The 57,671-nt window shown below is 48.0% G+C and carries 55 protein-coding genes and 4 tRNA genes (1 of these 59 running past the window's edge); 24 read left to right on the top strand and 35 right to left on the bottom strand.

The features are described 5' to 3' along the window. On the bottom strand, nt 1-1,444 hold the 5' portion of the coding sequence (gene sppA / locus IS446_RS06235) for a signal peptide peptidase SppA (RefSeq protein ID WP_203059148.1). Its footprint begins 317 nt before the window's first position; the window shows 1,444 of its 1,761 coding nt (coding positions 1-1,444); its start codon is at nt 1,442-1,444; its stop codon lies off the left edge, out of view. 132 nt (nt 1,445-1,576) lie between these two features. On the opposite strand from sppA, the gene folK reads away from it, so the two are divergent. Next, a complete protein-coding gene (gene folK, locus IS446_RS06230) occupies nt 1,577-2,716 on the top strand; it encodes a 2-amino-4-hydroxy-6-hydroxymethyldihydropteridine diphosphokinase (protein WP_317192174.1) in 1,140 nt (379 codons plus the stop codon). Between the two features lie 228 nt (nt 2,717-2,944). Here folK and IS446_RS06225 read toward each other — a convergent pair whose 3' ends face one another. Further along, nucleotides 2,945-3,478 (bottom strand): RNA methyltransferase, encoded by a 534-nt coding sequence (locus tag IS446_RS06225; RefSeq protein ID WP_203059147.1) that lies wholly within the window; start codon nt 3,476-3,478, stop codon nt 2,945-2,947. Nucleotides 3,479-3,664: 186 nt separating this feature from the next. On the opposite strand from IS446_RS06225, the gene mutS reads away from it, so the two are divergent. The 3 genes from mutS to IS446_RS06210 all read left to right on the top strand — a co-directional run bounded on the left by mutS (nt 3,665) and on the right by IS446_RS06210 (nt 6,624). Next, complete coding sequence (gene mutS / locus IS446_RS06220; RefSeq protein WP_235996424.1) at nt 3,665-6,286, top strand: DNA mismatch repair protein MutS; 2,622 nt, start codon at nt 3,665-3,667, stop codon at nt 6,284-6,286. 116 nt (nt 6,287-6,402) lie between these two features. Beyond that, nucleotides 6,403-6,475, top strand: a tRNA-Gly gene (locus IS446_RS06215). A 63-nt stretch (nt 6,476-6,538) separates the two neighbouring features. Further along, a tRNA-Leu gene (locus IS446_RS06210) sits at nt 6,539-6,624 on the top strand. A gap of 353 nt (nt 6,625-6,977) precedes the next feature. On the opposite strand, the gene IS446_RS06205 is transcribed toward IS446_RS06210, so the two are convergent. After that, on the bottom strand, nt 6,978-8,018 hold the full coding sequence (locus IS446_RS06205) for an NAD(P)-dependent alcohol dehydrogenase (RefSeq protein ID WP_203059146.1): 1,041 nt from the start codon (nt 8,016-8,018) through the stop codon (nt 6,978-6,980). Nucleotides 8,019-8,319: 301 nt separating this feature from the next. Between IS446_RS06205 and IS446_RS06200 the strand changes: the two genes are divergently transcribed. Next, entirely contained in the window at nt 8,320-8,910 is a 591-nt protein-coding gene (locus tag IS446_RS06200) for a Cif family virulence factor (protein WP_203059145.1), read from the top strand. 105 nt (nt 8,911-9,015) lie between these two features. On the opposite strand, the gene IS446_RS06195 is transcribed toward IS446_RS06200, so the two are convergent. The 4 genes from IS446_RS06195 to IS446_RS06180 all read right to left on the bottom strand — a co-directional run bounded on the left by IS446_RS06195 (nt 9,016) and on the right by IS446_RS06180 (nt 12,616). Next, nucleotides 9,016-9,486, bottom strand: coding sequence for a DUF6428 family protein (locus tag IS446_RS06195; protein WP_203059144.1), 471 nt, complete (start codon nt 9,484-9,486; stop codon nt 9,016-9,018). Nucleotides 9,487-9,501: 15 nt separating this feature from the next. Next, nucleotides 9,502-9,846, bottom strand: coding sequence for an ArsR/SmtB family transcription factor (locus tag IS446_RS06190; RefSeq protein WP_203059143.1), 345 nt, complete (start codon nt 9,844-9,846; stop codon nt 9,502-9,504). 282 nt (nt 9,847-10,128) lie between these two features. Beyond that, nucleotides 10,129-11,688, bottom strand: coding sequence for an arylsulfatase (locus tag IS446_RS06185; protein ID WP_235996423.1), 1,560 nt, complete (start codon nt 11,686-11,688; stop codon nt 10,129-10,131). A 286-nt stretch (nt 11,689-11,974) separates the two neighbouring features. After that, entirely contained in the window at nt 11,975-12,616 is a 642-nt protein-coding gene (locus IS446_RS06180; protein WP_203059141.1) for an FMN-binding negative transcriptional regulator, read from the bottom strand. 179 nt (nt 12,617-12,795) lie between these two features. Between IS446_RS06180 and IS446_RS06175 the strand changes: the two genes are divergently transcribed. Together IS446_RS06175 and IS446_RS06170 are read left to right on the top strand one after the other, a co-directional pair. Then, nucleotides 12,796-13,869 carry a formylglycine-generating enzyme family protein gene (locus IS446_RS06175; RefSeq protein WP_203059140.1) on the top strand — a complete coding sequence of 358 codons (1,074 nt, stop codon included), beginning with the start codon at nt 12,796-12,798 and terminating at the stop codon, nt 13,867-13,869. Between the two features lie 73 nt (nt 13,870-13,942). After that, nucleotides 13,943-14,227 carry a thioredoxin family protein gene (locus tag IS446_RS06170; RefSeq protein ID WP_203059139.1) on the top strand — a complete coding sequence of 95 codons (285 nt, stop codon included), beginning with the start codon at nt 13,943-13,945 and terminating at the stop codon, nt 14,225-14,227. Between the two features lie 68 nt (nt 14,228-14,295). On the opposite strand, the gene IS446_RS06165 is transcribed toward IS446_RS06170, so the two are convergent. From IS446_RS06165 to IS446_RS06145, 5 genes are all read right to left on the bottom strand, one after another. Continuing rightward, nucleotides 14,296-14,547 (bottom strand): hypothetical protein, encoded by a 252-nt coding sequence (locus tag IS446_RS06165; RefSeq protein ID WP_203059138.1) that lies wholly within the window; start codon nt 14,545-14,547, stop codon nt 14,296-14,298. Nucleotides 14,548-14,839: 292 nt separating this feature from the next. Then, on the bottom strand, nt 14,840-15,106 hold the full coding sequence (locus IS446_RS06160) for a hypothetical protein (protein WP_203059137.1): 267 nt from the start codon (nt 15,104-15,106) through the stop codon (nt 14,840-14,842). A gap of 371 nt (nt 15,107-15,477) precedes the next feature. After that, nucleotides 15,478-15,554: transfer RNA gene (locus IS446_RS06155), tRNA-Asp, on the bottom strand. A gap of 85 nt (nt 15,555-15,639) precedes the next feature. Beyond that, entirely contained in the window at nt 15,640-16,569 is a 930-nt protein-coding gene (locus IS446_RS06150; protein ID WP_203059258.1) for a DUF58 domain-containing protein, read from the bottom strand. Between the two features lie 4 nt (nt 16,570-16,573). Then, nucleotides 16,574-17,503 carry a ketopantoate reductase family protein gene (locus IS446_RS06145; RefSeq protein ID WP_203059136.1) on the bottom strand — a complete coding sequence of 310 codons (930 nt, stop codon included), beginning with the start codon at nt 17,501-17,503 and terminating at the stop codon, nt 16,574-16,576. A 70-nt stretch (nt 17,504-17,573) separates the two neighbouring features. On the opposite strand from IS446_RS06145, the gene IS446_RS06140 reads away from it, so the two are divergent. Genes IS446_RS06140 through IS446_RS06120 form a run of 5 tightly spaced genes read left to right on the top strand, consistent with a single transcriptional unit; the run spans nt 17,574 to nt 21,077 of the window. Next, nucleotides 17,574-18,452 carry a cell division protein FtsX gene (locus tag IS446_RS06140; RefSeq protein WP_203059135.1) on the top strand — a complete coding sequence of 293 codons (879 nt, stop codon included), beginning with the start codon at nt 17,574-17,576 and terminating at the stop codon, nt 18,450-18,452. Nucleotides 18,453-18,461: 9 nt separating this feature from the next. Further along, a complete protein-coding gene (locus tag IS446_RS06135; RefSeq protein ID WP_203059134.1) occupies nt 18,462-18,743 on the top strand; it encodes a DUF3098 domain-containing protein in 282 nt (93 codons plus the stop codon). A gap of 28 nt (nt 18,744-18,771) precedes the next feature. After that, nucleotides 18,772-19,569, top strand: a complete 798-nt coding sequence (locus tag IS446_RS06130; RefSeq protein WP_203059133.1) for an undecaprenyl-diphosphate phosphatase — start codon at nt 18,772-18,774, stop codon at nt 19,567-19,569. Between the two features lie 34 nt (nt 19,570-19,603). After that, nucleotides 19,604-20,308 carry a tRNA pseudouridine(55) synthase TruB gene (truB, locus tag IS446_RS06125; RefSeq protein WP_203059132.1) on the top strand — a complete coding sequence of 235 codons (705 nt, stop codon included), beginning with the start codon at nt 19,604-19,606 and terminating at the stop codon, nt 20,306-20,308. A gap of 34 nt (nt 20,309-20,342) precedes the next feature. Beyond that, nucleotides 20,343-21,077: an energy transducer TonB gene (locus IS446_RS06120; protein WP_203059131.1), complete on the top strand. Its 735-nt coding sequence runs from the start codon at nt 20,343-20,345 to the stop codon at nt 21,075-21,077. On the opposite strand, the gene IS446_RS06115 is transcribed toward IS446_RS06120, so the two are convergent. After that, complete coding sequence (locus tag IS446_RS06115; RefSeq protein ID WP_203059130.1) at nt 21,042-21,686, bottom strand: thioredoxin family protein; 645 nt, start codon at nt 21,684-21,686, stop codon at nt 21,042-21,044. The genes IS446_RS06120 and IS446_RS06115 overlap by 36 nt on opposite strands. 105 nt (nt 21,687-21,791) lie before the next feature. Between IS446_RS06115 and IS446_RS06110 the strand changes: the two genes are divergently transcribed. Together IS446_RS06110 and IS446_RS06105 are read left to right on the top strand one after the other, a co-directional pair. Beyond that, on the top strand, nt 21,792-22,358 hold the full coding sequence (locus tag IS446_RS06110) for a DNA-3-methyladenine glycosylase I (protein ID WP_203059129.1): 567 nt from the start codon (nt 21,792-21,794) through the stop codon (nt 22,356-22,358). A gap of 100 nt (nt 22,359-22,458) precedes the next feature. Then, on the top strand, nt 22,459-23,379 hold the full coding sequence (locus IS446_RS06105) for a mechanosensitive ion channel family protein (protein WP_203059128.1): 921 nt from the start codon (nt 22,459-22,461) through the stop codon (nt 23,377-23,379). Between the two features lie 83 nt (nt 23,380-23,462). Here the strand turns inward: IS446_RS06105 and aat are convergent, their stop codons facing one another. The 3 genes from aat to IS446_RS06090 form a co-directional block, all read right to left on the bottom strand. Beyond that, nucleotides 23,463-24,113, bottom strand: coding sequence for a leucyl/phenylalanyl-tRNA--protein transferase (gene aat / locus IS446_RS06100; RefSeq protein WP_203059127.1), 651 nt, complete (start codon nt 24,111-24,113; stop codon nt 23,463-23,465). Between the two features lie 263 nt (nt 24,114-24,376). After that, entirely contained in the window at nt 24,377-24,751 is a 375-nt protein-coding gene (locus IS446_RS06095) for a DUF3127 domain-containing protein (protein ID WP_203059126.1), read from the bottom strand. Nucleotides 24,752-24,773: 22 nt separating this feature from the next. Beyond that, the gene (locus IS446_RS06090) at nt 24,774-25,655 is read right to left on the bottom strand and encodes a flavin reductase family protein (RefSeq protein WP_203059125.1); all 882 of its coding nucleotides are present in this window, start codon (nt 25,653-25,655) and stop codon (nt 24,774-24,776) included. Nucleotides 25,656-25,783: 128 nt separating this feature from the next. Between IS446_RS06090 and IS446_RS06085 the strand changes: the two genes are divergently transcribed. After that, nucleotides 25,784-26,923: a sensor histidine kinase gene (locus IS446_RS06085; RefSeq protein WP_203059124.1), complete on the top strand. Its 1,140-nt coding sequence runs from the start codon at nt 25,784-25,786 to the stop codon at nt 26,921-26,923. Between the two features lie 2 nt (nt 26,924-26,925). Next, nucleotides 26,926-27,291, top strand: coding sequence for a hypothetical protein (locus IS446_RS06080; protein ID WP_203059123.1), 366 nt, complete (start codon nt 26,926-26,928; stop codon nt 27,289-27,291). Here IS446_RS06080 and IS446_RS06075 read toward each other — a convergent pair. The 3 genes from IS446_RS06075 to dnaE all read right to left on the bottom strand — a co-directional run bounded on the left by IS446_RS06075 (nt 27,275) and on the right by dnaE (nt 32,691). Continuing rightward, nucleotides 27,275-27,664, bottom strand: a complete 390-nt coding sequence (locus IS446_RS06075) for an HIT family protein (RefSeq protein WP_203059122.1) — start codon at nt 27,662-27,664, stop codon at nt 27,275-27,277. The two genes, IS446_RS06080 and IS446_RS06075, sit on opposite strands and share 17 nt — an antisense overlap. Before the next feature lie 201 nt (nt 27,665-27,865). After that, entirely contained in the window at nt 27,866-28,183 is a 318-nt protein-coding gene (gene trxA, locus IS446_RS06070) for a thioredoxin (RefSeq protein ID WP_203059121.1), read from the bottom strand. A gap of 122 nt (nt 28,184-28,305) precedes the next feature. Continuing rightward, nucleotides 28,306-32,691, bottom strand: a complete 4,386-nt coding sequence (gene dnaE, locus IS446_RS06065; RefSeq protein WP_203059120.1) for a DNA polymerase III subunit alpha — start codon at nt 32,689-32,691, stop codon at nt 28,306-28,308. 798 nt (nt 32,692-33,489) lie between these two features. Here dnaE and IS446_RS06060 point away from each other — a divergent pair. After that, nucleotides 33,490-33,933: a tellurite resistance TerB family protein gene (locus tag IS446_RS06060; protein WP_203059119.1), complete on the top strand. Its 444-nt coding sequence runs from the start codon at nt 33,490-33,492 to the stop codon at nt 33,931-33,933. 36 nt (nt 33,934-33,969) lie between these two features. Here IS446_RS06060 and fbp read toward each other — a convergent pair whose 3' ends face one another. Further along, nucleotides 33,970-34,983 (bottom strand): class 1 fructose-bisphosphatase, encoded by a 1,014-nt coding sequence (gene fbp, locus IS446_RS06055; RefSeq protein WP_203059118.1) that lies wholly within the window; start codon nt 34,981-34,983, stop codon nt 33,970-33,972. A 115-nt stretch (nt 34,984-35,098) separates the two neighbouring features. On the opposite strand from fbp, the gene IS446_RS06050 reads away from it, so the two are divergent. From IS446_RS06050 to IS446_RS06040, 3 genes are read left to right on the top strand one after another with little or no spacing between them, the layout of a single operon-like run. Continuing rightward, nucleotides 35,099-35,575, top strand: a complete 477-nt coding sequence (locus tag IS446_RS06050) for a GNAT family N-acetyltransferase (protein WP_203059117.1) — start codon at nt 35,099-35,101, stop codon at nt 35,573-35,575. Between the two features lie 3 nt (nt 35,576-35,578). Then, a complete protein-coding gene (locus tag IS446_RS06045; protein ID WP_203059116.1) occupies nt 35,579-36,829 on the top strand; it encodes an aspartate kinase in 1,251 nt (416 codons plus the stop codon). A gap of 53 nt (nt 36,830-36,882) precedes the next feature. Next, nucleotides 36,883-38,700 (top strand): GNAT family N-acyltransferase, encoded by a 1,818-nt coding sequence (locus tag IS446_RS06040; RefSeq protein WP_203059115.1) that lies wholly within the window; start codon nt 36,883-36,885, stop codon nt 38,698-38,700. 42 nt (nt 38,701-38,742) lie between these two features. Here IS446_RS06040 and IS446_RS06035 read toward each other — a convergent pair whose 3' ends face one another. From IS446_RS06035 to IS446_RS05980, 12 genes are all read right to left on the bottom strand, one after another. Continuing rightward, nucleotides 38,743-39,063, bottom strand: a complete 321-nt coding sequence (locus IS446_RS06035; RefSeq protein WP_203059114.1) for an ArsR/SmtB family transcription factor — start codon at nt 39,061-39,063, stop codon at nt 38,743-38,745. Between the two features lie 37 nt (nt 39,064-39,100). Next, nucleotides 39,101-39,475 carry a TM2 domain-containing protein gene (locus IS446_RS06030; RefSeq protein ID WP_203059113.1) on the bottom strand — a complete coding sequence of 125 codons (375 nt, stop codon included), beginning with the start codon at nt 39,473-39,475 and terminating at the stop codon, nt 39,101-39,103. Nucleotides 39,476-39,532: 57 nt separating this feature from the next. After that, entirely contained in the window at nt 39,533-39,913 is a 381-nt protein-coding gene (locus IS446_RS06025; RefSeq protein ID WP_203059112.1) for a VOC family protein, read from the bottom strand. Beyond that, nucleotides 39,910-40,365 (bottom strand): DUF1801 domain-containing protein, encoded by a 456-nt coding sequence (locus IS446_RS06020; protein WP_203059111.1) that lies wholly within the window; start codon nt 40,363-40,365, stop codon nt 39,910-39,912. The genes IS446_RS06025 and IS446_RS06020 overlap by 4 nt, the downstream gene beginning before the upstream one ends. 16 nt (nt 40,366-40,381) lie before the next feature. Then, a complete protein-coding gene (locus IS446_RS06015; RefSeq protein WP_203059110.1) occupies nt 40,382-41,329 on the bottom strand; it encodes a 2-hydroxyacid dehydrogenase in 948 nt (315 codons plus the stop codon). A gap of 99 nt (nt 41,330-41,428) precedes the next feature. Continuing rightward, nucleotides 41,429-42,787 carry a magnesium transporter gene (gene mgtE, locus IS446_RS06010; RefSeq protein ID WP_203059109.1) on the bottom strand — a complete coding sequence of 453 codons (1,359 nt, stop codon included), beginning with the start codon at nt 42,785-42,787 and terminating at the stop codon, nt 41,429-41,431. Nucleotides 42,788-42,895: 108 nt separating this feature from the next. Then, nucleotides 42,896-43,747: a 16S rRNA (adenine(1518)-N(6)/adenine(1519)-N(6))-dimethyltransferase RsmA gene (gene rsmA / locus IS446_RS06005; RefSeq protein WP_203059108.1), complete on the bottom strand. Its 852-nt coding sequence runs from the start codon at nt 43,745-43,747 to the stop codon at nt 42,896-42,898. Nucleotide 43,748: 1 nt separating this feature from the next. Next, the gene (locus IS446_RS06000) at nt 43,749-44,060 is read right to left on the bottom strand and encodes a DUF4286 family protein (RefSeq protein ID WP_203059107.1); all 312 of its coding nucleotides are present in this window, start codon (nt 44,058-44,060) and stop codon (nt 43,749-43,751) included. 27 nt (nt 44,061-44,087) lie between these two features. Beyond that, the gene (locus tag IS446_RS05995) at nt 44,088-45,854 is read right to left on the bottom strand and encodes a tetratricopeptide repeat protein (RefSeq protein WP_203059106.1); all 1,767 of its coding nucleotides are present in this window, start codon (nt 45,852-45,854) and stop codon (nt 44,088-44,090) included. 140 nt (nt 45,855-45,994) lie between these two features. After that, nucleotides 45,995-47,266 (bottom strand): serine--tRNA ligase, encoded by a 1,272-nt coding sequence (gene serS / locus IS446_RS05990; protein WP_203059105.1) that lies wholly within the window; start codon nt 47,264-47,266, stop codon nt 45,995-45,997. Between the two features lie 83 nt (nt 47,267-47,349). Beyond that, on the bottom strand, nt 47,350-48,675 hold the full coding sequence (locus IS446_RS05985) for an HTTM domain-containing protein (RefSeq protein WP_203059104.1): 1,326 nt from the start codon (nt 48,673-48,675) through the stop codon (nt 47,350-47,352). After that, a complete protein-coding gene (locus IS446_RS05980; protein WP_203059103.1) occupies nt 48,665-49,603 on the bottom strand; it encodes a bifunctional riboflavin kinase/FAD synthetase in 939 nt (312 codons plus the stop codon). The genes IS446_RS05985 and IS446_RS05980 overlap by 11 nt, the downstream gene beginning before the upstream one ends. A gap of 143 nt (nt 49,604-49,746) precedes the next feature. Between IS446_RS05980 and IS446_RS05975 the strand changes: the two genes are divergently transcribed. Then, on the top strand, nt 49,747-53,547 hold the full coding sequence (locus IS446_RS05975; protein WP_203059102.1) for a reprolysin-like metallopeptidase: 3,801 nt from the start codon (nt 49,747-49,749) through the stop codon (nt 53,545-53,547). Beyond that, on the top strand, nt 53,544-54,251 hold the full coding sequence (locus IS446_RS05970) for a fibronectin type III domain-containing protein (RefSeq protein ID WP_203059101.1): 708 nt from the start codon (nt 53,544-53,546) through the stop codon (nt 54,249-54,251). Before IS446_RS05975 ends, IS446_RS05970 begins: the two co-directional genes overlap by 4 nt. Here IS446_RS05970 and pth read toward each other — a convergent pair whose 3' ends face one another. The 3 genes from pth to IS446_RS05955 form a co-directional block, all read right to left on the bottom strand. Then, nucleotides 54,252-54,875, bottom strand: coding sequence for an aminoacyl-tRNA hydrolase (gene pth, locus IS446_RS05965; protein ID WP_235996422.1), 624 nt, complete (start codon nt 54,873-54,875; stop codon nt 54,252-54,254). Between the two features lie 72 nt (nt 54,876-54,947). Then, complete coding sequence (locus IS446_RS05960) at nt 54,948-55,550, bottom strand: 50S ribosomal protein L25/general stress protein Ctc (RefSeq protein WP_203059100.1); 603 nt, start codon at nt 55,548-55,550, stop codon at nt 54,948-54,950. A gap of 25 nt (nt 55,551-55,575) precedes the next feature. Beyond that, a complete protein-coding gene (locus IS446_RS05955) occupies nt 55,576-56,517 on the bottom strand; it encodes a ribose-phosphate pyrophosphokinase (protein WP_203059099.1) in 942 nt (313 codons plus the stop codon). A 145-nt stretch (nt 56,518-56,662) separates the two neighbouring features. Between IS446_RS05955 and IS446_RS05950 the strand changes: the two genes are divergently transcribed. Next, nucleotides 56,663-56,744: transfer RNA gene (locus tag IS446_RS05950), tRNA-Leu, on the top strand. A gap of 241 nt (nt 56,745-56,985) precedes the next feature. Beyond that, nucleotides 56,986-57,671 (top strand): phage integrase SAM-like domain and Arm DNA-binding domain-containing protein (locus tag IS446_RS05945; protein WP_203059002.1); only part of this gene is annotated, 686 nt, incomplete at its 3' end.

Genomic DNA, 57,671 nt, shown 5'->3' with positions numbered 1-57,671 from the left:
CAACTTCATTCACCTCCTCCGGGGTCATCCCGCGACCTTCGGCAACCACCTGCAAAAAGTGATTGTAATTCTCTTCTATGGATTCTTTAGAGTATTTCAGGAACGACTCAGAAGGCGCTTCGAACAAACTGTAAGCGGTAGAGTTCTTATTGGTATTTACCTGCTCAGCATTGATCCCCCATTTGGCCGCGAGCTCACGAACGTTGGGAATAGTCGCAAAAACACCGATCGACCCGGTAATGGTCGTAGGCTCTGCAAAGATCCTGTCTCCGGCAGCAGCAATATAATAACCGCCTGAAGCCGCATAATTCCCCATGGAGATCACCACGGGCTTCACTTTTTGGGTCACCTCAACCTCTCTCCAGATCAGATCTGAGGTCAGGGCGAGTCCGCCGGGAGAATTTACGCGAAGTACGATGGCCTTTACCCTGCTGTCTTCCCTGGCATCCTGCAGGGACTCGTACATAATACCCTGGGCGATCATATCGTTAGATCCTTTACCGTAACCAATATCTCCCTGGGCATAGACCACCGCAATACGGTCGCCTGTTTTCGAGCGTAGTCGCGCTGTAGATTCGGCATAATCTTCCAGATCGATGGTGCGAATATCATCATCGGTATCGAGGCCCATGGTGGTTTTCAGCAGGTTCTTGTACTCATCGGCATAGAGCACCCCATCGGTAAGTCCGTTCTCTGCCGCCATAAACGGTGTCCTGGCAGCTAAATTATCGGCATAGGTGTTGAGCGTTTTCACAGGGATCCCTCGGCTATTGGAAATATCCTCCAGGTACACCGACCAAAGTCCCTCCAAAAGCTCACTGATCTGTTTGCGGTTCTCATTGCTCATCGCATTCCCCAGGAAGGGTTCTACGGCACTCTTATACTTACCATGCCTTACCACTTCCATTCTCAAACCACTTTTTTCCTGGAAATCCCCAAAAAAAAGCACTTCAGACGACAAGCCGCGAAAATCGAAGATCCCCTGCGGATTGAGAAAAACAGAGTCGGCTACAGAAGCCATCCAATAATCCTTTTGCGTATAGAGATCGGCATAGGCATAGATAAACTTCCCCGACTCCTTAAAGCGTTGCAACGCCTTTCTCAAGGTCTGGGTAGTAGCACTCCCCGACTGTATCATAGAATTTTCAATAGTGATCCCCTTAATGCGATCATCGGTAGCAGCGTGATCAATGGCGCGAACCAGATGATTCAAGCCGATGTATTCCTCGAACTCAAAATCCAGGTCATCAATACGGTACTGTCCGCCGTAATCCGGCACGACTCCTTGCAGGGATATACGTAATACCGAATTGTCCTTAACGCGAACAACAGGTTCGGCACCCGCAGTAGCAGCGGTCATGATCAAAAGAAAGAACATGAAGATAATGCCCAGGGCGATAAGCGTTCCCAGAATAGAAGCAAGAAGGTTTCTCAGAAAATTCATAGATAAAAGTTGATTAACAGATCGGTAAACGACTACACGTCATGTTAAAAGCCTGTCTAAGGAAGCATTTTTTTATTAACATGAATAACAAAGATAAACTTTTGTAGATTTCTTTTAGTTACTTTGCCCCCGATGATGAAGCAGTTAAAGAAGGCATACATTTCATTGGGCAGTAACACCGGAAACAAGCTGTCAAACCTCCAGCAAGCGGTAGCCCTTATCAATGAGCGCGCCGGGGAAGTAACCAGCGTTTCTCCAGTTTACCAAACGCCGGCATGGGGTTTTGAAAGTGACGATTTCTTCAATGCATGTATCGCTATCGATACCGAACTACACCCTCAGGAGCTCCTGGAAGTGCTGCTCCATACCGAAAGGCAATTGGGAAGGATTCGCTCTGAACAGGAAGGCTACCAACCCCGAAGCATCGATCTCGATATCCTTTTCTACGACGGGGCAGTGATCGACGAACCGGACCTTAAGATCCCTCATCCACATATTCAAAACAGGAAATTCGTATTGCGGCCATTAGCCGATATCGCTCCCGACATAGTGCACCCCATCCTGGGAAAAACGGTGAATGCACTGCTGGAAATCTGCGAAGACCAAAGCGAATTGCAACACACCCGCTGGAGTCTCAAAAAAGGCATCAACGACTTCAGCAGTTTTAATTACGTAGCCATCGAAGGGAATATCGGGGCGGGTAAAACAACCCTGGCCACCAAACTGTCAGAAGATTTCAATGGCAAACTCCTCCTTGAGCAGTTCGCAGACAATCCCTTTCTGCCCAAATTCTACGAAGACAACGAGCGCTATGCATTTCCTTTAGAAATGAGCTTCCTCGCAGAGCGTTACCAGCAATTCCTGAACGACAGCTCACAAAAAGACCTGTTTCGCTCGTTCATGGTAAGCGATTACGACATCTATAAATCCCTCATTTTTGCCCGGGTTACCCTGCAGGATGAAGAGTTCAAATTATACCGCAGGTTATTCAACCTCATGTACAAGGATGTAGCCAAACCCGACATCTACGTATACCTGTACCAGAGTACCGAACGACTGTTGGAAAACATCAAAAAACGCGGAAGAAGTTACGAGCAGGAGATCCCTGCCGACTACCTGAGAAATATCAACAGGGCCTACCTGGATTTTATCAAAACCCAGCCTGAACTAAACGCCCTGGTGATCGATATCACCGAAATGGATTTCGTCAAAAACCCTCAGGACTACCAGTTTATTATCGATAAAATACACGATCATCAGGTCAAGGTGTAAGTTAACTCTATTTTGTAGGATTTTCTTGGATTTTACCTGAAGGATCTTTTAATTAGGCGTCCATTAGCAATTAAGACACCAGCGAACTTTACTTAATAATCACCCACTAAGCCCGTTCTTGCGGGCTTTTTTATGCGCATTTCAGATCGCTTAGGGATTGTGCTAATGTCATCTTAAATTTATCCTTACCGCTGTGGCCCTCACCTATAGAGCAGGTTGAGTTCAAGGCTAAAGCGCCTTGAGTTTAGCGAAGAGATCCCAGAGTACTACCCCGGCACTTACAGAGATGTTCAGGGAATGTTTGGTACCGTGTTGCGGAATTTCGATCACTCCGTCACAGGCACTTACCACCTTTTGCTGCACCCCTTTTACTTCGTTCCCAAAAACAAGGGCATAGGTCTTTCCGGCTTCTGGCGAAAAGGCATCGAGCATCACGGCATTTTCTGCCTGCTCCACCGCCAGGGTAACCACCCCTTGCTCCTTAAGGTCATTTACCACCTCCAGGCAGTCTTCACGATAAGACCAGTCGACACTTTCGGTAGCTCCCAGGGCAGTTTTATGAATATCCTTATGCGGTGGGGTTGCGGTAATACCGCAGAGCACGATCTCTTTAACAAGGAAGGCATCGCTACTGCGAAATACAGACCCGATATTATTGAGGCTTCGTATGTTATCGAGCACTACGATCACGGGCATTTTCTCGGCATTCTTAAATTCTTCCACTCCCAGCCTGTTGAGCTCGCTGTTCTTTAATTTTCGCATTCCGCCATAATTTTACTGCAAAAGTAACCCTCCCGGAGCAGAAAATAAAAATTCACGCACACACCTTTATCAGCAAGCCTTCAAAAGAAAAAATAATCAACATAAGGTGTTTATAAACAATGGAGGGTCCTCCCGAAAACCAGTCAAAAAAATGTATTTTTGAGGTTCAGCAAAAAGTATTGTGTTTTGGCAAAATCGGGAAAGAAAGCAACACCTTTAATGAAGCAGTACAACAGTATCAAGGCCAAGTATCCGGACGCCATGCTACTGTTTAGAGTGGGTGATTTTTACGAAACATTCGGGGAAGACGCCGTCAAGGCCGCCAAGATCCTTGGCATTGTACTTACCCAAAGAAATAACGGTAGCGACCGCACCGAACTGGCCGGTTTCCCCCACCATTCCCTGCACACCTACCTGCCAAAACTGGTTAAGGCCGGCGAGCGGGTGGCCATTTGCGACCAGCTTGAAGATCCCAAGCAAACCAAGACCATCGTAAAGCGTGGGGTCACCGAACTGGTAACTCCGGGGGTAGCCCTTAACGACGACATCCTTCGTTCTAAATCGAACAACTTTCTCTGCGCTATTCACTATGGAAAGAAAGGTTTGGGTATCGCATTTCTCGATGTATCTACGGGGGAGTTCCTCACCGCCCAGGGTAATGAAGAGCACATTGACAAATTGCTTCAGAACTTTCATCCGAGCGAGGTATTGGTTTCCAAGAAACACAAAAAGACCTTTCTCGACACCTATCAAAAGGAATATCACAGCTTTTTTATGGAAGACTGGGTGTACCAGGAAGACTATGCCCATGAGACCCTGAACAAGCATTTTAAAACGAGTTCCCTTAAAGGGTTCGGGGTCGACCACCTCGAAGAGGGGATCATCGCTGCCGGTGCTGCCCTGCACTACCTTAGCGAAACCCAGCACCATCAGCTCGACCATATTAACGCCATTACCCGTATTGCCCAGGAAGCATACGTCTGGATGGACCGCTTCACCATTCGCAACCTGGAGCTTTACCAGAGCACTCAGCAACAAGGGGTTACCCTGCTGGATATTATAGACAAGACTATCTCCCCCATGGGTGGAAGGCTCATGAAGCGCTGGATGGCACTACCGCTAAAGAGCACTGCCGTGATCGCCGAACGCCAGGAGGTGGTTACCCACCTTACTGAAGAAGCTATGCTACTCGATAAGGTCGTGCATCAGATCAAGCAGCTCAGCGATATCGAGCGACTCATCTCTAAGGTCGCAACAGGAAAGATCAATCCGCGGGAAGTGATCCAGTTAAAGAACTCCCTGGAAGCCATTGTACCTTTAAGACAGCTGTCCATAAACAGTAGTAACGAAGCCCTGAAGCAGCTGGGAGAAAAGATCAACGAGTGCGAAGCCCTGAGACAACGCATCAAGGAAGTACTTAACGAAGAAGCCCCGGTAAACATCAACAAGGGCAATGCCATTGCTGAGGGGTATTCTGAAGAGCTCGACGAATTACGAAGCATCGCCTTTTCAGGAAAAGACTACCTGGACGCCATGCTCGAGCGCGAATCTGAAGCTACAGGCATCACCTCGCTCAAGATCGCCAGCAACAATGTTTTCGGGTATTACATCGAGGTGCGCAACACCCATAAGGACAAGGTACCGGAAGGCTGGATCAGGAAACAAACCCTGGTCAATGCCGAGCGTTATATTACTGAAGAGCTCAAAGAATACGAGGCCAAGATCCTCGGTGCCGAAGAAAAGATCGGTGTTCTGGAGCAGCAGCTATTCACCCAGCTGGTCGTATGGATGCACGAGCACATCGGGGCAGTACAACAAAATGCTGCCATGGTAGCCCGATTAGACTGCCTTGCCGGCCTGGCCGTTCTGGCAAAAGAAAATAATTATGTGCGTCCACAGATCAACGAAAGCTGCGATCTGAACATCAAAGAAGGGCGTCACCCGGTGATCGAAAAACAACTCCCGCCGGGAGAACCTTATATCGCCAACGACGTATCGCTTAACCGCGACACCCAACAGCTCATTATGATCACAGGTCCGAACATGAGTGGTAAGTCGGCTATTCTCCGACAAACCGCCCTGATCGTACTCATGGCACAGATGGGCAGTTTTGTACCGGCAAGCGCTGCAGAGATCGGGATCGTAGATAAGATCTTTACAAGGGTTGGTGCCAGTGATAATATCTCTATGGGCGAATCGACCTTTATGGTCGAAATGAACGAGACCGCTTCGATCCTGAACAATATCAGTGAGCGCAGCCTGGTATTGCTCGATGAGATCGGAAGGGGTACGAGCACTTACGACGGGATCTCTATTGCATGGGCTATTGCAGAGTACCTGCACGAACACCCATCTAGAGCCAAGACGCTTTTCGCCACCCACTACCACGAGCTCAACGAGATGACCGAGACCTTTGAGCGCATCAAGAATTACAATGTATCTGTAAAAGAGCTCAAGGACAATGTACTCTTTTTAAGAAAGCTGGTTCCCGGTGGCAGTGAGCACAGTTTTGGTATTCATGTGGCCCGTATGGCCGGGATGCCCAACCAGGTGATCTCAAGGGCCAATAAGATCCTGGCCAAACTGGAGAAGTCGCACAGTAGCGAAGAACTCACCAGTAAGTTACAGGATGCCAGGGACGAAATGCAGCTGAGTTTTTTCAATTTAGACGACCCTTTACTGGAGGAGATCAAGGAAGAGATCCTGCACACCGATATCGATACCCTGACCCCAGTTGAAGCCTTAATGAAGCTCAATGAGATCAAGCGCATGTTGGTAAAGAAAAAATCGGGCGTGGCAGAAGCATAGTACCGACCGGAAAACATTCTTTTTGACAAAAAATACTTTGCGTTTTACAGAATTGTATTAAATTTGCGTCCGCAATAAGCTACGAATTACAGCTTATTGAACGTTCATTAGATCATGCGAAAATAGCTCAGTTGGTAGAGCGCAACCTTGCCAAGGTTGAGGTCGCGGGTTCGAATCCCGTTTTTCGCTCAAAAGTCCTATAAAAATACGGGGTTGCATCGACCGCGTATTTTTTTTACCGATGCGAAAGCAGCTCGAGTGGTGGAATTGGTAGACACGTTGGACTTAAAATCCAATGGACAGTAATGTCCGTGCGGGTTCAAGTCCCGCCTCGAGTACAGATGCATAAAAAGCCGAAACTGTCGTTTCGGCTTTTTTGTTTTCAGGAGCTCGTCAAAAACTTGTGTTTGTAAGGGTGACTGGAAACAAAAAAGGAGCAGCCTGCAAAGGTTGCGGCTTTTTTATACTCAAGATGACGTTTCCGGGACTCGCTGAGCGCATGCGAAGCAAATCCCGCTATCCCGGTGATACAGTGATGCGGTGATGCAGTGATGTGGCGACACAGAAAATAGAAGAACCTGCAAAGGTTGCAGCTTTTTATGCCCAAGATGACATGACGTTCACCGAACTTAGTGAACCCTAAACCATCTATTGCCCCATCTTTACTCTTTACTCTTTACTCATACCCCCTTTAATCTTTCAAAGACTGCATATCGATCACAAAGCGGTACTTAACATCGCCCTTCATCACGCGATCCCAGGCCTGGTTGATATCCTGGATGTTGATCATTTCGATATCTGAAACGATATTGTGCTCGGCACAGAAGTCCAGCATTTCCTGGGTTTCCTTGATCCCTCCAATGAGCGAACCGGCAATATGTTTTCTACCAAAGACCAGTCCCATACTGTGCAGGTCTACAGGCGTAGCCCCCAACAACACCATGGTCTTCTCATTTTTTAGCAACGGCATATACGGATTAAGATCATGAGCCACAGGAACTGTATTGAGCAGGAAATCGAAGCTTCCGGCATGGGCCTGCATTTGTTCAGGATCTTTAGATACCAACACCTCTTTTGCCCCCAGGCGCTTCGCATCCTCCCCTTTTTCGGGCGAGGTGGTGATCATGACGGTGTGTGCCCCCATGGCCGATGCAAACTTCACCCCCATATGTCCGAGTCCGCCAAGGCCGATCACCCCCACTTTCATTCCGGGTCCTATCCCCCAGTGCCTTAAGGGCGAATAGGTCGTGATCCCTGCACACAACAGCGGCGGCACTCCTTTGATATCGAGCTTATCGGATACTTTAAGAACAAAATGACTATCTACAACGATCTGTGTAGCATACCCTCCATGGGTTACTCCTCCCATTACAGGGTCGGGACTGGCATAGGTCATGACCATATTCGGGCAAAACTGTTCCAGGCCGTCCTTACAAGAGTCGCATTGCTTACAGGAGTCGACCATACACCCCACTGCTACGAGCTCACCTTTTTTGAACTGACTTACTTCAGATCCGACCTCGGTAACCCGCCCTAAGATCTCGTGGCCGGGTACCACCGGGTATTGTGACATCCCCCAGTCGTTATGAGCTGTGTGGATATCAGAGTGACAAACGCCACAGTAATCGATCTCGATCTTTACATCATTAGCTCCCACCTCCCGGCGATCAAAGTCAAAAGGTTTGATCTCATCTGTTGGAGAATAGGCCGCATATCCCTTGGTATTTGGCATAATTTCTAAGTTTTATTGTGGTTAAACATTGTTGACCTTTAATAGAAGCAGGGGAAGGAAGCACATGGCAAACGAAGGACGTTGAAATTACCAATTAAATTCCTGGTATCAAACAAAATACAGCATCTAAATCACTGAAATACAGCATATTTAACAGTGACCCATCCTTCAGCCTATCGCTTCAAGCATACGAACGGTTCTCTTTTTAAGTTTTCAATGGAAAAGGAAGCTTTACGAAGAAAATAAATTGCTACTTTTAAAAAAAAGAAACCCTAATCCCATTAACCTAATTCAAGACATTATGCACCTTAAAAATCTGATCGCTCTTTTTCTCCTTTTTTCGGGAACCTTTCTTTTCGCACAGGACGCGAAACAGGAGATCGCCAGTGAATTTACTGCATATCAGGATGCGATCGCATCAGGAGAATTCGAAACAGCCATGGAGTATGTCACTCCCGACTTCTTCAATATCTACCCTAAGAAAGAGATCATCACCCTGATGGAGCAGACCTTTAACAATCCCGATATCACCTTCGAGATCAAAGACATGAAGATCGAAAATATCGAAGACGCCCAGGAGATCGACGGGAAACATTATGTGCTTCTCTCCTACTCGAATTTGATGAATATGAAGTTCGCTCCCACCGAAGGAGAAAGTGAAGAAAACAAGAAATCCAGAATAGGGATGACCCGCATCTCCCTGGAGCAAACCTTTGGATCGAACAATGTATCTTACGATCCGTCAACCGACTTTTTCGGGGTCAGAGCCTCCAAATCGGTTTACGCTATTTCTGAGAACGGCAAGACCAACTGGAAGTTTTTGGTGGTAGAAAAAGGCCAGGAAGAGACCCTTCGAAGGTTACTACCGCACCAATTGGTGAACAAAATGTGATCACGACGGTGACGCCTTACCATACAAAAGATCCGACACCCTCCAGCTTAAGGAGTACGTATCGGATCTTTTTTTTATCCTTTCGTTACTGCCAGTTACAGTGATCTAGCAACACCCGGAACCGGGAACACAGCTACCGGATGTGGCGGTGAGCTCCGAAAGCTTCACCTTAGGCTTGGCTTCAGGAATACCACAATTATCTTTTGCCAGGCAATCGGTTTGTGTAGGCACTAATACAAAATGCTTACCGTTAAAATCAAGATTATAGACCTCAATGGTATTTCCCTGATACTCTACTTCCACCTCATGATCATCCAGCAATAAATGCTTTTCAGAAACGGCGATGATATCCTTCAGCTTTGTAGCCTGAAGCCTGTGATCGTAATCATCGGCCGTAAATAGTTGAAAATTGATCACGGTCTCTTTCCTTAAGGTCCCGCCGCAATCAATAAAACGCCTTTGCACCTCTCCGATCTCGGTAACGTGAAAATGCGGTGGCACCACACTTCCATCAGGCAATTCAAAATACAAGGCTTCAAGCCCTGATAAGGCTTCTTTTACTTCTGATAATTTCATACTTGAACGTTTTTATTAAATAATTGATGAATTACAATTTGCTACGGGCGCTTCGATGGCCCCTGTTAGTTTCCGAAGGTAGTCCATGACCATATGCCACCGATCATTGTCAATACAATAACAGATATTCTTCCCGGATATCTCCCCCTTGATAAGCCCCACCCTTTTGAGTTCTGAAAGGTGACGCGATACCGTGGGCTGCGCCAAAGGCACACTTCCTACGACATCGTTACATATACACGACGGACTCTCCGCCAGGAATTCCATGATCGCCAAGCGGGCAGGATGCCCCAGAACTTTCAGAACTTCGGCCATATCCAGGGTCATTTCTCTGAAACCTTCTTTTTTTGTTATTCCCATATTGCAATATTACAATATGATTTTTGAATGAACGTTACATTATGATAAAAAAACATTCATATCCTTAAAGGAAAACAGAACCGGGGTATAAATAGCCATCTTGGATGGTGAGAAGCAAAGCAACGGACGACTTATCCCGAGCTTCCAAATACCATTGCGCAATGCCATTGATTCCATAATACATCCAGAAATGAACACATCCCTTCTTCATGACATCAGTTAAAAAAAAGATCCCGAAGCAATACGCCCCGGGAACTCTTCTAAGATGATTATGTACTGACCTTACTGCCGTGCCTTTTTTATAAATTCATCCACGACATTAGACATATCAAAAGATTTCCCCCCCTGTACCGGCGGATAGTCAGCCAGCGACTGAAGATGCGCCCCCATGAGCTCCCCCATCGGCTGAATAAGCCAGGAAACCTTCTGCAAGAGGTGACCATAAGAATCGGTAGAGTCATAGCTCTCATAGGGATCCATACGAATATTGAATACCAGCGGAACCGTGCGGGGTATCACATTCGCATAATAATCCTCTTTGGTAGAGAAGTGGAATTTCCATGGACCCATTCGAACGGCGGTTAGTTTACTTTCGTAATAATGAAATATATGGTTCCTATTGGAATGGTCTTGTTTTCCCATCCAGTAATCCAGGTTATTTACCCCGTCAATGAATTGATTTTTTTCTTTCATCACCTGTTCGACAACATTCTCAACTCCTGCCGCCACGGCCAGGGTCGTAAACAGATCCTGATGTCCCTGAATACCATTAAGTGCGGTTCCTGCAGGAATATTTCCGGGCCATCTCACCATACAAGGCACCCTCACCCCTCCTTCATAGGTAGTCATTTTTTCACCCCGAAAAGGTGTAGTTCCCCCATGTGGCCATGAGGCGTGCTCAGGTCCATTATCTGTTGAGTAAAGGACGATCGTATTCTCGGCAAGCCCCATTTCATCCAGCCAGTCCAATACATATCCTATATCGTCGTCATGCTGCAACATCCCGGCTCCGTAATAATCAGATTCGCTGGTGTATTTCTCCACTTTTTTAAGCCACTCTTCATGGATACGGGTATACAGGTGCATCCTTGAAGTGTTCAACCATACAAAGAAGGGTTCATCATCATCCTTTGCCCGTTTCATAAAATCTACTGCTTTCGGAATAACTTCTTCCCTATCGAATTCCTTCATACGTTCCTGTGTTAAGGGTCCGGTATCGGTAATGCGCTGCTTTCCTACTTTTCCAAAACGAGGATCTTCAGTATTATCAACTTTATCCGTTGCAAAAGAGTGGATCACCCCACGGGTACCGAATTTCTTTTCGTAATCTTCCAGATTTCCGGAGTAAGCTTTCCCGAAATTCTGATAATCCCTTTGCTCTGCCTCTTCCTGGGTATTCAGGTGATAGAGGTTTCCAAAAAATTCATCAAAACCATGTACGGTGGGCAGGTGTTCGTTACGATCACCGAGATGGTTCTTACCAAAATGCCCTGTAGCATACCCCTCCGCCTTTAGCACTTCCGCCAGGCTTGGCGACGCTGCCTGAAGTCCGAGGGCATCTCCCGGCTGCCCCACTGTAGTCATTCCCGAACGAATGGGATACTGACCGGTAATAAAAGCGGCACGTCCTGCAGTACAAGAAGGCTGAGCGTAATGGTCGGTAAACAGGACTCCTTCTTCTGCGATTCGGTCTATATTTGGGGTCGTATACGCCATTACACCTTGTTCATAACAACTCAGGTTTGACCAGCCAATATCGTCACCCCAGATCACCAGGATATTAGGACGGTTATTTTTTTGAGCATGTACTGTGTAACTTACTGCCAGCAGGACGTAAGTCATAAAAAGTATTCTCACATTTTTCATAAGACATTGGTTGAATGGTTAATGCTAAATTATATCAGATTAGCTACCGCAGGAAGAAGAACACGGATGGATGAGAGGGGGAAGTTGACCCCAATATATTGTATTTCAGCCCTTTAAACCTGTTACGAGAATGTTAAAATCTATAAAAACAACTAAAGCCTGAAACACTGGTGTTCAAGTAAAGAGGCTGCCGTAGCAGCAAATAGAATAATTCGAAAAGTCGTGAATTTACGTTGGTAGGAACAGTGGAATCCCAGAAAAACTAAAGCTCCCCAAATAATCCGGGCATGCGCTTTTCCATCTCAGTAGCGACCATTTGAGCATTAGCATCACCTTTATGCAAGTGAGCGACGATACTTTGATAACTCCCGGCATCCATATCCTGGCTCAGCTTAAACACATGATCAAGGCTTTCTACCTTCACCTCAAATGCGATAATATACTTCAGCAGGCGTTGTACATATTGAGGATCGAGATTCCTGAATACTGTAGGCGAATGATGGTTACCCTTTTCAAAATGCAGGGTAGTCTTTTGCATGATGGCCCTCAGGCCTGCCTCACCCAAAAAGCGTATGCTCCCTTTCGCCTGCACGCTCATAAAATTCCAGGTCGACGCACTTCTCTCCTTAGCATACCAGGTAGCACTTACATAACTTTGAGGGCCAGTGAACACCAGCATGACCTTAGGATTCTCTTGAAAGGCCTTGTGATGTTCTGATCCCCTGATCATATGTCCGCGCAGATAGAGCGAACCATCGGCTTCTTTTTCCAGGAGCACAGGCACCTGGGTGGCAACAGGGTCGAACTTCTTATTACACCCTGAGAGCAAGGCCAGAGGGTGGGCAGCAATAAATTGGTGGATAGCCTCAGGGGTATGGTCTTTATAGTCCGCATGATCGTACATAGTGCTCAAATTCTGTAAAGTTCAGGACCAAGGTAGTTCATAAATTATAATTAAGCATAGAAACATAAGGGCTTGCGGTAGTTCATATAAGATTACGCACCACTCGGCTATAGAACAAGACAAAGGCAAGGAGCATCGCCTATATTTGATACGGATAACCATTTTATTTAAGGCTCATCATGCGCTTCATTACGTATATCATACTCCCCTTGCTACTCGCGACCACAGCCTGTAAGCAAAATAAAGACCAGGCGCTTTCGGGCACAGCGGATGCATCTGAAGACCCAATCGCCATTCCTGCCCCTCCGAAAAATATGATATACATCCCGGGTGGTACCTTCACCATGGGGGCGCGTGATAACGATAGCCAGGCATGGCCTCATGAAAAACCCTCCCATCCCGTAAAAGTCTCACCCTTTTATATCGATAAGACCGAAGTAACCAATGCGCAATTCGCCGCCTTTGTAGCAGCAACCGGGTACCTTACCATTGCTGAACGCGCCATCGATTGGGAAGAAATAAAGAGTCAGCTCCCACCGGGAGCACCCAAACCTCACGATTCGGTGTTACAGCCCGGATCACTGGTATTCAAACAACCCGAACAACCTGTAACCGATCTGAGGAACTACTCCCAATGGTGGGAATGGAAGGTAGGCGCCAATTGGCAACACCCTAAGGGCCCCGGAAGCTCTATAGAAGGCCTGGAAGATCACCCTGTAGTTCACATTGCCTATGAAGATGCGATAGCCTATTGTAATTGGGCCGGACGCCGACTCCCGACGGAAGCCGAATGGGAATTCGCCGCAATGGGCACCCTGAACAAACCGGTTTATCCGTGGGGCGATGAGCGTAGTATCCTGGAACAGAACACCAACAGTTGGACAGGAAAATTCCCCATGTCTAACGACCTGGAAGACGGCTACCTCACCACCGCACCGGTGGGCACATATCCTCCTAACGGCTATGGCTTATACGATATGGCCGGTAACGTTTGGGAGTGGACATCCGACTGGTATGACCCCCGGTATTACAATACCTTATTGCAACAAGGTATTGCCGAAGATCCTAAGGGAGCATCCCGACCTTACAACCCCGCAGACCCCTATGTACAGCAAAGAGTGGTCAAAGGCGGTTCGTTCTTATGCAGCGACAGCTACTGCGCCAGCTACCGCGTATCATCGCGAATGGCTACCAATCTCGACTCCGGCCAGGAACACCTGGGATTCAGAACGGTACTCGATGTAAAAAAATAATGTCAGGCAGAGATCTATGCGATGCTGTAAGGAAGTGCTATTTTTTACTACTACGGGTTAAAACATATACGATATGACGAACACCCCTATAGAAACCCTGTTGTTTTCAGAAAAGCGTTGTGGTATCTGCCAGGTACTCAAGCCTAAATTACGAGAGCTCATGAGTGATTTTCCAGATATTGCCCACCGGGAGATCGATGCCTCAGAGGCACCTGAATTCGCAGCCCAACACACAGTGTTTAGCGCACCAACACTCATTATTATGGCCGAGGGAAAGGAATATCGTCGTTATCACGGATCCTTCTCGGTATTTACCGTGCAGGACGACCTGGAACGATTACGCTCCCTGATGCAATAAATAAAAAGGTCCGGTGTACTAACAGCACACCGGACCTTTTTTTACTAACTAACTTAAAAAACAAACTATTACTTCCCTGAGCGGGAAATCAATTCTGCAAGTTCTTTGGTCTTTTGATGGATACGCATCTCGAGGTAGCAGGCCTCCAGACTTTCAGCCGGAACCTTGTTACATTCGGTAAGCTCCCTGTATTCCTTGATCATATTCGCTAATCTGGACGACAGTTTACCTACCCTGAATTCTACCACCTTTTGCTCGCCCCTGGACTTGAGACGAAGCAAAGCTTCCTGATGCTCTTTGCTTTTGAGTGATTTTTTCATGGGGGTTAGTTTTGATCGAAAGCATAAGTACTTTCAATGGTTGATTAATTTCCTTTTAAATGCAATTTCTATTTAATGTAAGATAAATATTTGAATTTTAATAATTTATCCGTTAAAAGCACTATTCCATAACCTCAGACCTGTATTGTTCACCTTCAGGCAACCTTTACTAAAGATAGTTTTAACAAGACGCCTACTCCAGTCTGATCAAGTACAAACACCTATGAAAAGGCCGGTTTACGCGGGGATCGATCGCGGCAAATTGCCGAACAAGACAGCAGGCTTTGAATGATCAGAACAGGGTACTATCACACTCCATTTCAAGATAGGTCTCATTAATTATGGCTTCTATCTCGTGCTCTTCAAGAAATAAAAAGAAATCACTGCTCTCGCTCAACTCATGGAGCAATGCATGGCAGATCAGTTTTGACCTTCCCAGGCTTTCGCTAACGAACTGGTCTCCCGAAGACATTACGGGAATACCTGTTATCTGCAGGTCGCGCCGGAGATTTTTCAGAAAGGTCTTCTTACAGATGGTTTTCAGAACTTCCTTTTTCATATGGGTAGCAATTTTCAAAAATCGATTGGTTGATTCAAAATTATAGATTCCAATCTACGAAAACGTTTTCGTAATATCATCTTCGTTTAAATGCAGAAAATATCCTGTAACGGTAAAAATTACAAGATTACGGGAAAAGGATCTTCCGACCTCGCCTATGAAAATTGGAAAAAACAGGAAGTAAAAGCAAGAGAAAAAATTGAAAAGGGTATAAACAAAAAAAGCCTTCCCATTAAGGAAAGCCTTTCATTGGTTTAACTACTAAACCAAGACCGCGCCGCAGCGCAATCAAACAACACAACTAATCTTTAACTTGCCAAAAAAAGCCTCATTTTACTGAGGCTTTTCGGGCTTCCGCCTCTGCGGATTGTTGGCGGTCTGGACGGGACTCGAACCCGCGACCCCATGCGTGACAGGCATGTATTCTAACCAACTGAACTACCAGACCTTTCGTGATTGCGGTTGCAAATATACACCCGTTTTTGAATACCACAAACGTTTTGAAGAAAAAAATGAAACTTTTTTCTTCCCTCTCAGGCAAACATTTGTCTTTCAACTAAATATGAAAGCATAATTTTTTGAAGATCTTTTGCCGTATCGGCTTCCACGTACTTGATCTTGTACTGGGCGCACTTCATTTTAAGTGCAGCAAAGAACGCTTCGACCTTCTCTGTATAGGCTTCCCTGATATTTTCGGCAAAGAGATCGAGGGTCTCTCCCGTCTCGATATCGGTAAATCTTCTCGGGGCATTATCAAAATTAAAAGCCACTTCCTTGTCTTTATCGACCACATGAAAAAGGATCACTTCGTGCTTATTGTACTTCAGGTGCCTTAAGGCATCGAACAAAGCCTCCCTGTCTGTTTCCACCTGGAGCATATCGGTAAAAAGAAAGATCATGCTTCTGCGGTGTATCTTTTCGGCAATATGATGCAAATAGGTATAGGTCTTTGTGCCCTGCCCCGGAAGTCGTGGCTCCGACAGTTCCTCAAGGTGGGCCATAAGCTTGTGATAGTGGCGTTCACTACCCCGCTCCGGGGTATAAAGCTCGTAGGTGTCAGAGAACACACTCAATCCCACTGCGTCTCTTTGCCGCTTGAACAACTGCATAAGACAGGCAGCAGCAAGAACTGAGAATCCGATCTTATTAAGGTTGGCAATAGTTTGCTGTTTGACCGGCGGATAATGCATGGACGAAGAGTTATCGATGATCAGATGGCACCGCAAATTGGTCTCCTCCTCGTACTTTCGCGAGTAGAGCTTATCGGTTTTCGCAAAGAGCTTCCAGTCGATATGGCGTGTACTCTCTCCCTGGTTGTAGATCTTGTGTTCTGCAAATTCGGAGGAAAATCCGTGAAACGGACTCTTATGCAGTCCGCTAATAAATCCTTCCACCACTTGTCTTGCAAGCAGTTCCAGGTTCGAAAAAAGTTGCACCTGCTGCAATTCTTCCCGTATGTTCATCGTATTACTCATGGGCTCTTGATTTAGCTTCCATTGGTCTTAAGCAGTAATAAATAAAAGCATTTACAGGCACTTCAACACCATACTTCTCAGCTTCCCTGACCACGTAGCCATTAAAATCGTGTAATTCTGAAGGCCTTCCGGCCATCAGGTCGCGTTGCACTGAGGCAGTCGAATGATACTTCTGGGCATCAATAGCCCGAAAAGCGTTCTCGAGGTCCTTTTCGGTAAGTCCCACCCCCTTATGTTTAGCCAATTCAAGGATCTCTTTTCCTGAAGTTTCCATGAGCGCTCTGATATGCTCATCGGCACGCATGACCCCGATCTCCTGACGGGTAATTGCTCCCATACCGGAGATCATACAGATAAAAAGAAATTTACGCCATACCGCGAGTTGAATATCGTCTGAAAGTATCACATCGATACCGGCCGAACGAAATACCCCTTCAAGAGCAATGGCCCTCTCGGTGCGCTCCCCGTTCACCTCCCCGAAGATCACCTGCGGGTGAAAGGCAAAATGATCGATAATGCCGGGGCCGTCGATCTTAGAGATCACCTTACACAAACCGCCCAGCACCTGCCCGGGATCGAGATGCCCGGTGAGTTTCTCCACACTCTCTACCCCGTTCTGCAAGGGCAAAACGAGTGTATTACTTTTTATGCGACCTGCTAATTGTTGCGCAACCTCTTCCAGTTGCCAGGACTTGGTACACACCAGCACCAGGTCGGGTGCATCGATGGTATCTAAAGTCTCATGTACCTTGTAGGGAAATGCTCTGAAATCCCCATCAATACTTTTCACTTCCAGTCCGTTCTCCCTTATGGCCTTCCCGTGGGTTCCGCGAGCCACGAATTCGACCCGGTGATCGGTAAGGGCAAGCCGGCCTCCAAAGTAGCCTCCAACGCCACCTATACCAACCACAATAATTTGCATGAGTTTACGGTTATGAGATTATAGTGATTAAATTTACTTTATTACTTTTACACATCCAATTTTACTATCCATGAGCAGATCTTTCGAACGCTACCAGCGACGTAAACTTATCTCTTCTTATTTTTCGGTGGTACTGAGCATAGCCCTGGTACTTTTTCTTTTGGGCGTTCTCGGACTTTTGGTGATCAATACCAATAAGCTCGCCGATCATTTTAAAGAGCAGGTGGCGGTAACCGTGTTCCTGAAAGACAATGCCAAAGAGGTAGAGATCACCCAGCTCCAGAAAAGCCTGGCCATGGCACCCTATACCCGATCGGCGCGATTTATTTCTAAAGAAGAAGCGGCCGAAGCTCACAGCAAGGAGATCGGAGAGAACTTCCTCGACTTCCTCGGACACAATCCGCTGCAAAACTCCATTGACGTGCACTTAAAGGCCGACTATGTCGATGCCGACAGTATAGCCCAGATCGCAGATCGCATCGCTCAGAAAGATTATATCGCAGAGGTAGCCTATGACCAGCCTTTGGTTTCCCTCCTCAACGAGAACGTAAAACGAATTAGCTTCTGGATCCTGGTGGCCAGTGGTGCCTTTACCCTTATAGCCGTGCTACTTATCAACAGCTCCATCAGGCTTTCGATCTACTCGAAAAGATTCATCATTAAGACCATGCAAATGGTGGGAGCCACAAAGCGATTTATTCGTCGCCCCTTTATTTTAAAGAGCGTCCAGCTGGGCATCATAGGTGCTGTAATTGCCTTACTTTCTATTGGCGGTCTACTCTACTATCTTTCAGAAACCTATCCTGAGCTCGGACTCCTTGACGACAAACGGCTTTTAGCCATACTTTTTGGCGCAATTTTGACCGGCGGAATTGTTATTACATGGATAAGCACTTATATTGCAACCCAAAGATTCCTGAACCTGAGAACAGACGATCTTTACTATTAAACCACACTCATGAAAAACACATCAGATAAGAAGCAATCTAAGGGAAAAGCGACCCCGGCTGCCGGCAAGGATTTTGTATTTCACCGCAAGAATTACATCGTCATGTTCGCAGGCCTGGCCATTATTGCCCTGGGCTTTTTACTCATGTCTGGTGGTGGCAGTAACGATCCTGAAGTTTTTAATCCGGACATCTACAATTTCAGACGCATCCGTCTGGCCCCTACCCTGGTATTGATCGGACTAGGTATCGAAGTGTATGCCATCCTGATGAATCCCCATAAGAACAACTAATACCTAACGCCTGCGCCCCGCGAACGCTATGGAAACTCTAGACGCCATTATCCTTGGTATTATCCAGGGACTCACAGAATTTTTACCGGTATCATCCAGCGGACACCTCGAATTGGGAAAAGCCATTCTCGGCGACCAGATGGTGCCCGAAGAGAGCATGCTCTTTACCGTGGTTCTTCACTTTGCCACGGCGCTGAGTACTGTAGTGGTATTTCGAAAAGATGTTGCTGAAATTCTCGGAGGCCTCTTCAATACAGAATGGAATGAAGAAAAGAAGTTTTCGCTAAAGATCATCATCTCTATGATCCCGGCAGTGCTGGTAGGCACCTATTTTGAATCACAGCTGGAAGCCTTATTTAGCGGCAATGTACTTCTGGTAGGGTTCATGCTTATCGTAACAGCCCTGCTCCTGTACCTGGCAGACAAGGCCAAGGCCACCCTGAAAGACGTAAGCTACAACAACGCATTTGTTATCGGGGTATCACAAGCCATCGCCATGCTCCCCGGTATTTCGCGAAGTGGCGCCACCATTTCGACCTCCGTACTCCTGGGGAACGACAAGACCAAGGCAGCGCGATTCTCATTCCTTATGGTGGTTCCGTTGATCATGGGTAAGATCTGCAAAGACATCCTGTCGGGGGAACTCACTTACGAAAGTGCCCAGGTAAAAGTATTGGGTATCGGATTCCTCGCTGCTTTTATCTCCGGTATTGCGGCTTGTACCTGGATGATCTCCCTGGTACGACGCAGCAAACTTGTTTATTTCTCTTTCTACTGTTTTATTGTAGGGCTACTGGCCATTGTACTCGGGTATTATTATAACTAACTTTGCGCACGCAACGCGTTGTGCACGAAGTGATATGAAGTATACCGAAGAAGACATTAAGCAAGGGCAGGTTCTCCTTATAGACAAACCACTGGAATGGTCGTCATTCCAAGCGGTGAACAAGATCAAATGGGCCATTAAAAAAGCATTCAAGCTCAAAAAGATCAAGGTAGGCCACGCCGGCACCCTGGATCCCCTGGCCACCGGACTTCTGGTGATCTGCACCGGGAAATTTACCAAACGCATTCCCGAACTTCAGGGGCTCATCAAAGAATACACCGGTACGATCACCCTCGGCGCTACGCGTCCGTCATACGACATGGAGACCGAGATCGACAAGCACTATCCTACAGAACATATCACCGAAGCATTGGTAGAGGCCACCCTTGACCAGTTCAGGGGGGCAATAGATCAATATCCGCCGGTGTTCTCTGCACTAAAAAAGGACGGAAAGCGCTTGTATGAATTTGCCCGCGAAGGCAAGGAGGTTGAGATCAAATCCAGAAAAGTAGAGATCCACGAATTTGAGATCACCAACTATAACTTCCCCGAACTCTCGTTTCGTGTAGTTTGCAGCAAGGGTACTTATATACGTTCCCTGGCACACGATCTGGGTAAGGCCCTGGAGAGCGGAGCCTATCTTTCTGAACTCAAAAGAACCAAAATAGGCGATCTGAACGTAAGTAATGCTATAGCACCTCTTCAATTTCCGGAAATGCTGGAAAAGGGAGATGACTAAAAATTACTATATTTAGATCATAAGTCCCTCTTTTATGAACCTCAACAACAAGCAATTATCCCTCATTATTACCTTTTGCATTACGGGGATCATTGTACTAACAGCCTACAATATCAAGCTTCGCGACAAGCAGGAAGAAGAATACCTGTACGAGCTCTCCTATGACGAAACATTACTGGAAGAAGAGATCCCTGAAGAAGAACCGATTCCGCTTCAGGAATTAGAAACCCACATGGCCTATAACGAGGCCAACGAGAGCACCTTTGCCAAAGAACTGGAGGATTTTAAAACCCTGGAAGAATTACAGCAGGAGATCGAAGAGATGAAGGCCGAACAAGAGGCTTCTGAAGAGGGGGAAGAACAGAACGAGCTTTCAGAGAACCTGAACCTGGCACAGGAATATGCCGAAAAGCTGAAGAAGCAAAAGGAGCTTATGGAAAAGCTGAAAGAAAAGGAGACCCCCAATGCTGCCCCGGTGAATATCAAGCGAAGAACCACCATCTCGTATTCGCTGAAAGGAAGGCATGAAACCATCAAGATCCCTAACCCGGTGTATACCTGTGAAAGTTTCGGAAAGGTCGTGGTGAATATCGAAGTAGACGCCCAGGGTACGGTTACCGATGCCAGCTTTAACCAAAAAAGCTCGACCACCTCGAACAAATGCCTGGTAGACAATGCTATATTTTACGCCTTAAAAGCGCGGTTCAATACAGACGCCTCGAAACCGAAGCAATTAGGCACCATCACCTACCAGTTCCAGGGAGAGTAGATCGGCCAGGTCGGCGGCGATATTCTTTCCTTTATCGCGGTTGTACCACATCTGAAGGTCGGCTCTGAATTGCGGACTCAATTCGCCTTTTTCACGTTTTTCATCTTCCACCATTCGAGCGGCCTCCGACGGTCTGGGACCCCAGGTAGCCGATACCATTCCTGTAGCTTCATCCAACATCAATAGTTTAGGTATCGATCGTGCGCCATTGGTAAGAAATTCATCCATGAGTTCCGGATGCTCATCGCGGATCACCATCTTCAGGGTAATGTTCTCATTGAGATCGGCCAGCTTTTTCATAACAGGCAGCGCATGAGCACCATCGCCACACCACCCTTCGGTGATCACCAGCCAGGTAACCTTCCCGGTAAAAGCAGATACCGCCTCAGCCACCCCTTCGGGTATTCGAAAAGTCTTTTCCCAGCGGTCCATACGCTTCTCGTTCATTAACGTATAATGCAAGTAGGCATCGCTTTGTTCCTTCCCGGTAACCCTGTTGGTTTCCAGTAGCTGAAATACCTCTTTGCGAAACTCCTCATAGGGCATGGCCTCTTTGAGTACGGTTTGCAAAAGGTCGGGAGCAAGGATCTTCGATGTCTTTAAAATCATATAAGCTGGCAGATTTATTTCGTAAAACAAATTACCTTAGTAGTAAATATCCGGAAACCTTACGAATAGGGCCGAAGTAATTAGCCAACCTGTAAAACTCAAGACATGAAGCGTTGTAAGTGGTGTGAGGGCGATGAGCTCTATGAAGCCTATCACGACAAAGAATGGGGTGTTCCCGTAAAAGATGATGCCACCCTTTTCGAATTTCTTACCCTGGAGACCTTCCAGGCCGGGCTCAGCTGGATCACCGTACTGCGTAAGCGGGAGAACTTCAGGGAGGCTTTTGACCATTTTGACTACAAAAAGGTCGCTCAATACGGGGAAGAGAAGATCCTGGAACTGCTTGACAATCCCGGGATCATCAGGAACAAATTAAAAGTACGGGCTACCGTAACCAATGCCCGGGCCTTTATGCGGGTACAGGAGGAATTTGGAAGTTTCAGTGAATATATCTGGGAATTTGTTGACCATAAGCCCATCGTAAACAGCTTCAAAACCCTTTCAGAGATCCCCGCGAACACCCCACTCTCTGACCAAATAAGTAAGGACCTGAAAAAACGCGGATTTAAATTCGTTGGTTCAACAGTAGTCTACGCCCATATGCAGGCCACGGGAATGGTGAACGACCATACGACCGATTGCTTTCGATATAAGGAGATGCCGGAACGGTAGCCTGCAAAAGTATAGATCCGAGGGCCTGCAAGCTTACCCGCTCCGGGCCTCAGGGAAATAAAAAGAGCCCCGGAATACAAGGCAATTCAAACTCATGATCATGGAAACCCTTAAAGACTGGTTTACCGAATACCCAATGATCGCTGCGGTGGTCAAGTACCTGGCATGGCTGGTGGCCATCATCATTGTGATACAATTCCTAAGGCGGATACTTCGCAGGAGCCTTCCTGACTCAGATACCCGATATAAATCACAAAAAGGGATCGAGATACTGGGATACCTCCTGATCTTTTTGCTCACCGTAACCTATTTCACAGGGAACATCAAGGATTTTGGTCTGGCCATAGGCCTGCTTACCGCCGGAATTACCATAACCCTGCAGGAACTCATTCTGAGCATAGCCGGATCTCTTTATATCTTTCTGGTCAAAGTATACAAGCCCGGAGACCGCATTGAGATCCACGGCATAAAAGGCGATGTGATCGATATCGACAGCATTTACACCACCATGATGGAGATCGGGCAATGGGTAAGCAGCGACAACTACAGCGGAAGGATCGTAAAGCTAAGCAACGCCTTTGTGTTTAAAGGGCCCGTTTACAATTACTCCAGGGACTTCCCCTTTATCTGGGATGAATTCGATCTCCCCGTGCGCTACGGATCGGACATCGAGCTCGCCAAAGAGATCATCATCGGGGTCGCCACCGATCAGCTGGCCGGTTATGCCCGGGGTTCGGTCGAGCAATGGAAGCACATCGTAGACAAATACTATATAGAAGACGCCCAGGTAGAACCCACCCTGGCCCTGACCATGACCGACAACTGGATACGTTTTAACCTGAGGTATATTGTAGATTACAAAAAACGGAGAAGCACCAAAGACCTCTTATACACGCTTATCGGGGAGGCCTTCGAAAAAACGAACGGCAAGGTGGTTCTGGCCTCAGCAACGGTAGAGATCATCAGAATCCCCAAACTGGACATCAGGGGGCCTGAGCCAAACACACCGGATAAGGACTAGCCTTCAGGAGTGCTTAGGTCTACAGCTATTCTGATCGATTACTTCCCGGAAGAAAGATTTCGCGGCTCGCGGGCCCGGCCAGATCAGTCTTTCGCACTTCCATACGCAAGAATGCTCATGAAGACCTCCCTGGGTACTTCCCTTGCACCTAGACTGGCGAGGTGGTCGGTATAGACCTGGCAATCGATAAGGTCGTATCCCTCTGCTTCAAGTTCGCGAACGAGGGTGATAAAGGCCAGCTTGGAGGCATTACTTTTTTTAGCGAACATGCTCTCGCCGCAAAACACACTTCCCAGGTCGATCCCGTATAATCCGCCAACCAGTTTCTCACCATCCCACACCTCTACCGAACGCGCAAAACCACGCTTGTGCAATTGGGTATATGCCTCGATCATATCATCGTTGATCCAGGTGCCGTACTGCCCGGGGCGATCGATCATGGCGCACTCCCTGATCACCTGTTCAAAGGCCTGATCTCTGGTCACCTTCAGGGTCGTGTTTCGCATAAATTGCTGCATGCTCTTGCGCACTTTCAGCTCTCCCGGATAAAGTACCATCCTGGGATCGGGACACCACCAAAGAATAGGCTGTCCGTCGTCAAACCACGGAAAAATACCCGAACGATAGGCCAGCATAAGCCGTTCGGGTCTGAGATCGCCTCCTATAGCGATCACACCCTCAGGGGAGGCCATATGGACCGGCGGAAAATAGAGCTCGTCATCAAGAAACAGCATAAACAAATACGGTTATCCTCACTTTAATCGATAAACTATAAATTTTTCAAGAAAATTTCATGTTTTCACGCAAAAATTGACCAACTTTAAGTAGCCTTTTAAAAATCACTTTCATTTATCATTGCTTATTTTGGTGTATATAAAGGCAAATCCAAAATTCACAACTGGCGTCCCGATAGGTTAATCGGGACGTTTTTTTAACTAGCAGGAATAAAAAAAGGAAGGCAAAAGCCTTCCTTTTCATGTATTATCTGATCTCTTCCTTAAAAAGGCAGATCGTCGTGATCTTCTTCTTTAAAGTCACTTGCCGGCTCAAAAGCATCGGCTGGTGGCACCGGTGGCATACCTGCCTGTGGTTGCTGGTCGAGAGTCTCGATCCTCCATCCCTGGATGGTATTGAAGTACTTAGTTTCTCCCTGCGGACTCACCCACTCTCTACCTCTAAGGTTAATACTCACCTTAACTTGCTGCCCAACGCTAAAGCTGTTTAACAGGTCGGTCTTATCCTGAACGAACTCGATCATGAGGTGTTGCGGATATTGTTCTTCGGTGGTTACCACTACTTCACGCTTTCTAAAGCCGTTGCTTCCAAAGCTCTTCGTCTCACCGATCATCTTGATTCTTCCTTGTACTTCCATAAATATGCTAAAATTAAAATCCTTATTCTCTGTTTCCTGCCAGCAGCAATTTCCACGCTTCTACCACCCGGTTTTGATCCAGGTAGGTTCTGGCCAATTCATGTATTTTTTCGGTATCACCGGAACTAAGTACTTTACGCACTTCCACACTCTCGCTCACAAAAGCCTCAACGGCTTCCTGATCGGGCATGGCCTCGACATTACCTAATTTGCCCAGGTCGTTCCCTGTAAGCACCTTGCTAAGCCTGATCCCTTCCGGAATGCGATCTACTCCGATCCCCAGGCTAGACAATGGTTTAGGCACTTCGAACAATCCCTTATTGGCTCTCGAATACCAGTTACCACCCATACGGCTCACCAGGTCTATACGATCCTGATCTATGGCTCCCTGAGCATTTATAACGGCTTCGTCAATATGCATTTTCGTGACCTCACAGATCACCAGGTTTCCGGCACCGCCTTCGGTTCCGAGAGGCCTTACCTCAACCACCTTGCACTCAAATTGCACCGGTGATTCCTTCACCCTGAAGGGCGCCACGGTCTCCGAAGCCACCATGGTTAGTCCGGACTTTTCGAACTCATTTACCCCCTCGGGGTATTCGGTGCTGCTCAGTGACATTTGCTGTACGATGTCGTAATTCACCACATTGATCACCACCTCTTTGGTCGCCTTGACATTCTCAAGGGTATGTTTGGTGGTATTGTTTCGCACCCTTCTCGCCGGCGAAAATATTAAAATTGGCGGATTGGCACTAAAAACATTAAAAAAACTATACGGCGAGAGGTTGGGTATTCCTTCGGCATTCACGGTACTGGCAAAGGCGATGGGTCTGGGACCTACCGCTCCCAGCAGATAGCCGTGCAGCTTGGCCGTAGGAATCTCTTTAGGGTCAATGGTTAGCATGGTGAAATTTTGAACAAAAATAGCCATTCTCGAAGCGAATAGAAAATGTTTTTATCCACCGCAAAACAATAAAACAAAAGGTTTTACTTTATATTTATAGTCGTCGCTAAGTCAACCTGCTGTCACCAATGAATAAAACTACCCGCTGGATACTTATCATCTCTTCTTTTGCGATCGTAGTCTCCATACTTTTCAACACCTACATCTTTTTTCAGCGATTCAAGGAAGAAGAGCGCACCAAGATGAACATCTGGGCCAGGGCTCAGGCAGAATTTCTCCAAACGGAAGACCTGGACCGGGACCTTGGCGACCTCACCCTCGAAGTGCTCCGCAACAACAGGAGCACGCCCATGATCTATGTAGGCCGCTCCGGGGAGCTGCGATTAAACAATATTTCTGAGAAGCGCGCCAAAGACAGCACCTACCTCTACCAAAAGATCGACCAGTTCGCCCAGGAAAATGCTCCCATTGAAGTGTGTTATAAAAAGGAATGCTATGGTACGCTTTACTATGGAAATTCTGAAGTGATCAACAACCTGAAATACTACCCGGTAGCGCTTATTCTCATTATCGTACTCTTTGCTGCCGTGGTTTACTTTTTCTACAGGACCACCCGCATAAGCGACCAGAACAAATTATGGGCCGGGATGGCCAAGGAAACGGCTCACCAGATAGGCACCCCCATCTCTTCCCTGCTTGGGTGGAACGAGATCCTTAAGGACGAGGACGGGATAAACCCGGAGATCACCACAGAGATCGAGAAAGACATTACCCGCCTGCAAACCATCACCGAACGCTTTTCAAAGATCGGTTCCATCCCATCTCTGGAACGTCTCAATCTTGTAGACGAAACCCGAACCACTTTGGAGTACCTGCAGGTGCGTACCTCAAAGCAGGTGCATTTTAGTTTTGAATCTGAGGCGCCAGTGATCTACTGTATGATCAACGCGCAACTGTACAGCTGGACTATAGAGAACCTGGTAAAGAACGCTATAGACGCCATGAAGGGAAAGGGCTCGCTCAAGGTGCGCATAGATACCGATGGTAAAACTGCAAGAATACTTGTAACCGATACGGGAAAGGGTATTCCAAAAAACGATTATAACCGTATATTTGAGCCGGGATTCACCACCAAGAAAAGAGGGTGGGGGCTCGGTTTGTCGCTCGTAAAAAGGATCATTGAAGATTATCATGACGGGAAGGTAAAGGTGTTACACTCTGCGACAGACAAGGGTACGACCATGCAAATTATCTTAAAAACCGCTTAATCATGAGTATCAACCGAAAGGTGTTCAAAGAGGCAACACTTTCAAGTAACTGTCCGGAGTGTTTTGCCAACAACTCCATACGATACACGGTACTTCAAAAAGAGATCGATAACAAATGGTACTACCACCTTTCCAGGGAGCTTTCTGAGCATATGGTATGCGGTAAATGCGAAACGGTGATCTACCCCATTCGCTACACGGAGAATATCGAACAGATCAAAGCCTTCTACCTGAGAACCATGGGCACACCCCCAAAGCGTTTTCAACTGAAAGCGCTGAGCTATATCACGCTTATCCTGGTTTTAACAGCCGTTGCTGCAGGATTTTTAGCGTGGCAGCGCCCGGAGCTTTTTACATTTGCTCCCTGACCTTAGCGGCCAATGTATCGAACTCCCCGGGAGTCATTTTCACCTTGTGCTGAAAGGTCATTTCTTTCATATCGTTCAACGGGATCAGGTGTACGTGCACATGAGGCACTTCTAATCCGACAACAGCGATCCCCACACGTTTACAATCCACCGCTTTTTCAAGCGCATGAGCCACCTTTCTGGAAAAGGCCATGAGCCCCATATACTGTTCTTCATCCAGGTCAAAGATCTTATCGACCTCCTGTTTGGGCACGCACAGGGTATGCCCCTTAGCATTGGGATTAATATCAAAGAAAGCGAAGAAATTTTCGTCTTCGGCGATCTTGTAGCAAGGAATCTCTCCGTTGATTATTTTGGTAAAAATACTCGGCATAACAGCTCTTTTTTTTAATGACACATCTCTTGTGCAAGGGACAGTAGCGACATCCTTTTTAAGCGCAGCTTAAAAAGATACAGCGAATGGCCCGACCCGGTGAAATACTGCGAAGCAATTTCACGGGGATGCACCCTAATAAAAATAAAAAAGGTTTGACCTACAGCCAAACCTTTTTCTATGCGATTATATTTTACCTTCTTAGAGGAGCTTGTCAAGTGCCTCAGCATATACGTTCTTAGGCGCTACACCTACCTGACGTCCAACAACCTCTCCGTTTTGGAATACCAGTACGGTAGGAATGTTACGAACCCCGTATTTAGCAGCAAACTCCTGGTGGCTGTCTACATCAACCTTACCAACTACGGCCTTACCATCGTACTCACTGCTGAGCTCATCGATAATAGGGGCTACCATTCTACAAGGACCGCACCATGCTGCCCAAAAATCAACCATAACAGGTTTATCACTCTTAAGAACTACTTCGTCAAAAGTAGCATCGGTTATTTCTAATGCCATTGTATAAAGATTTAATTTAATTCTCTTGTTGTCAAAATAACAAGCGCAAAGTTAGTCAATAATTTTTCCAAACCTTACAGGCCTTGCATATGTTTTTACTATGTAATGATATGGTTTCTCAATCAGTTAAGCTTATACACCACTTCCGCCTCCTGCAGGGCCTGAAGGAACTCATTATTGATATTCACCTTCATTTTTCGGCTCGGCATTTTCATGGTGATCTGGTCGCCGATGCCGTGCACCGCCACGTAAAGCGGCAGCTCCCCCTGGTGGGTGGCTACGATCTCCTTCAGGCTTAGCACCTGCTCCTGTTTCAGGTCTTCCAGCTTAAGGTGAAGGGTGATCTTCTTGGCGTAGGTTTCCATCACATCCTGCAACTGCATCATGCTATTGAACTGCAACCTCGGATCGCCTTTCTTCCCGGTATCCTTGTTGGTCCACCCTTCCTTTACGAACACCTTAAAGAAAACAAAATTATTGGGTACCAGGAAATGGCGCATCTTGAGGTACTCCTCGCCAAAGATCCTGAACTCATAGGAGTCGTTATAGTCTTCTACAAAGAACGCAGCCCATCCCTTTCCGTTCTTGGATACGCGGTGCTGCACTTCAGAAACCACTCCTGCGAAAGCGATCTCCCGATTCACAATAGCCTCCAGGTTCTGGAACATGGATATATTACCATTGCTAAAGGTTTCCATCTCGATCTTAAAATCGTCGAGGGGGTGACCTGAAATATAGATCCCTACCACTTCCCGTTCTTTGCGAAGCTTTTCCATGGTTCCCCAGGTATCGCATGGCGGCACCACCGGTTCGGGGATCTGTACCTCACTGGCTTCCCCGAAGAGACTCACCTGGGATGAATTCTCGTTTTCCTGGGCCTTGGCTCCGTACTTGATCGCCTTTTCCAGGAAGGTGATCCCATCACCTTCATCGTGAAAATACTGTGCTCTGTGGGTATCTGAAAAGGAATCGAAACCTCCTGCCAGGGCCAGGTTCTCAAAAGCCTTACGGTTGGCAGCGCGCAGGTCGATGCGTTTCGCCAGGTCGAATACCGAACGGTAATGTCCGTCCTTACGATTCTCTACGATGGTATCTACGGCACCACGGCCTACCCCTTTAATAGCTCCCATCCCAAAACGGATGGCGTTTTCTTTATTTACGGTAAACTTATAGAACGATTCATTCACATCGGGCCCCAGTACGACCAACCCCATACGCTTACACTCTTCAAGGAAGAAGGTAACCTGTTTGATATCGTTCATGTTGTTGGAGAGCACCGCTGCCATATACTCTGCCGGATAATTGGCTTTGAGGTAAGCCGTCTGGTATCCGATCCAGGCATAACAGGTAGAGTGCGATTTGTTAAAGGCATAGGAAGCAAAGGCTTCCCAGTCTTTCCAAACCTTCTCCAATACATCTCTTGGATGGCCATTGGCTTCACCCCCATCGAGGAACTTCGGCTTGAGTTGCTCCAGGAGGGCAAAGATCTTTTTACCCATGGCCTTACGCAGTACGTCGGCTTCACCTTTGGTAAACCCTGCCAGCGACTGCGACAACAGCATCACCTGTTCCTGGTATACGGTAATACCATAGGTTTCCTTTAGGTATTCCTCCATGGCCGGAAGGTCATATACGATCTCTTCCTCCCCGTGTTTACGGCGAATGAAGGACGGAATGTATTCCAGCGGCCCCGGACGATAAAGGGCATTCATGGCAATAAGGTCGGCAAAGACCGTTGGCTTGAGGTCTTTCATGTGCTTCTGCATCCCCGCCGATTCGTACTGGAAGATCCCTACGGTTTCTCCGCGCTGAAAGAGCTCATAGGTCTTTTCATCATCCAGTGGGATCTCATCGGGATCCAGCTCAATGCCGTGTTTGTATTTGATAAGCTTTACGGTATCCTTGATCAGGGTTAATGTCTTTAACCCCAGGAAGTCCATCTTTAGCAATCCGGCACTCTCTACTACCGAGTTATCGAACTGGGTCACATAGAGGTCGGAATCCTTGGCAATAGATACCGGTACGAACTTGGTGATATCGTCGGGGGTAATGATCACCCCACAGGCGTGGATCCCCGTATTACGCACCGAACCTTCAAGCACCCTCGCCTGGTTTACGGTAAGCGCTTCGAGATCGTCTCCTTCAGAGATTCCTTTGAGCTCGTTCACCTTTTCCAGTTCTTCTGATCGCAGCTTTTCCTTAAGCGCCTTATCGTCGAGGCCGAAGATCTTCCCGAGCTTCATGTTCGGAATAAGCTTGGCGATACGGTCGGCATCACTCAGGGGCAGGTCCAGTACACGAGCCGTATCGCGAATAGACGACTTGGCTGCCATGGTACCATAGGTGATGATCTGTGCCACCTGGTTGGCACCGTACTTATCGATCACATAGTCCATTACGCGACTTCGCCCCTCATCGTCAAAGTCAATATCGATATCGGGAAGGGATACACGGTCAGGATTCAGGAAGCGCTCAAAAAGCAGGTCGTAGGCGATCGGGTCAATATTGGTGATCCCAAGGCAGTAGGCCACTGCCGATCCGGCCGCCGATCCCCTTCCCGGTCCTACCGACACCCCCATTTTCCTTGCGGCATCGATAAAGTCCCATACAATAAGGAAGTATCCCGGATACCCGGTGTTTTCAATAACGCTCAATTCGAAATCGAGCCGTTCGGTGATCTCATCGGTGATCTCCCCATAGCGCTGTTTCGCTCCCTCATAGGTAAGGTGTCGCAGGTATTTGTTCTCCCCGCGCTTACCACCGTCAACATCATCTTCAGCTACCACAAATTGCTCCGGAATATCAAATTTCGGAAGTAATACATCACGCGCCAGTATAAAGGGTTCGATCTGATCTACGATCTCGCTCACATTGGTGATCGCCTCCGGGAGATCCTTGAACAGCTCCTTCATGGCATCCTGCCCTTTGAAGAAGTACTCCTGGTTAGGCAATCCGTAGCGATAACCACGACCGCGACCTATGGGTGTATCTTTCTTTTCTCCATCTTTTACGCAGAGTAGAATATCGTGGGCATTGGCATCTTCCTGGTTGATGTAATAGGTATTATTGGTGGCAACGAGTTTTACATCGTGCTTCCTGGCTAACTGCACCAGCACCTCGTTCACACGGTCTTCATCTTCTTGTCCGTGTCGCATGATCTCCATATAGAGGTCATCGCCAAACTCTTCCTTCCACCAGAGCAAGGCCTCTTCAGCCTGCTTTTCACCCACATTGAGCACTTTCGACGGCACCTCCCCGTAGAGGTTACCGGTAAGCACGATCACATCGTCCTTGTACTGCTTGACCACCTCCTTGTCGATACGGGGCACGTAGTAGAACCCTTCGGTAAAGGCGATGGAAGACATTTTTGCCAGGTTGTGGTAACCGGCTTTATTTTTCGCAAGGAACACGACCTGGTATCCGTTATCCTTAACCGATTTATCCTTGTGGTTCTCACAGATATTATACGTACACCCAACAATACCTTTCATAGGTAAAAGTTCGGGTTCTTCACCTTTTTCGGCAGCCTCCTTAGCCTGGGCTTCAGCGGCCTTATTGTGGTCACTTACGGCTTTTACGAAGTGGTAGGCTCCCATCATATTCCCCATATCGGTAAGGGCAACGGCAGGCATCTTGGCCTTGGCTGCTGCTTTCACCAGGTCGGGCACACTGGAAGTCGCCTGGAGAATGGAGAACTGCGAATGGTTGTGCAGGTGGGCGAACTGCGCATCGGCGAGCTCGGCAATATTCTGCTTGATCTCTTCGGTAGAAAGCGCATCAGAAGGCTCTGCTTTTTTGAGTTCCTCACGGATCTTATCGGAAGCCTCCTTAAGGTTGAGGTGCTTAAGTCCGATGAGCGGAATGGTCTGCGGATTTTCTCTGGAGAAGCGATCGAAATAATCGGGAGTCACATCGAGCTGCTCGGTGGTAAATCCTTTTCCGCGGCGGATAAGTTCAAAAAAACAGCGGGTTGTAGCCTCCACGTCGGCCGTTGCGTTGTGGGCTTCGGCAAAAGGCTCTCCAAAAAGGTATTCGTGCAGCTCGGTCAGGGTAGGCAGCTTGAACTTCCCTCCTCGTCCGCCGGGGATCTGGCAAAGCATGGCCGTCTCCTCGGTACAGGTATCCAGTACGGGTAATTCCTCCATGATACTTCCCACACCTTCCCTATAAAATTCGGCCCCCATGATATTCACGTCGAAGCCTACGTTCTGACCAACGACAAACTTGGTACGCTCCAGTGCACTTTTAAATTTTTCCAGCACCTCGGTCAGGGGTATCCCCTGCTCGGCTGCCAGTTCGGTAGAGATCCCGTGTATCTTCTCGGCATCGAAAGGAATATTAAATCCTTCCGGTTTGATCAAATAATCCTGATGCTCTATCAGGTTCCCCATCTCATCGTGCAGCTGCCATGCGATCTGAATGGCTCTTGGCCAGTTATCGGTGTCGCTTATGGGCGCATCCCAACGCTTGGGTAATCCGGTAGTTTCAGTATCGAAGATCAGGTACATGGGCACTGTATTTAAAAGGCGTATTACGAATAACCCCTGTAATTAACAGGGCATTACCACCCGCGAAAACAGAAATAACGCTCAAGAATGTGAGCGCTACTTGTAACGCGTGCGGGCGATAAAATTACACAGAAAAAAGAGGTGGCAAAAGGGGAATTGTTAAGAGTTATTAACGGGGAGGTGAGGGATGGGGAATGGGGGATGGGGAATCGGGAATGGGGATGAGGGATGAGGGATTTGGAATAATAAATTATGGATCGACCTCGTAACCATGTAACGCCCCACAGGTAGACCGGTAGGCAGGTAGGTGGGGAGTCGATAGTCGGGAATAAATGGCAAAGACCTATTATCATTAACCTGACCTCATAGCTGCCTAACCACCCCTTCCACGTCACAGACGTGGCCACCCCTCCTTGAAAAGGAGTGGAGAAATCTCAACTTTTATAAGGCTGATGAACTACCCATGCCGACATAGCAGAATAACATTTGAGGAATCCTGAAATATCATAATACTGCAAAACCGCATAACTACATCACTGTATAACCATTTCATCTTGTCACTGTTTCATCCACCGTAGCTTTAGCGATGGTGGGCATCACCGTGTCACCGCGTCACCGTGTCACCGCGTCACCGTGTAACTACCCAACTGCCCCTCCCTCAAATTATGAGTTTGGTCAGGTTTACATCGGCAAATTTTACTTAACTTAGAGTCAGGCGTAATGGTCTAACCCCAAATTGAGTAATGCCAGTAATGAGACTTTTGCTATCCTGATCATTAATTTAAAACCGCATCGATTATGTCTATTTCCGATCTATATTCAACCGCATTCCAAGAGAGAAACAGGGATCATTTTGCAGCCATTGTCAGAGTAGCACTTTCCGATGGAGAGATCTCCAAGGATGAGCAGGACTTTCTGGATCGTCTGGCACGAAATCTGGGTGTTCGGGGGGAGCTTTACCAACAGGTCATGGAAAATCCGTTCAACTACCCGGTAAACCCACCGCTTTCACATGAAAGCCGCGTGGAGAGGCTCTACGATATTGCCCGGATGGTTTATGCAGATGAGATCAAGGACGACACCGAAGTGCGTATTATGCGCAGGTTGTGCATCGGACTCGGATTCAAGTCTGATAAAATAGATTATGTCCTCGCCAAGGCCTTAAAGCTGGCAAAGGACGGTGCTACCTTTGACCATTTCAGGGATGAATTCAAGTACCGGAAAGAAACCAAGAACAACTGATATCGAACCACCCTTCCAAAGTCACATACCACGGCATCACTTTCCGTGATGCTCCTGCATGAACGACTCTGCCGTGGTGACCATATTTTTACTTCCGCAGAAAAACGGCACCCTTTGATGCAACTCCTCCGGCTGTATATCCATTATGGGGTCAAATCCGTTACTCGCCTTTCCTCCGGCCTGCTCTGCCAGAAAGGCCATCGGATTGCATTCGTACAACAGTCGTAATTTCCCGTTGGGATAAGCACTGCTTTCCGGGTACATATAAATACCGCCTTTGATCATGTTACGATGAAAATCAGATACCAGAGATCCGATATACCTGGAGGTGTACGGACGGTCGTCTTCTTCCCGCTGGCAGTATTTGATGTACTGCTTCACCCCTTCCGGAAAATGAATGTAATTCCCCTCATTCACCGAATAGATCTTCCCATCTTCCGGAAATTGCATGTTCGGATGCGAAAGGTAGAACGTCCCGATAGCCGGGTTCAGGGTGAATCCGTTAACCCCATGCCCGGTGGTGTACACCAGCATGGTCGAGGTTCCGTAAATAATATACCCCGCAGCGACCTGACGGCGTCCCGGCTGAAGAAAATCTTCAAGGGTTACCGGGGTCCCGATCGGAGTTACCCGCCTGTAAATACTAAAAATAGTCCCCACAGAAACATTAACATCGATATTACTGGACCCATCCAACGGATCCATTAAGACCACATACTTATTCTGGTGGTTATTGTCGGCACTGTTGATCTGGATAAAATCGTCTTCCTCTTCTGAGGCGATCCCACAAACGATCTCCCTGTTGGCCAGGGTTTTTATAAAGCGCTCATGCGCCAAAAGATCCAACTTTTGCTGGGTTTCCCCCTGTATATTCGTATCACCACTGGCCCCGAGAATGTCGACCAACCCAGCCTTGTTCACCTCGTGGTTCACCACCTTGGCAGCCAGTCGGATGGCGTTGATCAATTTAGAAAGTTCTCCGGAAGAATATTTGAAAGCCGCCTGGTTCTCGATAATGAACTCGCCCAGGGTTTGATTTTTTCTTGACATTAAGAATAGAAGTTGTGAGTTGCCGCACAAATATCGGTATTTTTGTCAAACTACAACGTTTTCGTGAAAATTAGTATTTGAAGTTTTATAACCTAATGTTATATTTGTAACAACTATGGATTATATCATTCGCGACGCCCGCCCGGAAGACATGGGGCAGGTTTTAGAACTTATTAAAGAACTGGCCGAATTCGAAAAGGAGCCCGATGCTGTAGAGATCACCGAAAAAGACCTCTTACAGGATGGTTTTGGAGAAAAGCCGCTGTTTCACTGCTTCGTAGCCGAGGCCAATGGTCACCTGGCCGGGATGGCGCTGGTATACGAGCGCTACTCTACCTGGAAGGGTAAGACCATTCACCTGGAAGACCTCATCGTAAGGCAGGTCCTTCGGGGCACAGGCCTGGGGAGCGCCCTTTTTTCAAGGGTCATCGCCTATGGCCACGAACAGGGTGTAAAGCGCATTGAATGGGCAGTACTCGACTGGAACGATGGCGCTATCAGGTTTTACGAGCGCAACGGGGCAAGAGTTCTCCGCGACTGGGATACCGTACAATTGGATGAAGAAGGAATTAAGAAATTTTTATCGATCTGACCTATGAGGGTATTTAAATTTGGTGGGGCTTCTGTGAAGGATGCCAACGGCGTACGTAATGTAGTAAATGTATTAAAAGTGACCGGCCACGAGAACACCTTGCTCGTGATCTCGGCCATGGGCAAGACCACCAACGCCATGGAGGCTGTGATCAGCGCCTATTTTAACAATAAGCCGGAGGTCAACGGGGCCATACAGGAAGTGGTAGACTACCACCTGGAGATCATGAACGAGCTCTTCGAAAACACCAGTCACGAGGTATATGGCAAGTTTCAACAGCTTATCGACGAACTCAAAGGTTTCCTTACCTGGAACAAATCGCCTAAGAAGAGTTTTGTTTACGACCAGGTCGTAGGTTACGGGGAGCTTATCTCCACCACCATCGTAAGCGCCTACCTCAACGACCAGGGCCTTACCAACCACTGGCTGGATGTACGCAACTTTATCAAAACCAATAACGAGTACCGCGACGCCAAGGTCAACTGGGAACTCACCCAGGAACGCATCACCGGCGGGGTGAACAGGCAGGTGCTCAATATCACCCAGGGATTTCTGGGGAGTGATGACAACAACTTCACCACCACCCTGGGAAGAGAAGGATCAGATTACACGGCTGCCATCTTTGCGTATTGCCTCAATGCCGATTCGGTAACCATCTGGAAAGATGTTCCCGGGGTACTCAATGCAGACCCCCGACATTTCACCGAGACGCAACTGCTCAATCACATCTCCTATCGTGAGGCTATCGAGCTGGCCTTTTACGGGGCTTCGGTAATTCACCCTAAGACCTTGCAGCCCTTACAGCGCAAGGAGATCCCCCTGCAGGTACGTTCATTTCTGAATCCCGAAGCACCCGGAACCACCGTAACCAAAGGCCACACCATAGAGCCCGAAGTACCCTGCTTTATCGTAAAGAAGAACCTGGTATTGCTCAAACTGTCATCCCTGGATTTCTCTTTTATCGTAGAAGACAACATCAGTGAGATCTTCAAGCTGTTTCACGATAACCGTATGAAGGTAGACCTGATACAGAATTCAGCCATTAGTTTTTCGGTATGTGTCGACAATAAATTTGATCGTTTATCTGAACTTTTACAGACCCTCAAATCGAAGTTCAAGGTGACCCATCATGAGAATGTAACTCTTTATACCATAAGACATTTTAACGAACAAGCCATTGCGAGCCTGCAAAACAACCACAAGATCCTGCTGGAACAACGTACTCAGGAAACGGTGCAACTGGTGGTTCACTAAACATTCATAGGTTAGAATTCCTATATTTGTAGCACTGAATAAACCACCAGCGAATGGGATTAGTTACCGCCAGGGAAATGGCTAAAGCCATAGGGGTCGACAAATACGGTCCATTTGGAACTTTTACGGGATGGATACTTATCAAGACCCTGAAGATCTCAAAGCTCAACCGCATCTACGACCGGAATAAGAACAAGGAAGGCCTTGATTTTCTCAATGCCATCCTCGATGAGTTCGGCGTAAATTTTGAGATCCCTGAAGAAGACCTTAAGCGCCTCCCAAAGGAAGGCGCCTTTATTACGGTATCCAACCACCCGCTTGGAGGCATCGACGGTATCCTGCTGTTAAAGCTATTGCTGGAACAGCGTCCTGATTACAAGATCCTGGCCAACTTTTTACTGAACAGGATCGAGCCTCTTTCGCCTTACATCATGCCGGTGAATCCTTTTGAAGATCACAAGGATATCAAGAGCAGCCTTGAAGGGTTCAAAAAAAGCCTTCTCCACCTCCGCGAAGGAAGTCCGCTGGGCATCTTCCCGGCCGGAGAGGTTTCTACGCTAAAAGATGAAGATCTCATCGTAGACCGCCTGTGGGAAGAGCCCGCCATAAAGCTCATCAAAAAGGCAAAGGTCCCTGTGGTACCCATTTATTTTCACGCGAGAAACAGCAAGGCATTCTACAGGCTCTCTAATATGCATGACTCCCTGAGAACGGCCAAGCTCCCTTCTGAATTGTTATCACAACGCAACAGGGTGATCAAAGTACGTATAGGTCGCCCCATCCCGGTAGCGGTACAGGAGGAGATCGATAATGTACAGGAGTATTCTCAGTTCCTGCGCCGTAAGACCTATATGCTGGCCAATGCTTATGAGCGCGAGCGCTTGCTGGACAAGATCCCAACCAACCTGCGTTTTCAGCGTTCGCCAAAAGAGATCGCTACCCCGGTAAACAGTGACCTGATGGCCTCTGAGGTCAACACCCTGCGGGATACCGACCACCGCTTACTGGAGAGCAAGAATTACGAGGTATTCCTGGCTAAGGCCAATAAGATGCCCAACATCATGAGAGAGATCGGCCGCCTTAGAGAGATCACCTTCAGGGCCGTGGGAGAAGGAACCAACAAATCGATAGACCTCGACCATTACGACGAATACTACCACCATTTGTTCCTTTGGGACAACGAGGCCAAAACCATAGTGGGTGCCTACCGTATGGGACTGGGAATGCAGATCTACAAAAAGTACGGCATTAACGGATTCTACCTGTGCGAGCTCTTTAAGTTCGAACCGGAATTACACAAGATGATGAGTCAGTCTATTGAGATGGGCCGTGCCTTTATTGTTGGGGAATACCAGCAAAAACCCATGCCGCTTTTCCTGTTATGGAAAGGGATCGTGCATACTACACTAAGAAACCCTGATCATAAATACCTTATTGGTGGGGTGAGTATAAGCAACCAGTTCTCGAACTTCTCAAAATCACTCATGATCGAATTTATGAGATCGCATTACTGGGATCCATACGTAGCCAATTATGTGAGTCCGAAGAAAAAGTTCAAGGTAAAACTGAAGGATGTCGACAAGGAGTTCATCTTTGATGAGACCAAAGCAGACCTCAACAAGTTCGATAAGCTTATAGACGAGGTAGAACCGGGACAGTTGCGCTTGCCTGTACTCATTAAAAAATACATCAAGCAAAATGCGAAGTGTGTGGCTTTTAACGTAGATCCGTTATTTAACAATTCGGTTGACGGACTCATGTACATTCGTATTGCCGACCTCCCGGAAAGTACTGTAAAACCTGCTATGGAAGAGTTCCAGGCCGAACTGGAAAAAGGGCTGAACAACAATACCGAAACGGCAGCAGAGTAACCCTTGAACACCAATTAGAAAGAAGTTCTAAAGCGTCCTTTATCAGGAGCGCTGCTGGGTGGCATTAAAAAAGTGATTGAGGGTTTGCTTTACTTCGTACAAGCGGTCTACATTGATGCGGTAGGCCATTTTTTTACCGATCGACCTCCCCTGAATGATCCCGGACCGACGTAATTCTGATAAATGTTGAGAGATCGTAGACTGGGCAAGATCCATTTCCTGAACCATGGAAGTACATATAGCATCGGGATGATCGGCTACATATTGTATGATCGCAATGCGCGCAGGATGCCCCATGGCCTTTAAGGTTTCTGCCAACTGATTCTGTTCGGAAGTATGCACCAAACGCTTGGTATGTCCCATTGTAGCGGATTTAGGGTTACAGCCACCAGATCAGGATCTAAAACCAGGGTTTTCTATCGTGAATATAGGTGTTGTAAAATTCGATATCACTTTTAGTGAGGTAGATCACCCCTTCGATCAAACCTACCACGGCCACCAGGTAGGTAGCCATACCACAGGTAAAGGCTCCGGCCAGCAAACTTACGCCCAGCATCACAAACCCTTCCTTGTTATAGCCCAAAACGAACTTGTGCACCCCAAAGGCACCGAGCAAGAGCGCGATCACCCCCACAAGGATACGTTTGTTCTCACCATCCTTAAAGGTTTGCTTGGCGCTATCAGAAAACTCCTTTGCGGTCTCCTTGGCCTCCCTCCCGGCATCATCAAAAAACTTCCTGGCCTTTTCGCCCAGGTCTTCATCCTTCTCAGACATTGGTTTATTATTGATCGATTGTACTTAACTAATTTAGTGAATTTTCTGATGAATCATTTAAAAATGACTCAGCGGCTGCCATAATTCGATCTTATTCCCTTCCGGATCAAGGATCCAACCGAACTTTCCGTAATCGTAGGTTTGTGGCTCCCCCACGATCCGGACCCCTTCTTCTTTAAGCACTTTCAGCAATTCATCGAGGTCTTCTACCCGAAAATTGATCATATACCCATCTGAAGCGGGTTTAAAATAATCGGTATCCTTCGGGAACACCCCCAATTGTGTCATGGGCGCGGGAAGGTCGTCATCTCCCCATACAAAAGACCATCCGTACGCATCGGTATCGAGCCCCAGGTGTTTCTTATACCATTCCAGCAGGGCCTTTGGATCTTTAGCCTTGAAGAACACCCCTCCTATTCCTGTTACCCTTCTTTTCATCGTTTTACATTTTTCTCATACAAGGCGATCCAGCTATCCAGCGTGATCTTTTTAAAGAGTTCGCCCAGGAGCTCATAAGGGATATCATCCATGCGCTTAAACCGCACACAGCTTTTCCCCATATCCAGCTTATACCGGGCGTGGTCGGGATACGCCTTCACGAACCAATCGTGTAGATCGGCATCGGCATAGAGTCCGCTGTGATACATAGCCACATAGTTCTTCTGAGAGGCAATATTCAGAAAGGGCAAGGGCAGTGAAGGGTCGCAGTGGTATCCTGCAGGATAGCGCTCATGAGGCACCACATACCCTATCATACCGTAGCTCATGGTTTCTTCAAAACCTTCAGGCAGATGCTCGGCCGCCAACCGGCGTAGTTTTTTGATCACCTCCCGGCGCTCTGCCGGCAGGGCTGCTTCATAATCGTCCGGGGTATTGGCCTGGTATTCCATGAGCTTTATTTTTACTTTAACTGGTTTGTTCTACAAAAACCGCTTTGATCTTATCGACAATGGTCTTAGCCAGTTTTTGTTTGCTTTCTACGGTCCATCCTGCAATATGCGGGGTAAGCACCACATTAGGCGCATTTAGCAATGCCTCAAAGGCCGCTGGCATCTCGTCTTCAAAAAGGTTTTCAAAAGAGGCCTTTTCATACTCGAGCACATCCAGGGCTGCCCCTAACACGGCACCCGACTTAAGCCCTTCCACGAGGTCGCTGGTAACCACGCTCTTTCCACGGGCGGTATTTATAAACCAAAAAGGCTTGGCAAAAGCATCGATAAATTCCTTGTTAACAAGGCCCATGGTCTCCGGGGTCTGTGGCGTGTGCAGACTCACCACATCGGCATTCTTACAAAATTCCATGATCCCTACCTGTCGGGCGTTTTCATCGCCAACCCCGCCGAGAATATCATAACAGATCACCTCCACATCCATACCGCGAAGTTTCCTGGCAAAGGCCTTTCCCATATTACCGTATCCGTAGAGGCCAACCACCTTCCCTTCAAGTTCGAATCCGCGATTCTCTTCCCGCAACCAAATCCCACTTTTTACTTCGTTATGCGCCTTGATCATCTTATTCATCAGGGCCAGGAGCATTCCCAGGGCCTGCTCGCCCACAGCATTGCGGTTTCCTTCGGGGGCATTGAATAATCTCACATCTTTCTCCCGGGCAAAGTCTGTATCAATATTTTCGAGTCCTGCGCCTACCCGACCAATAAACTTGAGGCGTGATGCCGCATCGAGAAATTCACGGTCTATCGGAAAACGACTTCTAATAATGAGTCCGTCATACTGATCTATTTTCTCCATGATCTCTGAACGATCGGAGGTATAATCTTCGTCATTTACAAACCCAAGGGTATCGAGCTCGGCAATAAGCAAAGGGTGATTCGTATCTACGTGTAGTATTTTCATGATATAATGCTTCCGAATTTAACAGCAGACTAAGAAAAGAATAAATTTGGAGAACAGGTACCCCCTAAAGGTACGAATAAAGCCTGTAGGCAGGAGCCTCTAGAACCCCAGGATCACCTTGGCGATATAAAAGAACAGGAAGATCCCGAAGATATCGTTACTGGTGGTAATAAAGGGCCCTGTGGCAATGGCAGGGTCTATGCCTTTCTTGTGCAGGATTATAGGCACAAAGGTTCCGATAAGTGCGGCAACAACGATCACAGCCATCATAGACAAGGCGATGGTGGTACTCACCAGGATAGGCTGCTTGATCACGAATCCGAACCCCACCACCAAAAGCGAAAGTGCGAGTCCGTTAATGAGTCCGAGGCTAACCTCTTTAAACAAGCGCTCGAGCAAGCTGCCACGCACCACGTCGTTCGCCAGACCCTGTACGATGATCGCAGACGATTGCACCCCAACATTACCGGCCATCGCGGCAATAAGCGGCGTATAAAAGAACAGGCTCCTGTAATCGGGGTTCGACATGACATCTTCAAAGCCTTCAAGAATGAACACGGCTCCCAGTCCCCCGAGGAGTCCGAGTACGAGCCATGGCAATCGCGCCTTGGTGAGGTCCCAAACACTGTCGTCGGCCTCTACCTCCTGCGTAATACCCGCTGCCATCTGGTAATCCCTATCGGCCTCTTCCTTGATCACATCAATGATATCATCAATAGTGATACGCCCTACCAGCCTGTCGATCTCATCGATCACCGGTACGGCTTCAAGGTCGTATTTAGACATAAGCCGGGCCACTTCTTCGGCCTTATCGCTTACTCTTACGTAATCTACTTTTGGAATATACACCTCACTGATCTGCGTCTTGGTAGAGGTGGTGAGCAGGTCTTTCAGCGACAAGCGACCTTTGAGCTTGTCGTTATCGTCTACCACGTATATGGAATGTACACGGGTAACATTTTCGGCCTGCCTGCGCATTTCCTTCACACAGGTAAGCACGTTCCAGTTCTCATTAACCTTCACGAGCTCTTTCGCCATAAGTCCACCTGCCGAATTCTCATCATAGCGCAACAGCTCGACGATATCCTTGGCGTGCTGGGGGTCTTCGATCTGGTTGATGATCTCCCGAACCCGCTCTTCCGGCAGCTCGGCAATAATATCTGCCGCGTCGTCGGTATCGAGCTCTCCGATCTCTTCGGCGATCTCCCGAGCCGACAACCGGTTCAGGATCTGCTCCCGCTTATCTTCGTCGAGTTCGGTAAGAATATCGGAGGTGAGTTCGCTATCGAGCAGCTTGATCAGGTAAGTCCCCTCGTCCAGGCTAAGCTCATCTATGATCTCTGCAATATCGGCATAGTGAAACTCCTCCATCAGGTCAAGAAGCGACTGGTCGCTCTTGTCACTAACGAGGTTGCTGATATTGTCTAAAAGTTCATCGCTGAGCTTAAATGGAGTCATAGGCGATCTCTTTACTGGTTCTGTTTTCTGAGTTTACATGCCCGGGGGAAATACGCTGTGCCAGCTGCGAACGGCACATGCCGTTCCTGCTGTATTTTATGCTTACCCTTACTGTTCCTGCTCCAACATTCGCACCAGTGATACGAATGCATCAACCCCCAACTGTTCAGGGCGCTGACCAAAGATAGCATCTTCTTTTATATTTTCGGGCACCCCTATACTTTTTAAACTGTTACGCAGGGTCTTCCGGCGTTGCTGAAATGCCGTTTTCACGACCTTAAAGAACAGCTTCTCATCGCAGGGCAGGGTAAAGTTCTCCTTCCTCCTGAGGCGCAATACCCCGGAATCTACCTTTGGCGGCGGATCAAATACCCCCGGAGGAACGGTAAAGAGGTATTCGGCCTCGTAGAATGCCTGGGTAAGTACCGAGAGTATGCCATAGGTCTTACTCCCTTCTTTCTCACAGATACGCTGAGCGACCTCCTTTTGAAACATCCCCGTAAATTCCGGGATCTGATACCTCCATTCCAGAGCCTTAAAAACGATCTGAGATGAAATATTATAGGGGTAATTCCCGGTGATGGCGAAGGGCTCATCTCCGAAGATGGCGTGAAGGTCACACTTTAAAAAATCGGCTTCGAGCACTTTAAAGATCTCTTTCCTTCCTGTATTGAGCTGATGTTCGGGCGCAAACACCTCTTCCAGATAGACGATAGACTCCGTATCGAGGTCCATGGCGTAAACATCTACCGGTTTTTGAAGCAAGTATTTGGTGAGCACTCCCATACCCGGACCAATTTCCAATACCCTCTTATACCCTTCAAGGCTCAGGGTATCGCCAATTTTACGGGCAATATTTTCATCTTTCAGAAAGTGCTGTCCCAGGTGTTTTTTTGCCCTGACCTTGCCCTGCTGGCCTCCTGTACCTTTATGGTCCTGTTGCTGGTGCTTATGCTTCATATCAATGCTCACTAATAACCTCCAGTTCTGTGCGGAAGGCTAAGAATTTGTTCGGGAATTTCTTTAACGCCTCGCCACGCATCCTTTCGGCATCATCGCTGTAATAATTTTCCAGGTCACTGCGGTTATCGGCATAGTATTGTACCGAGTAGGTAATACCCCCCATTTCTTCTTCGACAAGGACCTTGACCATTCGGGCACCCGAAAATTTACCGGTACCGATCATATCCGGAATATGCACATCGCGCATCCATTGCACCCATTCTTCATGAACAGCTTCCTCTACATTTACAGTGACATTGTAAATTATCATTTCTTCAGTATTAAGTTATGTACTCCATCAGTTCACAGCATCGCCCCTGAGCTCGCGGAATCGCTTTCTGGCATCGGGAAAGTAGATACTGTCCGGGTGGTCAAAGATAAGGCGTTCGAGCAAGGGTTTGGCCTTTTCGGGCTCGTTTAATTCTTCGAGGTACAGTATGGCGAGGTTGTACAGGGCATCATCGAGGTAGATATCGTCGGGGAAGAATTCGATCACCTTGCGGTAGTTGAGTTCGGCTTTTTCGAGATCGCCCAGTTCTTCGCTAAGCGATGCCTGCATCATAAGGGCCTCATCTTCTACAGGCTCGCCCCGGTGAGTTTCAAGCAGCTCATCGATCACGGCTACAGCGGCCTCATCCTGGTTCTGATAGGCCAGCAGGTGGGCCCGGGCAAATTTCTTTAATGCCAGATGCAGGGAGTCCTGCCCCTTATTGTCGGATATAAGCAGTTTGAGCTGCAGGGCATCATTAGCGATAAGCTGGGAAGTAGACGATTTTAAGACCTTGAGCTGACTCTCGGCCCAGTCAAAGTCGCCTTTATAAAAACTGGTTAGCGCCACGCGATACCTGGCTTGCTGACCGCGAACATCGTTCTTGAGTTCCTTTTGCAATTGGGAGTAATAGATCAGGGCCCGGTTAAACTGCTCCTGGTACACCAGGATATCGGCGAGCTCCATTTTTACTGCTGCCTTGCTGTAGCGGTCCATGGGCTCATCCATGATCGCCTGCAGTTCGGCCACAGCCTGTTCCGGATCGCGGGCATTGAAGGCCATAAAATTGGCCCGCAATACCTGGAGCCCTACGGTCATGGCACTGCGTCCATACGTATCTAAAAGCGTCTCAAATTCCGCGAGAATATCATCTGCTTCCCCTGCTTCGGCATGGGCGATACGGATCTTCATCAAAAAGGTATGGGCCTGGATACGGGTGGCAGGGTCTCCCGCCTTTTCGGTAATAAAGGTAAAGGCATCTTCAGCTACATCCAGGTCACCCTCATCAAAGGCGATCATTCCCAGATCGGTGATACCATTCAGGTTGGGTTGCTCTTCCCGTTTGTAAATGGCTTTTTCCTGGGTGAGGGCCAATCGGTACTTGCGCTGTTGCACGAACAACCAGCTCAGCAGTTCATTCCACACCACATTGGGATCAGACTGCACCCGCTGCAGGAGTACCTTGCGGAACACCTCACTGCCCATCTTGCTGCTGTCTTCAAAAAGGAACCTGCCGATATTTCTTTTGATGTTCTCCTTGAGGTTGGTGCGCAGAACGATCAGGTCGAGATAGGTGTTGTACATCTGTTCCAGGTCGCCCTTTTCGCCATAGATAAAGGCCAGGTCGTAGCTAAAATTGAGTTTCGGATTGATCTCCATGCCCTTCTTAAAAGCGGCAATGGCTTCATCCAGCAATTGTTTATCCCGGAACCCCTGTCCTACCATATAGGCGTAAGACGGATTCTCCTCTACGGCTGCCATAGCCTTTGCAAAGGCTTCCTTTGCGGGGGCCTCTTCATCTTGCAACAGGTGGTTATACCCCAATTCGATGTAAGCTCCCGGTGGGATGCCGGGGCGTTCCAGCTCCTTGAGCAACAGGGCCTCTGCTTCGTCATACTGCTCCAGCTGCTGGTAGCATTTTACGAGTCCGCCCAGGTAATTCATATTATAGGGATTCTCCTTGTGGAGCTTCTCGTAGTAATAGAAAGCCCTCTTGTAATCGCCTTTATCCAGGTAGATCTTCGCCATGGCATCCTGGTTCTGAGCCATTGCCGTGAACGTTATCAGTCCTGTCAAAATACAAAAGAGGAGTTTTTTCATAACCCGTGAGCTTGATCAAAAATAAGGTATTGTGATAAATCCCCCTCAAGATAAAAAGATAAAGCCCAAAATCACAGGGATTTCGGGCCTTATATCGCAATGCTATTTATTGATCCCTAGTCGATGATGTCAAATCCGGTGTACGGACGCAGCACTTCGGGGATCACGATACCCTCCGGAGTCTGGTAGTTCTCAAGGATACCGGCCAATACACGGGGCAATGCCAGGGCACTACCGTTCAGGGTGTGCGCCAGTTGCTTTTTACCCTCTTTATCTTTAAAACGAAGCTTCATCCTGTTCGCCTGGAAGGTCTCGAAGTTCGATACCGAGCTGATCTCCAGCCAGCGCTCCTGGGCAGTAGAATACACCTCAAAATCATAGGTAAGGGCCGAAGCGAAGGTCAGGTCGCCACCACACAAACGCAATATGCGGTACGGAAGCTTAAGCTCACGAAGAATGTTCTTTACGTGTTCCACCATTCCCTCGAGGGCCTTATAGGAATTCTCAGGGTGTTCTACCCTTACGATCTCTACTTTGTCGAACTGATGCAACCTGTTGAGTCCGCGAACGTGAGCCCCATAACTTCCCGCTTCTCTTCTGAAGCAAGGGGTATAGGCTGTACACAACTGTGGCAGATCACCTTCAGACAGGAGTTCATCGCGGAAGAAATTGGTTACCGGCACTTCTGCGGTCGGGATCAGGTAGAGGTCATCGAGCCCTACGTGATACATCTGCCCTTCTTTATCGGGCAGGGATCCGGTTCCGATACCTGACGCTTCATTCACCAGGTGCGGCACCTGGTACTCGCGGTAACCGGCATCGGTATTCTTATCGAGGAAGTAAGCGATCAGGGCGCGTTGCAACCTCGCTCCTTTTCCTTTATAAACGGGGAATCCGGCCCCGGTGATCTTGGCCCCAAGGTCAAAATCGATAATGTCGTATTTCTTTGCCAGCTCCCAGTGCGGTAGTGCCTTCTTATCGAGTACGGGCACTTCCCCTTCTTCGAAGATCACCTCATTATCTTCATCAGAATCCCCCTCAGGCACCGAATCATGTGGCACATTAGGCAGGGTATACAAAAGCTCGGTAAGCTCTGTTGACGCCGCATTGAGTTTTTCCGAAAGTTCTTTCGACTCTTCCTTCAGTCCGGCGGTCTTCTTTTTTACTTCATTGGCCTCCTGGGCCTTTCCGCTCTTAAAGAGCATCCCTATTTCCTTGGAAAGCTTATTGGACTCTGCCAGCACATTATCCAGCTGGGTTTGTGTCGCTCTGCGCTCCTCATCCAATTGCAATACCTTTTCGATCTGTTCAGAAACTTCAAGGTTCCTTTTGGTCATTTTACCGATCACCTCTTCCTTGTGGTCTCTGATATACTGTACCTGAAGCATATATATAGGGATTTAAATTTAACAAGCCCCCATGGGGGCGGATTACGCTGACAAATTTACGTGATTATGACGTTTAAAGAAATCTAATCGGTCTCTTTTTTATAGGGCAGGATCCAGGGCTGATGCTTCCAAAGATACCATTCTTCCTGAGCCAGGTCGGTATCCGGATCGATAAACGGTGCGACCGGACCACCATTAACGCTCACCCCGCTCATATAGGCATATATGGCAACAGACCGGCCTTGTGCGGCATATTCCTCTTTGAGGCGTTGCACAAATTGCCAGATCACATCGGGCTTGGTGGCAATAATGCCCTTTTGCTTTTTAGACAAGCGGGTATCGGGATTGAGCTTAAAGGTCTCCCCGGTCTCCTTATCCACGATCTTAAACCTGATGTAGCCGGCCTTGGTACGGAGCATCATGCGCCAGCTCAGGCGGTGACCCTCTTCGGTCCACAGCACATCGCCGGGAATAAACCAGTGACGCAGCGGTAAGGCTATCTGTACCACAAAATAGACTCCTGCAACGGCGAGCATCACCTTGCGGTAGGGCGGCACCACCACCTCTCCGGCCGTATATGCCGGTTTTCGGGGAAGAAAGATGCGCCTTACAGTCTCGGGCTCATAGAAGAACAAGATGAATGCCAGGGACAGGTACGGAAAGATGCCGATATGAAAAATGAAGGAATTGAACAGGTGAAAGCATACCGAGAGTATAAAGGCGAACGTCCGGGTGCGTTTACAGAGCAGCAAAGGCACCACCAGCAGATCGAAAAGGATCCCGGTATACGCGATAGCGGCGTGGATCCACGGCTGCTGAAGCAGGTCACCGACCACCGGAAAATGCGCCTTGGTCTTCATAAGGTTGGCGGCCACAGTAAGATCGAGCCAGTCGGGATACCACTTCGCTACGGAAGCATAGGTATACACGATCCACACCTGAAGAATGATGAGCCAGGCACACCACCTGGGCATCGAAATACGTTTTAACGAAGGGTCCCGCTTCACATCAAGAGATGCGTAGCGGTTGGCAGGCAGCAGGAACATTACCACATTGAGCAGCATGAGCAGGTAGTAGTGGTTATTATAACTCGCCTTTTGCATGAGGTATACCCCGGCCCACAATACAGCAAAGGCGCCCATACTCCATTTGTAGCGATACCCCAGCATAACGAGGAGACCACAGCAGGCCATCAGGGCAAAATAAACATACATACCATACCCTGGCAGGGGCTGCAGAAAATCGAATCCGATAAAATTAAAGGTGAATTCAGGGGCTATCAGGGTGCGGTCTACCCAACCTGTAAAAATGGCTCCGGCCGATTCAAGAAAGATAAGCAGCCCAAAGATCATCCTGAAAACGATGAGCGGACTATTATCGATCTGTTTGAACAGCCAATTATTGATCATAGGTTTCAGAAATAAAGGCCAGTGAGCTTTCCTTATCGCGATGCAACTGTGCCTTGAGGGCGTCAATAGAATCAAAACGCTTTTCGTCTCTCAGGCGGTGCAGTAGATATACACGAATCTCACGGTCGTAGAGGTCTTCATCAAGATCGAAGAAATGCACTTCTATACTTTGCTTTGCTCCGTTCACGGTTGGGTTATACCCAATATTCATCATCCCGAAAACCTCGCGATCTCCAAGCGTACTTCTAACCACGTAGACCCCATTCTTCGGAATGAGCTTATACGATTCTTCAATAGACACATTGGCGGTAGGGAACTCCATTTGCCTGCCAAGAGCCCTGCCTCTGGTAATGGTCCCGCTAAGCATATATTCATACCCCAGGTAGCGGTTGGCCGTGGCCACATCGCCTGCCTTCAAAGCCTTGCGGATCTTGGTCGAACTCACAGAAACCTCATCGACCTCCTCAACGGTGATCTGCTCCACCTCGAAGCCGTAGCGCTCCCCATAGGTTTTTAGATCGTCGAAAGTAGCGGTTCGGTTACGTCCAAAACGGTGGTCGTAACCAATGATCACCTTTTTGGCCTTAAGGGCATCCACCAGGACCTCGCTCACATATTCTCCTGCGGTTAATCGCGAAAATTCTTTGGTAAAAGGATGAATCACGAGCTGGTCCAGCCCGGTGCCGGACAGGATCTCCATTTTCTCATCCAGGGTATTTAGCAGCTTGAGATCGCTATCCTGCTGCAACACCATTCTCGGATGCGGAAAAAAGGTGAGAATGGTCGATCTCAGGTGATTCGCCTTAGCATTGGCCACCAATTTTTTAATGATCTTTTTATGACCTATATGCACTCCGTCAAAAGTTCCGATGGTGACCACCGTATGATGGTTGTCCTTTCTGTCAAAAAGATTGCGCTTTACGATCACTTAAGCGTTATTTAATTAAAACCTCGTGAGGTTCACAAATTAACAAATTATAAACCGAAAAAATAACTATTTCAACGAGCCTTAACTCAAATTAAGACCCCATCTCCCCGATTTTCTTAAATTTAGCATTAGACGCATAACGAATGAAAAACTTTTTACACTATTCTTTACTTACTGTATTGCTTCTTTGCCTGCTTCCGGCCATGGCTCAGGACCCGCAACCCTGGAGTAGCAGTAACACCATTATGCACCACGACGACCTGCTTGCGGGAGAGCAGGCGCAGGCATACACCCTCCAAACCAAAACAGCAAAGGCTATGCTCGATGCGAGTCCGTACCGCTCACCGGCCGGAAATCCTGTCATCGAAGGAAACACCATCGCTTTCCCTTCTCCCGAAGGCACCATGGAATCATACCGTGTAGTGCGCACCCGCGTACTTTCTGAAAAACTTGCCGCAAAGTTCCCCGGGATCAGATCCTACCAGGGAATTTCGCTCACCCACCCCGGCAGGCGCATCTATTTTTCGATGGACAAAACCGGATTTCACGGTATGATACGCGACGGCAGTGCCTCTTGGTACCTCAATCCTGTTTCTCAAGGCAGTGAGACCATTTACCTGGCCGCCAAGTCGCAGATAGACCCACACAGCTACCAATGCCTTACCGAGGGTAAGGTGGTCGCAGAAGCAAGGGAGAAAGCCAATACCCAGCTGCGTTCTTTTAACGATACCTCCCTGCGCACCTTCAGGCTTGCCCTGGCGTGTACGGGCGAATATTCCGAATACCACATCAACCAGGCCAATGTGGCCTCCGGCACAGAAGTCGAGCAAAAAGAAGCCGTACTCTCGGCTATGAACACCACCATGACCAGGGTCAACGGGATCTTTGAGAACGATCTGGCTCTGACCATGCAGATTATTGACAATAACGACCAGATCATATTCCTGGACGCCCAGAACGATGGCCTGACCAATAACGATGGTTCGGCCCTCCTCAACGAGATCCAGGAGGTCATCGATAATGCCATTGGCTTCAACAATTACGACATAGGTCACGTATTCAGTACCGGGGGCGGAGGAATTGCCCAGGTGGCTTCACCCTGTACCAATAATAAGGCACGTGGCGTTACCGGACTCAGCGTTCCCGAAGGCGATCTCTTTGATATCGATTTTGTAGCCCACGAAATGGGACACCAGCTGGGAGCCACCCACACCTTCAACAACTCCTGCGGGGAAAACAGGACGCCCATCACGGCCGTTGAGCCCGGCAGCGGATCGACCATCATGGCCTACGCCGGGATCTGTCCGCCAAACGTGGCAGGACAGAGTGGCGATTATTTTCATGCGATAAGCGTGCAGCAGATCTGGCAGAACATCACCCAGGGCAACAGCACCTGCGCTTCGGTAACAGCGCTGTCTAATTCGGCACCCGTATTAACTCCCCCTTCGAACTATAAAATTCCTGCAGGCACCCCCTTCGTGCTTGAAGCAACAGCTACCGATGCCGATAATGATGCACTCACCTTTTGCTGGGAACAACAAGACAATGAGATCAGCCTGCAACCGCCGTTAAACACCGCGACCGACGGGCCGGTATTTCGTTCACGTACCCCATCGACCTCACCGAACAGGTACTTCCCCAATCCTCAGAGTTTGCTCAACAACGATCTTTCTCCCGAATGGGAGATCCTCCCTACCGTTTCCAGGGACCTCAACTTTTCGATCCTGGTAAGGGATAACAATCAGGCCGGAGGCCAGTCGGCCAGGGGCGATGTCAATATTGAAGTTTTCGATACCGGCAGTCCGTTCCGGGTCACCTCTCAAAGTACATCCACCACCCTGCAGGCCGGGGAGCCGGAAACCATAACCTGGGATGTAGCCGGCACCAATGCCGAGCCTTTTAACACCACCCTGGTAGATATCCTTCTCGTTGTGAACGGTGATTTTGATAACCCGGTGATCATAGAAGAAGACACCCCGAACGATGGCAACCAGGAAGTGGTCATGCCTACCGATGTGGCGTCCAATAACGCAAGGATCATGGTCAGGGCAGCCAACAACATTTTCTTTGCCCTCAACCAGGGGAATATCAGCCTGCAGCAATCGGCATTTGCCCTCGACCTGACCTCGCTGGAGTACAGTGTTTGTCAGCCCAATGCCCTGGAGATCCCCTTCACCTACCTCACCTATGGCGGATTTAATGAGACTACTACCTTTTCTGCTGCCAATGTGAGCGCTGGACTGGCGATAGATTTCAGCAGTGCTACCGCAAGCAGCAACAACACCAATATCACAGCAACCGTGAGCAATACCGACCAGGCAGCGACCGGAGAAAACACCTTCACCCTGGTGGCCACCGCCGCCGGTGGCACGGTACGGGAATATCCCATAACGATCAATGTCTTTAACGGAACCTTCGAAGTACCCACGCTGGTAAGTCCGTCGAACAACAGTAGCGACATCCTCTTAGACAGCGAGCTCACCTGGCAGGGCGTTCCCAATACCACGGGCTACCTGGTAGAGGTGTCCACCGACGCCGGCTTCAGCAATATCATAGAATCGGCAACCACAGAAAACGTCAACTACCTCCCGGAACAGCTCTCAGAAAATACAGGGTATTTCTGGAGGGTATCGCCCGTGAACGAATGTGGCCAGGGATCTCCTTCGCCTGCGTTCAGCTTTACCACCATTGCGGTAAATTCGGTGCTCTTTGAGAACAATACCGTGGTGACTATCCCTCCAACAGGGCCACAAACCGTAACGTCTACTGTTATCGTAGACCGCGAAGGCGACCTGAACAAATTACGGGTAGGGGTGAATATCGACCACACCTATATTCAGGACCTTACGCTCACACTCACCTCCCCCAACGGGACCACGATCACGCTGGCGCAAAACCCTTGCGGGGACAACAGTGATATTGATGTGATCTTTGACGATGAAGGTGAAACACTCACCTGCGGAGCCAATCCGGCCATCTCCGGAGTAGTAGCCCCCAAAGACGACCTGGCTGTTTTTAAAGGCACCCCGATCATGGGGCCATGGACCCTGACCGTGATCGATGATTTTGATCTTGACGGTGGCGCCATCAACAGTTTCTCCCTGGAAGTCTTTGTAAACGGAGCCTTTAAGAACGATGAAGATGGCGACGGGGTATTTGATGAGAACGATGAGTGCCCCAACACCCCTGCAGGCGATAAAGTAGATATTAAAGGGTGTTCGGTATTTTCACTGGCCGCATCGAACTACCTCATCCGCACCGAGGGTGAAAGTTGCCGCAATACGGGCGATGGGAGCATTACCATTACCACAGCACAGGAACTGCAATACACCGCCAACCTCACCGGAAACAACGGAAAGCAAACCTTGAACTTCTCCAATGAGGTGACCTTCGAGAATATTACAGCAGGCACCTACCAACTGTGTTTTACCGTTGCCGGAGAACCCGATTACGAACAGTGCTTTACAATAGAGATCGTTCAACCGGAGCCTTTGAGCGTGCTTTCCAGGCCCGATCTGGCTTCCAGAAGGGTCACGCTGGATCTCGAAGGGGGCGAATTGTATTTCATAGACCTCAACGGCACGACCACCACCACCACCGAACAGCGCATCGAACTAAATTTAAGCGAAGGGATAAACACCCTGGCGGTAAGCACTACAAAGCCATGTCAGGGCGTTTATAAAGAAGAGTTTATCGTAGGCTCCGGATTAAGCATCTTCCCCAACCCGGTTGGAAATACACTGAACATCAGCACCACCGAACGCGGGGCCAGCCTGAGCATATCGGTATATTCCATCACCGGAAAGCTCGCCCTGAGCAGAGACCTGACCACAGATGGTTCGGGTCGTGTCGACACCTCTGTGGCCGAACTACCTGCAGGGGTATACCTCTTGAACGTGGTTGGAGAGACCACCCGAAAAACCATCAAATTGATCAAGCAATGAAAAAGTTAATAACTTCCATATGCATCCTGGGGGTGTTGCTTACCACTTCCTGTGGTGGCGATGGTGAGGACGCACCTTCACCTCCAACGGCGCCGCAACTCAGTTTTCCGGAAAATAACAGTGAATGTTTCGAGGGCACGATAAGTCAGACCGACCCCAACATTTCGGAGATCGTATTTAGATGGGAGCGCTCCAGCAATACGGTAAGTTACACCATAAGGGTGCTCAACCTGCTTTCCGGACGCTCAGAGGTGACAGAAACCACCACGTCGACCTCCATCGGAATCGCCCTGGAGCGAGGCATGCCTTATATGTGGAGTGTCACGGCCAGCGGAAGCGGAAATTCGGGGACGGCAGCCAGTGAATCCTGGAGGTTCTTCAATGCCGGTGATGGGGTGGTAGCCCATGCGCCGTTTCCGGCAGATCTTATTTATCCCTCTTCGGGAGCCAACCTCAATTTAAGTGGCGGCAGTAGTCTCGAACTAAGATGGGAAGGCGCCGATGTCGATGGCGATATCGGATTCTATGAGGTGTTACTCGACACCCAGGATCCTCCTGCCCAGCAGGCAGGTTCCACAAGCTCACAAAGGTTTACGGTTAACAACCTCAGTAGTGGCTCCACATACTACTGGAGGGTGATCACCACAGACCTTGAAGGCAATAGTTCGACCTCGGAGGTATCGCAATTCGTGATCGCGAATTGATCAGGTATTGTTAAAGGTATTCATGGTATTGGCCATTCCGGCGGTACCGTAGGAACGCACGAGGGCCGCACTGCGCTCGAGGCGCTCTTTCATCTTGGCACTCTCTTCGTCATTCCATTCCCCAAGCACGTAATCCACTTGTCGGCCTTTGGCGAAATCGGCACCTACCCCAAAGCGAAAACGGTTGTATTTGGTCGTGCCTAATTTCTCCTGAATGTCTTTGAGTCCGTTATGTCCGCCATCGCTGCCTTTGGCTTTCAGGCGAAGGGTCCCGAAGGGAAGGTTGATATCGTCGGTGACCACCAGGAGGTTCTCCGGCTGTATCTTTTCCATTTTCATCCAGTACTGAATGGCCTTTCCTGAGAGGTTCATATAGGTACTGGGCTTGAGCAGGATAAAGGTGCGTCCTTTATAGCGGAAGGTCGCAAGATCACCCAGCTTTTTGGTTTCAAAGGTAGCCCCGGTCTCTTCAGCCAGCGCATCGAGCACTTTGAATCCGATATTATGACGCGTATTCTCGTATTTGGGTCCGATATTCCCCAAACCGGCGATCAGGAACTTTTTCATATCCGGTGTACTGTCTTGTTTTACGACTCCAAGCCTTTTTAAAAGGGATTCGAGCATGAGATGGTTTTTCACAAAAATAAAAAAGCACCCCGAATTGAAGGGGTGCTTTTAAAAGAGTATATCTTGAAATTACTTCTTGGCAGCCTCTTTTTCTGCTTTTGCAGCTTCCTGAGCAGCTTTCATCGCAGCACGAGAGATTCTTACCTGACATACAACGGTGTTATCCGGGTGCATGATCTTAAAGTTCTCTTGTGGGATAGCAGTAACATAAAGTTTGTTACCGATCTGTAGTTCAGAAACGTCAGCATCGATAAAATCAGGAAGGTTAGCAGGAAGTGCTTTAACCTTAAGCTTACGGTTGTTGATACGTAGTACCCCACCGGCAATAACTCCAGGAGAGTTACCTAATTTTCTAACAGGAATTTCGATGGTAACTTCTTTATCATCGTGTAACTGATAGAAGTCGATGTGCAGAATAGCATCGCTTACAGGGTGAAATTGAATGTCCTGTAAGATCGCATTGTACTCCTTACCATCCTCCAACTTGATCACCACGGTGTGTGCGTTTGGAGTGTAAACCAGGTCCTTAAAGGCCAGGTTATCTGCTGAAAAGTGCAGTGGCTTATCCCCTCCGTAAAGCACGCAAGGAACCTTCCCAGCATTACGTAAGGCTTTAGTCGCTGACTTGCCCACGCTTTCTCTTTGAGATCCTTCAATAGTGATAGACTTCATTATAAAAACTAATTAAATTAATATTCTACATTAAAAACTTCGATGCGATCGAAGTATTGTGGTGCACGCGGTGCATCACATCGGCAAAAAGATTAGCACAGGTAAGTACTTTGATCTTTTCGCTTTCCTGTCTCAGCGGGATCGAATCGGTCACGATAAGCTCGGTGAGCTTAGAGTTCTCGATACGCTCATAGGCGTTTCCTGAAAGGATGGCGTGGGTGGTAATAGCTCTAACGCTAAGGGCACCGCGCTCCATCATCAGGTCGGCTGCTTTGGTCAGGGTTCCGGCGGTATCGACCATATCGTCTACCAATACCACGTGGCGTCCTGCTACCTCACCAATAAGCTCCATGTGATCGATCACATTGGCTTTTTTACGCTGCTTATAACAGATAACCACTTCGCTCTGGAGGAATTTCGAATATGCGTACGCACGTTTCGATCCACCCATGTCAGGAGAAGCTACGGTAAGGTTCTCCAGTTTCAGGCTTTCCAGGTAGGGCAGGAAGACGGTCGACGCGAACAGGTGGTCTACCGGTCTTTCAAAGAATCCCTGGATCTGGTCTGCGTGCAGGTCCATGGTTATAATACGGGTAGCTCCGGCTGCTTCCAGCACTTTGGCTACCATCTTAGCTCCTATCGGAACTCTTGGTTTGTCTTTTCTATCCTGACGTGCCCAACCGAAGTATGGCATCACGGCAGTAATGTGCCGGGCCGAAGCCCTTTTGGCCGCATCCAGCATAAGGAGCATTTCCATGAGGTTGTCTGAGCTTGGGTGGGTAGATCCGATAATAAAAACACGGGCTCCACGTACCGACTCTTCGAAGGACGGCTGAAACTCACCGTCGCTGTACCTTGAAATGTTTACTTTTCCTAATTCTTGTCCAAATGCTTTCGCAATTTTATGCCCTAATTCCTGGCTCTGTGTACAGGCGAAGATCTTAGGTTCCGGCACTGAATATGGCATCTTAATGTTCTGTTTAGTAGTTCGTTAATGTTGTGTCGTTATAAACAGGGTGCAAATTTAGAAATTTATTCGTGGTGGCAACATATAAATCTTAGTATTTTTTGGGTGGCAAATAAAATAATTTTATAGTTTTGCAGTCTCAAATGCTCGAGTGGCGGAATTGGTAGACGCGCTGGATTCAAAATCCAGTTCTTTCGGGAGTGTGGGTTCGATTCCCACCTCGAGTACTTTTAAGAATTCAATTCACATCAAAAACCCCGTAAAACACCAGTGTTTACGGGGTTTTTCTTTTTCTTACCTCTAATTGATATCAATTAAATTCAACCTAAAAGGGTGCAATTCGGTGGCACTGGTCTCCGGCGCCAAAAAAGTGCGCCCGAATGCGCTAAACCCCTGTAAAACCTAGGCACTCCCACTTTTTTATAACGTAGTTTTCAGCTATATTTAAGTGTAATTCGGGCGCACAAAATGCAGGATCTTCTATCCATATTGTTCTACATCAGAAAAAGCAGGAATAAAAATGCTACTAAGGCTACGGTCTATTTACGCATTACGTATAGTGGAAAACGCGCCGAAGCGAGCACCTTCTTAAGTGTTCCGCTCGGTAAGTGGAATGCAAAAGCCAATAAGGTGATGGGACATTCAGCAGAGGCAAAGCGCGTCAACCATCATTTGGACATCCTCAGAAAACACGTTTTCCGGGCCTATCAGGAACTACTGGACCAGGAAGAAGAGATTAGCGCGATCAGGATCAGAAACAGGCTTGTAGGCCTGGAGGAAAGCCGACATAACATTCTTGAGGTATTCGAAACCCACAATCAAAAGATGGAGCAATTGGTGGGCAAAGACTTTTCCTTTCGCACCCTTCAGCGCTACAAGACCACGAAAAGCCATCTTACCGAATTCATCAAAGCGGAATACAACCTGGAAGACATGAGTGTAAAGCGTGTCGAATTGACTTTCATCAATGCCTTTATCTACTTCTTAAAAACTGAAAAGGATCTTGCACATAACTCGGCCATGAAATACCTGGCGTATTTCAAGAAGATCGTAAGGATATGCTATGCCAACGGTTGGATCGACCAGGATCCCTTTTACAACTTTAAGGTGAGGCTTCAACAAAAGGAAAGGGAGTTCTTAACCCGTAAAGAACT

This window comes from Robertkochia sediminum (genome assembly GCF_016786255.1).
GTDB classification, from domain to species: Bacteria; Bacteroidota; Bacteroidia; order Flavobacteriales; family Flavobacteriaceae; genus Robertkochia; species Robertkochia sediminum.
Note: the sequence above shows the minus strand (reverse complement) of the source record. Positions and strands in the feature narration are given on the sequence as shown.

Excerpts from the sequence above, each read along its gene's own strand:
- IS446_RS06030 (WP_203059113.1), bottom strand. The coding sequence starts at position 39,475 with ATGTCTGAGAAGGATGAAGACCTGGGCGAAAAGGCCAGGAAGTTTTTT.
- IS446_RS05970 (WP_203059101.1), top strand. The coding sequence starts at position 53,544 with ATGAAAAAGTTAATAACTTCCATATGCATCCTGGGGGTGTTGCTTACC.
- IS446_RS06105 (WP_203059128.1), top strand. The coding sequence starts at position 22,459 with ATGGAAACCCTTAAAGACTGGTTTACCGAATACCCAATGATCGCTGCG.
- IS446_RS06020 (WP_203059111.1), bottom strand. The coding sequence starts at position 40,365 with ATGGAATACCAGGCCAATACCCCGGACGATTATGAAGCAGCCCTGCCG.
- IS446_RS06085 (WP_203059124.1), top strand. The coding sequence starts at position 25,784 with ATGAATAAAACTACCCGCTGGATACTTATCATCTCTTCTTTTGCGATC.
- aat (WP_203059127.1), bottom strand. The coding sequence starts at position 24,113 with ATGCTGTTTCTTGATGACGAGCTCTATTTTCCGCCGGTCCATATGGCC.
- dnaE (WP_203059120.1), bottom strand. The coding sequence starts at position 32,691 with ATGTACCTGATCTTCGATACTGAAACTACCGGATTACCCAAGCGTTGG.
- IS446_RS06165 (WP_203059138.1), bottom strand. The coding sequence starts at position 14,547 with ATGAAAAAATCACTCAAAAGCAAAGAGCATCAGGAAGCTTTGCTTCGT.
- IS446_RS06050 (WP_203059117.1), top strand. The coding sequence starts at position 35,099 with ATGGATTATATCATTCGCGACGCCCGCCCGGAAGACATGGGGCAGGTT.
- IS446_RS06015 (WP_203059110.1), bottom strand. The coding sequence starts at position 41,329 with ATGAAAATACTACACGTAGATACGAATCACCCTTTGCTTATTGCCGAG.
- IS446_RS06060 (WP_203059119.1), top strand. The coding sequence starts at position 33,490 with ATGTCTATTTCCGATCTATATTCAACCGCATTCCAAGAGAGAAACAGG.
- IS446_RS06185 (WP_235996423.1), bottom strand. The coding sequence starts at position 11,688 with ATGACTTACGTCCTGCTGGCAGTAAGTTACACAGTACATGCTCAAAAA.
- IS446_RS06025 (WP_203059112.1), bottom strand. The coding sequence starts at position 39,913 with ATGAAAAGAAGGGTAACAGGAATAGGAGGGGTGTTCTTCAAGGCTAAA.
- truB (WP_203059132.1), top strand. The coding sequence starts at position 19,604 with ATGAAGTATACCGAAGAAGACATTAAGCAAGGGCAGGTTCTCCTTATA.
- IS446_RS06040 (WP_203059115.1), top strand. The coding sequence starts at position 36,883 with ATGGGATTAGTTACCGCCAGGGAAATGGCTAAAGCCATAGGGGTCGAC.
- rsmA (WP_203059108.1), bottom strand. The coding sequence starts at position 43,747 with ATGAAGCATAAGCACCAGCAACAGGACCATAAAGGTACAGGAGGCCAG.
- IS446_RS05960 (WP_203059100.1), bottom strand. The coding sequence starts at position 55,550 with ATGAAGTCTATCACTATTGAAGGATCTCAAAGAGAAAGCGTGGGCAAG.
- IS446_RS06090 (WP_203059125.1), bottom strand. The coding sequence starts at position 25,655 with ATGCTAACCATTGACCCTAAAGAGATTCCTACGGCCAAGCTGCACGGC.
- IS446_RS05985 (WP_203059104.1), bottom strand. The coding sequence starts at position 48,675 with ATGATCAATAATTGGCTGTTCAAACAGATCGATAATAGTCCGCTCATC.
- IS446_RS06170 (WP_203059139.1), top strand. The coding sequence starts at position 13,943 with ATGACGAACACCCCTATAGAAACCCTGTTGTTTTCAGAAAAGCGTTGT.
- serS (WP_203059105.1), bottom strand. The coding sequence starts at position 47,266 with ATGCTTCAGGTACAGTATATCAGAGACCACAAGGAAGAGGTGATCGGT.
- IS446_RS06145 (WP_203059136.1), bottom strand. The coding sequence starts at position 17,503 with ATGCAAATTATTGTGGTTGGTATAGGTGGCGTTGGAGGCTACTTTGGA.
- IS446_RS06035 (WP_203059114.1), bottom strand. The coding sequence starts at position 39,063 with ATGGGACATACCAAGCGTTTGGTGCATACTTCCGAACAGAATCAGTTG.
- IS446_RS06120 (WP_203059131.1), top strand. The coding sequence starts at position 20,343 with ATGAACCTCAACAACAAGCAATTATCCCTCATTATTACCTTTTGCATT.
- folK (WP_317192174.1), top strand. The coding sequence starts at position 1,577 with ATGATGAAGCAGTTAAAGAAGGCATACATTTCATTGGGCAGTAACACC.
- IS446_RS05955 (WP_203059099.1), bottom strand. The coding sequence starts at position 56,517 with ATGCCATATTCAGTGCCGGAACCTAAGATCTTCGCCTGTACACAGAGC.
- IS446_RS06075 (WP_203059122.1), bottom strand. The coding sequence starts at position 27,664 with ATGCCGAGTATTTTTACCAAAATAATCAACGGAGAGATTCCTTGCTAC.
- mgtE (WP_203059109.1), bottom strand. The coding sequence starts at position 42,787 with ATGACTCCATTTAAGCTCAGCGATGAACTTTTAGACAATATCAGCAAC.
- IS446_RS06080 (WP_203059123.1), top strand. The coding sequence starts at position 26,926 with ATGAGTATCAACCGAAAGGTGTTCAAAGAGGCAACACTTTCAAGTAAC.
- IS446_RS06045 (WP_203059116.1), top strand. The coding sequence starts at position 35,579 with ATGAGGGTATTTAAATTTGGTGGGGCTTCTGTGAAGGATGCCAACGGC.
- pth (WP_235996422.1), bottom strand. The coding sequence starts at position 54,875 with ATGCTCGAATCCCTTTTAAAAAGGCTTGGAGTCGTAAAACAAGACAGT.
- IS446_RS06135 (WP_203059134.1), top strand. The coding sequence starts at position 18,462 with ATGAAAAACACATCAGATAAGAAGCAATCTAAGGGAAAAGCGACCCCG.
- IS446_RS06115 (WP_203059130.1), bottom strand. The coding sequence starts at position 21,686 with ATGATTTTAAAGACATCGAAGATCCTTGCTCCCGACCTTTTGCAAACC.
- IS446_RS06140 (WP_203059135.1), top strand. The coding sequence starts at position 17,574 with ATGAGCAGATCTTTCGAACGCTACCAGCGACGTAAACTTATCTCTTCT.
- IS446_RS06225 (WP_203059147.1), bottom strand. The coding sequence starts at position 3,478 with ATGCGAAAATTAAAGAACAGCGAGCTCAACAGGCTGGGAGTGGAAGAA.
- IS446_RS06150 (WP_203059258.1), bottom strand. The coding sequence starts at position 16,569 with ATGAACATACGGGAAGAATTGCAGCAGGTGCAACTTTTTTCGAACCTG.
- IS446_RS06175 (WP_203059140.1), top strand. The coding sequence starts at position 12,796 with ATGCGCTTCATTACGTATATCATACTCCCCTTGCTACTCGCGACCACA.
- fbp (WP_203059118.1), bottom strand. The coding sequence starts at position 34,983 with ATGTCAAGAAAAAATCAAACCCTGGGCGAGTTCATTATCGAGAACCAG.
- trxA (WP_203059121.1), bottom strand. The coding sequence starts at position 28,183 with ATGGCATTAGAAATAACCGATGCTACTTTTGACGAAGTAGTTCTTAAG.
- IS446_RS05975 (WP_203059102.1), top strand. The coding sequence starts at position 49,747 with ATGAAAAACTTTTTACACTATTCTTTACTTACTGTATTGCTTCTTTGC.
- IS446_RS06205 (WP_203059146.1), bottom strand. The coding sequence starts at position 8,018 with ATGCCAAATACCAAGGGATATGCGGCCTATTCTCCAACAGATGAGATC.
- IS446_RS06195 (WP_203059144.1), bottom strand. The coding sequence starts at position 9,486 with ATGAAATTATCAGAAGTAAAAGAAGCCTTATCAGGGCTTGAAGCCTTG.
- IS446_RS06180 (WP_203059141.1), bottom strand. The coding sequence starts at position 12,616 with ATGTACGATCATGCGGACTATAAAGACCATACCCCTGAGGCTATCCAC.
- IS446_RS06095 (WP_203059126.1), bottom strand. The coding sequence starts at position 24,751 with ATGGAAGTACAAGGAAGAATCAAGATGATCGGTGAGACGAAGAGCTTT.
- IS446_RS06190 (WP_203059143.1), bottom strand. The coding sequence starts at position 9,846 with ATGGGAATAACAAAAAAAGAAGGTTTCAGAGAAATGACCCTGGATATG.
- IS446_RS06130 (WP_203059133.1), top strand. The coding sequence starts at position 18,772 with ATGGAAACTCTAGACGCCATTATCCTTGGTATTATCCAGGGACTCACA.
- IS446_RS06000 (WP_203059107.1), bottom strand. The coding sequence starts at position 44,060 with ATGATAATTTACAATGTCACTGTAAATGTAGAGGAAGCTGTTCATGAA.
- IS446_RS06160 (WP_203059137.1), bottom strand. The coding sequence starts at position 15,106 with ATGAAAAAGGAAGTTCTGAAAACCATCTGTAAGAAGACCTTTCTGAAA.
- IS446_RS06200 (WP_203059145.1), top strand. The coding sequence starts at position 8,320 with ATGCACCTTAAAAATCTGATCGCTCTTTTTCTCCTTTTTTCGGGAACC.
- IS446_RS06110 (WP_203059129.1), top strand. The coding sequence starts at position 21,792 with ATGAAGCGTTGTAAGTGGTGTGAGGGCGATGAGCTCTATGAAGCCTAT.